This is a genomic window from Buttiauxella sp. BIGb0552 (assembly GCF_004366275.1).
Lineage (GTDB): Bacteria > Pseudomonadota > Gammaproteobacteria > Enterobacterales > Enterobacteriaceae > Buttiauxella > Buttiauxella gaviniae.
Window position 1 is genome coordinate 115,344 of the sequence record NZ_SODY01000005.1, and the last position, 57,671, is coordinate 173,014.

Below are 57,671 nucleotides of genomic sequence, written 5' to 3' on the forward strand. Positions count from 1 at the left end.
TCAGCGCGCGGATAAATTCAGCAGGCAGATCGATGTCGGGGATATTTTTTAATTTGTTATCACTTACGCCCTGCGCTAATTTCTCAATAAAGTCGGCAGTAATTTCTTCGCCATGCAGCGTAATACGGTCGGCAAAAATTAAATGGTTCAGCCCCATAATGCGGGCATCAATGGCCTCGCGCCCTACGCCGTAAGCTTTCGCGATATCCATCATCATGCTGTTTGCGCCGCTGCAAATCCCCAGCGACTTAATCTTGCTATGCTTTTCAATGGCCTCGGTGACAATTCCGGCGGGATTGGTGAAATTAATCAGCCACGCATCCGGGCACAGGGTTTCCATCTCTTTGCAGATTTCCAGCAATACCGGAATGGTGCGCTGCGCCTTCATAAACCCGCCTGGCCCGGTGGTTTCCTGCCCGAGAACACCATAAATCAGTGGGATTTTTTCATCCTGAATGCGTGCCGCAAGCTGGCCGACGCGAATTTGCGTGGTAACAAAATCGGCATCTTTCAGCGCCTGCTGGCGGTTGGTGGTGAGATGCACCGTCATGGCGATACCCGCTTTTTTCACCATTCTTTGCGCTAGTTTGCCGACGATCTCCAACTTTTCACAGCCGGTTTCAATATCCACCAGCCAGTATTCGCTCACCGGAAGTTCGGCGTGTCGTTTAATAAATCCGTCTATCAGTTCTGGCGTGTAACCCGAACCACCGCCAAGGGTGACAACTTTTAATGGCTTCATGAATTTTCCTTTTCACTTTATCTGGCATACGCCAGTTTGCAGAAAGAAAATATCACAGCGTGACTGCAGAACTTTGGAGGTTTGTCACATAAAGAGAAGGGTTATAACTATCAAGGATAATTTGACAGTTCAGAGTGAGGGCAAGCGCCGCCGCCGTCTGAAAGAGGCTGAAGGTGAGCGAATGAATATTGAAGTGTTGCAAGCGATCGCCAGCAAAGAGAAAAAGGGCCACTAACGTGACCCAGGGATTGATGACAAACTTCTTCGTAGGTCGGATAAGCGGAGCGTCATCCGACTCTTTCACCTGCAATGACCGGCTTAAATGGTGGATGACGCTATCGCTTATTCACCCTACAAAATCCATTTATCAACTTTTGTGACCCTCGTTTTCTCAAAGTATCCCTACTCTAAATAAAACACTTCTTTTAACTCAGCACTCACCGGGCTGTTATCCGCATTACTCGGCATAATCTCGCTCATATGCTTCCACCAGCGCTGGCAAACTTCCGTTTGTGCGACAGCATTCCAGCGGGTTTCAGACTCAATCTCTACCGTGGCAAAAAGTAGATGGCGTTGTGCATCAAGATAAATAGCGTAGTGATGAGCACCGTGCTGTTTAAGTACCGCTTCCAGCTCTGGCCAAATCGGCGTATGGCGGCGTTGATACTCTTCATGCGCATCCGGGTTTACCTGCATCACAAAGGCTTTGCGGATCATAACGCCTCCAGGTAAAGCTCGCGCACTTCCTCACGTGTTGCCGGGCGAGGATTACACCCTGCGCATGGGTCGGCCAAAGCGTTATCCAGCCAGCCTTCAATATCTGTGGTTTGAATTCCAAGCTGGCTAAAGCCAGATGGAATACCGACGCGAGTAGAAAGCGCACGAATCGCCAGAATCGCCTCAAAGCTGGCTTCTTCTTCGTTCATATCCTGAGTATTCACGCCCATCGCTGCGGCAACTTTCGCAAAACGTGCAACGGCTTTCGGGCGGTTAAAAGCTTCAATAACTGGCAGTAAAATCGCGTTGCAAACACCGTGCGGTAGGTTGTGCGTCGCGCCCGGCTGATGCGCCAATGCATGAACCAGACCCAGGCCTGCGCTGTTAAACGCCATACCCGCCAGATATTGACCGTAAGCCATCATTTCACGCGCTTCGAGGTTGTGTCCGTTTTCGACCGCTTTTGGTAACCACTGGCTAATCAGGCGGATAGACTCCAGCGCGTTGGCATCGGTCAGCGGGTGTGCGGCAACGGAAACATAGGCTTCGATGGCGTGAGTCAGCGCGTCCATGCCGGTTGCAGCAGTGACGCTTGCCGGGATGTCGAGCATCACGCTGGCATCATCCACAGCAATATCCGGGATCAGATTGGTGTCGATAATCACTTCTTTTACGTGGCGCACGGAATCGGTGATGACCGCATTGCTGGTCATCTCAGCCGCAGTCCCGGCAGTGGTGTTAATAGCCACCAGCGGCACGCCTGGGTTAGTCACTTTACCCACACCTGAATAGGCGGTTGATGGGCCTGGGTTGGCGGTGAGGATCTTCACCGCTTTGGCGGTATCAATCGGGCTGCCGCCGCCGAAAGCAATCAGATAATCACAGTCGCCTGCCTGATACGCCGCGAAGCCTTTTTGCACCAGTTCTTCTGTCGGGTTCGGGAACACTTCATCGAACAGTTCGTAAGAAAGCTGATGTTCGTCGAGCGCGCTAAACAGGCTGTCGAGCAGGCCCATTTTTACCAGTTGCCCGTCGGTGATAATTAACGCTTTTCCCCAGGGTTTGGCGGCGATTAATTTCACCATGTCGCCGATGGCACCCGCGCCGTGAAGGCTGATTTTTGGTAAGGCCAACATAAAGCTCATTGCTATTCTCCTTAATATTATGACGATGGCCACCCGGCCATCGTCTCGGTATTCATCCTCGCCGACGTGCTAAAACGCGCCGGGTAATAATCGGTAGCGAAATCACGGTGATCAGCATCGCGCCGACGATAATCGACATCACGATGCCCGGCACATTCAGCAGACTCAGGCCGAAGGTCACCAGCCCCATCAGGAATGCGGCGATAATCACGCCCGCCATGCTGCCGGAGCCGCCAAGAATATTGACACCGCCCAGCACCGCCATCGTCACCACGCTCAGCTCCCAACCCATCGCAATCGTCGGGCGCGTGCTGCCAAGACGTGAGGTCAGTAAAACCGACGCCAGTCCCGCCATCACGCCCACCAGCACAAACAACATCAGGTTGTGGCGCTTCACGTTAATGCCGGAATACCACGCGCCAGTCGGGTTATTACCGATGGCGTACGTCCGGCGGCCAAAGTTGGTTTTGTGCAGCAAGAAGGCGAACACCGCCGCCAACACCATGAACAGGGCAAACTCGAACGACAACGCTCCCCAGACGTAACCCTGCCCAAGCCAGGCGAAACTTTCCGGGTAGTGATTCAGTGCCTGGTCGCCGAGCAAAATGTAGGTAATGCCGCGATACAAACTCATGGTGCCGATGGTGATCACAATCGACGAAAGGTTAAAGCGTGTGACCAGCAGGCCATTGAACAAACCGCACAGCAGCCCGACGCCAAGCCCGATACAGACCAAGCCTGCGGTATCGACTCCTGCTTGCGCACAAAAGCCCATCGTCGTTGAACTGAGCGCAATAGTTGAGGCAACGGACAGGTCAATTTCACGGGCGATAATCAACATCGCCATCGGCAACACGATGATCGCTTTTTCGGTGAAGTTGAAGGTGGCGTCCGACAGGTTCCAGATATTGAGGAAATACGGCGAGGCCAGTGCGTTCACCACAAATACCGCCAGTGTCACCGCCAGTAAAAATGATTCCCAGCACAGCAAGCGGCGCAATAATGGAGCTGTCGCGGCCTGCGGTGGAACAGATTCAGAAATCAGCGTCTTATTCATGGCTCACTCCCGGAGTTTGTCGCGCCAGCGCTGCGTCGCGCAGAATCAGCCGCCCTTTGCGTTTGTTGCCGCGTTCATTGAGTAACACCGCCACCACAATCACTGCGCCGGATATCGCCATTTGCCAGAACGGCGACACGCCAATCACCGGCAGCGCATTGTTGATAACGCCAAGGAATAACGCCCCAAGCAGGCAGCCGAGCACACGCCCGATCCCGCCCATGGTGCTGATTCCGCCAATGACACAGGCTGCGACGATTTGCAGTTCAAAACCGTTAGCTACGTCGACATACGCAACGGCAAATCGAGAAATCCACAAATAACCGCAGAATCCCGCCAGCGCGCCCGACAAACTAAAGCTGATGAACTGCATTTTTCCGGCGTTGATGCCGGTGTAATACGCCGCTGTTGCATTGCCGCCCGCGGTGTACATCGCCCGCCCGGTGCGGCTGTAACGCAAGAAGTAACCCACCAGCAACAGAGCGGCGACCGCACACCAGCTCAATAACGGCATGCCCAAAACCACCGCGCGCGGCAGCGCAAGGAAATCGTTGCTCATCTGGTGGGCGTTAATCCAGCCACCGTTTGACAGCAAAAAGATAATGCCGCGATAAATGCTCATGGTGCCGAGGGTGACGACAATCGCCGGAATGCCAAGTTTCCAGACTAGCAAACCGTTAATCACGCCCATCACCAGGCCAAGAACGGTTGCCAGCGAGAGCAACGCCCAGACCGGGATTTGCGGATAGTGGAAGTTAAGTAGCGCGACAATCATGCCGGTCAGCGCGAGGTTCGCCGCCATCGACAAATCAATGCCTTTGGTCAGCAGCACCATCATCTGGCCGAGCGCGAGAATGATAAGAATCGAGGTGTCGTTAAACATCTCAACCAGGTTGCCAGGAGCCAGGAACGACGGCACGCGGCTGCCAATGCCCAGCACCATCAATAGGATGACGCCCGCCAGCAGAAATTCACGATGTTTAAGAAGAGATTGCCACATTATGCCGCCTCCTCGTGGGAACCGCTGGCCGCGCTAACGATCGTCTCCGCGCTCGCCTCGCCCGCCTGATATTGCGCCACCATCAACCCTTCGTGCATCACGATAATACGATCCGCCATGCCCATCACTTCCGGCAGTTCCGACGACACCATAATCACTGCCAGCCCATGGCCAACCAGCTCGGACATAAACTGGTGCACTGCGGCTTTCGAGCCGATGTCGATTCCTTTGGTCGGTTCATCAAGAATGATTACCGTCGGCTGCGTTGCCAGCCATTTGCCGATTACCACTTTTTGTTGATTGCCGCCGGAAAGCGTTTCAACCGCCTGCTTCCAGCTAAACGCTTTGACCTGTAAGCGTTTGGCATATTCGTCCGCCAGCGCCCATTCACGCGCTTCGTTTAACACGCCGCGTGGGTTCAGGCGGCTCAATTGCGGCAGGCTAATGTTTTGATAAATCGGCAGTTCGATAATCGCGCCCTGCTTCTGGCGCTCTTCCGGCACGCAGACAATCCCGGCTTTGATGGCATCTGCAGGCTGGCGGAATTTCAGCAGTTGGCCGTTTAACACAATCTCACCGTGAGATGGACGCGAAACCCCTGAAAGCGCCTGCATCAGTTCGGTACGCCCGGCACCGACCAGGCCGTAGAACCCCAGAATTTCACCTTTACGAAGCGTGAAGTTGATATGGGCAAACTCGGTTGGATGGCAGAGATCTTTCACCTCTAACACCACGTCACCAGGTTCGCAGTTCACTTTCGGGAAGGCGTGTGTGATTTCACGCCCGACCATCATGGTGACCATGCGTTCTGCGCTGATATCGTCGATTTGCCCGGAGCCGATGTACACGCCGTCGCGCAGAATGGTGTAGTGATCGGCGATGGCAAAGATTTCGTCGAACTTGTGCGAGATAAACAGAATCGCTTTGCCTTCGCGTTTCAGGCGTTCAACGATTTGATAGAACTCGACGATTTCATGCAGGGAAAGTGCGGCGGTCGGTTCATCGAGGATCACCACTTGCGCTTCAAACGATAACGCGCGGGCAATCGCTACCATATGGCGTTGAGCAATGCTGAGGGTTTTGAGCGTGGCGCGAGGGTTAATTTGCACTTCGAGGCGAGTGAGGATTTCCTGCGCCTGCTGGTGCATGGCGGGCCAGTCGAGCTTCTTGAAGAAGCCGCGGTAAATATAGTGGCCGACGAAAATATTTTCGGTGACGGTCAGTTCATCGAACAGCACCGTTTCCTGGTGAATCGCTGTGATACCGACTTTGTGCGCCGCTTCCGGGTTCGGCAGCGTAATCGGTATCGCTTTATAAAGCAGTTCGCCTTCTTCCGGCTGATAAATCCCGGTCATGACTTTGACCAGCGTGGATTTACCCGCGCCATTTTCACCGATCAGCGCCGTGACTTTGCCCGGCCACAAATCCAGATGAACGTTTTCGAGGGCGCGTACGCCGGGGAAAACTTTGGTTATTCCCTTCAGGGACAGCAATGGTGTGGTGAGTGTCATGGTCAATTCCCCATCCAAAATGGTGGATGGCGCGAACGCTTATCCACCCTACGTTTGGCTTTTGTAAGGCGAGTAAGCAAAGCGTCACCCGCCAATACCCAATCAGAAGATTTTGGAGAATTTATCGATGTTGCTGGCATCGTAAACAAACGGCTCAGCCATCGCACCGCTGCCGTCGGCATCCAGCTTCACTTTGCCCAGTTTGCCCATGCTGGCCTCGGTTTTCGTCGCCGTCCCTTTCACTAAATCGTCCGCCAGATAGGTTGCGGCATAGCCCAGATCGATAGGGTTCCAGATGGCAAAACTTTTCGAGGCACCAGATTTCACCGCACCCGCCATTTCAGACGGCAGGCCGAGACCCGTCACATAAACTTTGCCGATTTTCCCCTGGTCTTTCACCGCTTGTGCCGCAGCAACAATCCCGACGGATGACGGCGAAACAATGACTTTTAAATCAGGGTAGGATTTCAGCAAGCCCACGGTTTCGCGGTAGCTTTTATCAGACAGATCATCGCCATAAGCGACCGTTACCAGGTTCACGGAAGGATATTTCGGCAGCACCTTTTTCATCTCAGCAATCCAGATATTCTGGTTGGTTGAGGTGGGTGTTGCGCTCAGGATCGCGACGTCGCCCTTTTCCAGGTTCATGGCTTTTAAGGCGTCGGCGGCCAGTTTGACGTTGGTTTCGCCAATCAATGCGTTATTGGAAGGATTAAGGTGGATCTGGCGGCCCTCTTTTGCCACGCCGGAATCCCAGGAAACCACTTTAATCCCACGCTGCATGGCCTTTTTCAGCACCGGAACCAGTGCGTCAGGGTCATTGGCAGAAATAGCAATGGCATCAACACCTTGAGCGATCAAGCCGTTGAGGACTTCAATTTGTGCTTCGGCCGTCGTCGTGGTTGGGCCGGTATAAATCACTTTCACATCGCCCAACTCTTTGGCGGCTTCTTGTGCCCCGACGTTCGCGGCTTCAAAGAAACCATTGCCGAGGGATTTCGCCACCAGCGCGATTTTCACTTCAGCAAGGGCAGAGGTGGACAGAGCGAGTGCAACAACGGTAAGCGTACAACCTAGTATTGATTTAGTTTTCATTGCTTGTACTCCGATGTATGTAGGGTTTGCAGGTGTTTTTTATTTTTTTCATAGGGTGGATTAATCCACCCTATGTTTACGACTTACAGTTCTAAAGCACTGGCTAACGGGGTGACACCGAAACGTTTGCCGAGCGCGATAAGCTCATCACGAGAGATGGTTTGTTTCATGCCACCCATCGAAATAACTTTTACCAGCACTTCAGCCGACTTCTCAGCGGTATCGATAAGACCAAACGCTTCATCAAGCGTCGGGCCGCTACCGAATACCCCGTGGAACGGCCACAACACCAGCGAATGTTTTGTCATTTCGCCAGCGGTCGCGGTGCCAATTTCGTCGGTGCCCGGCACCATCCACGGCAGAATGCCCACGCCATCCGGGAACACCACCAGACATTCGGTGCTGCCTTCCCACAATTTACGGGTAATCACATCCGTGTTGTTTTCCAGCACATAGGTCAGGGCAATCAGGTTGGTGGCGTGGCAATGCATGATGACGCGATCTTTACCGCCCGTGGTTTTGATGCGCACGCTGTGTGACTGGAAATGCGACGCCAGTTCAGATGTCGGTACCGCTTCGTTTTCCAGCCCCCACAAAATGTGGTAGCCCGTACCGCGGTTGTCCACTTTCACCACGCCAATATTTGCCGCCGGGTCGAGTTGCACGTTGCGGAAGAATTTGCCGGAACCGGTGACGATGAACGGCGTATTCGCCAGTTCAGGCATCGGCTGGCTTAATGCGATGTAACGCGGTGCGGGGTGGAAATCAGCCTGGAATGGCGTGATATCAGCCTCATCAAGACGCATGGTGATGTTGCCGCCGTTACGTTCGTCCCAGCCTTTCAGCCAGGCATCGCTTGTTGCTTTGATCATGCCTTCTACGAACCAGGCGTTAAGGATGTTCTGCATAGTCTTGTGGTTCCTGTTGTGTATACCTCTCCCAAAGGGAGAGGTAATTAATCATATTTTGTCCTTCTCCCTCTTAGGAGAAGGTTGGGATGAGGGTGGTTAGCCGCGTTGGCTCAGCACGTCTTTTTCATAAGTCCGCACCGTTTTCAGCCACTGGGCATCAACTGGTGTGTCGTTACGCTGGCAATACATTTCCCAGACTGCCGCCCACGGCAGCGATTTCTGCTCTTCGAGCAACGCCAGGCGCGCGGTGTAGTCGCCTTCCAGCTCAAGCTGGCGCAGGGTTTCGGTTGGCTCCAGCAAGGCACGCAGCAACGCTTTCTTCATGTTGCGGGTACCGATAACCCACGCGGCGATGCGGTTAATGGAAGCATCGAAGAAATCCAGCCCGATGTGCACGCGGTCGAACAGATCGTGGCGAATAATCTCGCTGGCGATCGCTTGAGTTTCATCATCCAACAGCACGACGTGGTCGCTGTCCCAGCGTACCGGGCGGCTCACATGCAGCAGCAGGCGCGGCACATACAACATGGCGCTGGAGATTTTGTCGGAGATAACTTCGGTCGGGTGGAAGTGGCCCGCATCCAGACACAGTGCGGTCTGGCGGCTGGTCGCATAACCGAAATAGAATTCGTTGGAGCCCACGGTGTAGCTTTCCGCACCGATACCAAACAGTTTGCTTTCTACCGCGTCGATATGGTGTGCCGGGTTAAGTTTTTCACTCATCGCTTCATCAAGGGCGGCCACTAAACGCTGGCGCGGGGCCAGTCGGTCAACGGTGATATCTTTCATGCCATCTGGGATCCAGATGTTCATGACCGATGGCGTGCCTAGTTGTTCGCCGAAGTACGCGGACACTTTGCGACTGGCTTTTACGTGGTCAATCCAGAACTGGCGAACTTCATCGTCAGCGTGCGACAGCGTAAAACCGTCAGCACTTAGCGGGTGCGAGAAGCAAGACGGGTTAAAGTCCAGCCCCAGCTTGTTGGCCTTTGCCCACTCAACCCAGTTTTTAAAGTGCTCGGGTTTGATTTTATCGCGTGCAACGGGCTGCTCAGATTCCAGATAAATGGCGTGCAGATTCAGGCGTTTTGGGCCAGGGATCAGGCTTAATGCGCGTTCCAGGTCAGCGCGTAATTCAGCTGCATTGCGGGCTTTGCCCGGATAGTTGCCTGTTGCCTGAATCCCACCGCTCAATGCACCTTCTGGATTTTCAAATCCCGCAACATCATCGCCCTGCCAGCAATGCATGGAAACGGGCAGGCGATCAAGCTGTTGCAGTGCGGCTTCAGCATCAACACCGACAGCAGCAAAGCGCTGTTTTGCCAGTTCCCAGGCTGTTTCAAGAGATGTGGTCATGCGCAAAACTCCTTTCGTGTTTGAATATTCAGCGGAAACTGCGCGATATAACGGGCTATTTCGCTATCTGTTTGTGGGGAAAAAGATTTCAGCTCGTAGCTGGCGACAATAATTTTACGGAACTCATCGATGTCGTTAATTTCGTCCAGCGCCATTAACTGGCAGCCGATGTTGCCAAGCGTTGAGGCTTCAACCGGCCCGGCGAGTACCGGAATACCGCAGGCATCGGCACAAAGCTGGTTGAGAAGCTGGTTCTGGCTGCCACCGCCCACAATGTGCAGGCAGCTAAATCGGCGCCCACGAACGGCGGCCAGTTCTTCCAACGTTTTGGCATACAAGAGAGCCAGGCTATCGAAAATACAGCGGGCGAGTTCGTGGTCGGTGAATGGCACTGGCTGATTACTTTCACGGCACGCAGCCTGAATTTCACGACTCATGCTTTCGGGATTAATAAAACGATCGTCGTTCGGGTTAATCACAAAACGACAGGCTGTGGTTTTTTGGGTGCGATCGATAAGATCCGCCAGATCGGTGGTGCCCAGCTCTTTGGTGACGCGCTGCAAAAGCCACATCCCCATAATGTTTTTCAGCACCCGGTAGCGTCCTTCAGCACCGCCTTCATTGGTTATGTTAGCGGCCAGTGCTGCGCTATTGGCATAAGGCGTTTTGCTCTCAAAACCCATCAGCGACCAAGTGCCAGAGGACAGGTAAGCTGCATCTTTGTCTTTGAGTGGGGCACCAATAACGGCGCTGGCGGTATCGTGAGTGGCAACGCTGACAACCGGGATTTTGTTGCCTTCACGGCAAACCCATTGCCCAATAATATTGCCAGGATGAGTCGGTGTTCCGAACCATTTCTTCGGGATACCTGCCCAATCCAGCAAAGTTTCATCCCAATTATCGCTGCTGATATTGACCAGTTGTGTCGTGGTGGCGTTGGTGTACTCCCAATTAAGTACCCCTGTAAGGCGGTAGCAAAAATAGTCAGGGATTAGCAGTGCATGTGCGACTTTGTCGAGTAGTTCAGGATGCTGCTCTGCCAGAGCACGGAACTGGTAAAGCGTGTTGAATGGCAGAAACTGAATACCGGTGCGGCGGTAAATCTCTTCACGGCCTAACAGTTTAAAGGCATTATCCATCACGCCATCAGTGCGGTTATCACGGTAGGAAACGGGCAACCCAACACGATTACCGTCACGGTCAATTAATATGTAATCCACGCCCCAGGTGTCGATTCCGACGCTATCGATAGCGAAACCTTCGTCACAAGCCTTTTGCAGGCCGGTGCGAATTTCAGCTTCAAGGCTGTCGATGTCCCAAGTTTCTACGCCGCCCACATTTTTAAGGCTATTAACAAAACGGTGGATTTCGCGAAGTGTAAGTGTGCGTTGCTCACGGTCGTAGCACACTAGTATTACGCGCCCGCTCGATGCACCTAAATCAACAGCGGTACAGTAGCGAAAAGTCATGATGGTGTCCCTTATATCGACAATTACCAGAAAGTGTATGAATTACTGGCAGGGCCCACCTTCACGGGAATGACAGTGAAATCTTAAGGCTGGCAATAAAACAAAGATGGGTGCGTGTTACATCACGATTAGCAATATGTGAGGTTATTTGAAACCAAAAAGAAATACATATATTTGAATATGGTTTTATGTGGCAGTATATAAATTATCAATTCATTGTATATTTAATTATTAATATCAATAACTTAAACATATCCCAGCCTCTATTGGATATATTAAACTGAATCATTTTTCTTGTTCTTCATTTAATGATGAGAGGTTTTAAACGATTCGTTTGTTTTGTTTTTTTGATTGTTATCTCATTTTTAAATAAAACAAAATAATTTAATTGAAACATTGTTTCTCTACATTTACCTTCCATTTAAATTTTCAAAGAAAGCTTTAACTTTATTTTTAAATATACTTTTAATGTAAATGGACATGCTATGAAAAAATCTCTGCTTCTTTTATTACCTCTTGTTGCTACAAGTGCCCAAGCTGTTTACGTTGATGTTCGTCATGAGTATCTCGACGACAGTAAAGCGAATTACGATCGTGCTTATATTTCACATAGATTTAACAATGGTTTTGGTTTTGCTATTGAAGCCATTTCAAAATCTGGCGGCGATGATACCAATAAAGCTTTTAATGATATGGAGGTTCAAGGTAATGAATATACCGCGAGCTACCAGTTTACTACTGGTGCAGTCGCCTGGCAGCCAGGAATGGTACTAGAAACAGGCAACGGTTATTCGGTATATAAACCTTATTTTAGAGCAACATGGACGCTAAATGAAAGCTGGTGGGTAGGCGCGCGTTATCGCTTCGAGTATGTAAGACGTTCGTCTGATTCCCGAGATGACGATACTATTAACCGTATGGATGCGTGGGCAGGATATAAATGGAATAATTTTGACTGGACCTTAGAGGGTATTTATAAGAAAGCTGATAAGTATAATTTGTATGACGGCAAGAAAGATAACTACGAATATAACTTCAGAACTGCCTATATAGTGGGCCAATGGTCACCGTTTGTTGAAGTCGGTAATGTGTCAGTGAATAGTACCAGTGATGAACGTCAGACTCGTTTCCGAGTGGGTATTGGCTATACATTCTAATAAATTCCTAAAACCATTCCCTGAATATTCATTGAACAAATCCGGTTGAAACAATAATCACCCGGATTTATTTAAGACACATTATTAGGGGAGCAAGTAATAAAGTAGAGAGATCCGACTGTGATCTCGTAGTCATTTTTGAATGAATACCTTGGTTTCTTGAAAATCATGCAATATTTGCTTTTTTTACTGTCAAAAATTCAAGGTGATAATTCTTCTCGTTCACTATGCTCTGGACACATTACATTGGTTGAGGGTAGAGAGAATGGCACAATTACACGGCTTTGATTTCTTCAAGTCTGGTCATGCTTCTGTTGCGATTGAACCGCGTGCTCCTCAATTTGCCTTTCCAGAACATGATCATGATTTCTTTGAAATCGTCATTGTCGAAAACGGAACAGGGATACATGTCTTCAATGGCTTACCCCACACTCTAAGCCGGGGAATGGTGTGCTTCGTGCGCGATCACGACCGTCATTTATATGAACACACAGAAAATCTCTGTCTGACGAATGTTCTTTATCGCTCTCCGCAAGGGTTTCAGTTTATTTCAGGCCTGGATAAGTTGCTGCCGCAAGAAGAAGAGGGAAACTATCCGTCGCACTGGCGGGTCAATCAGTCAGTATTGCAGCAGGCTCGCCCGCTTATCGATCAAATGGTGCAATGCGACTGCGACAATATTCATTCAATTGCCACTCGTGAAGTACTGTTCATGCAATTGTTAGTACTGCTCCGTAAGACCAGCCTGAATGAAAGCGGTAAAGAGAACGATATGCAGCTTAATCATTTGATGATGTGGCTTGAGGATAATTTTGCCTGTGAGATCAATTGGGAACATTTGGCTGATACATTTTCTTTGTCATTGCGTACGTTACATCGCCAAATGAAACAGCAAACAGGCCTTACCCCCCAGCGCTACCTTAACCGTCTACGTCTGATTAAGGCCCGCCATTTGTTACGCCACAGCGAAAATAGCGTGACTGACATTGCTTTCGAATGCGGCTTTGGTGACAGCAACCACTTTTCCACGTTGTTTAAACGTGAGTTCAGCTGGTCACCGCGCGATATTCGCCACGGACGTGATACCCAACTCCAGTAACGAGAAGATAGTCACCGTTTTGCTTTCACTATCGGGAGATAATATCAGGTCGTTATCTTCAGAGGTGAGAGCCCGTGGCCGGCCAGTTAATCCTGCGAAAATCTGATTTCTTCTCCGGTACTGAGCAAGCAGTTAACGTGGCGGATCGCTATCCGCAGGATGTTTTTGCCGAACATACCCATGAGTTCTGCGAGCTGGTGATTGTCTGGCGCGGAAATGGATTACACATCCTCAACGATCGCCCATATCGCATCACCCGTGGTGATTTATTCTATATTCGTGCTGAAGACCGTCACTCTTATGCCTCGGTAAACGACCTCGTTTTACAAAATATTATCTATTGCCCTGAGCGACTGAAACTGAATCTTGACTGGAAGGCTTTGATCCCTGGTCTGGAAGACGGGTCATTTCAACCTTACTGGCGTCTTGGCACCAATGGCATGAACCTCGTACGGCAAATTATCACGCAGATTGAACAGGAAAGCCGCAAAGCAGAAGCCTTTTCGTTTTGTCTAACAGAAACACTTTTTGCTCAGCTGTTGATTACTTTGCATCGGCATCGCTATGCCGTTGACAGCGTACCAGTCACTTCCAGTGAAACATTGTTAGATAAGCTGATTACAGCGCTGGCGGGCAACCTGGAACGGACATTTATGCTGGAACAGTTTTGCCATGACAATCAATGTAATGAGCGGGCACTACGCCAGCAATTTCGACAGCAGACGGGAATGACGGTTAACCATTATTTGCGCCAGTTGCAGATTTGCCATGCTCAATATCTTCTTCGCCATACAGATTATTTAGTGAGTGAAGTGGCAACCCGTTGTGGATTTGAAGACAGTAACTATTTTTCTGCGGTGTTTACGCGGGAAATGGAGATGACCCCCAGCCAGTGGCGACAACGCCATCTCGCAGACTGAAGGCACTGCACTCGGGCTTGCCGAGTGCAGTCGTGTTGTTACATCACTCCCAATATACGAGGTAAGAACAACGTAATTTCAGGTATATAGGTAATGATAAACAGCACACCAATGATGGCAATATAGAATGGAATCAGCGGTTTTATCACTTCTTCTACTTTAACCTTACCCACACTGGCCCCAACATAAAGCCCGCTTCCTACTGGAGGTGTGATGGTGCCTATCGCAAGGTTGTAGATCATCAAGATCCCGAAATGCACCGGATCTACCCCCAACTTCACCATAATTGGCAGCAGTATAGGGGTGAAAATCAGGATGGCAGGACCGATATCCATAAACGCGCCGATAACCAGCAAAAATATTGTCACGACAAGCAAGATGACTAACTTGTTATCAGAGATACCCAAAATCAGGTCGCTTAGTGCCGCCGGGATATTAGTTATCGACATTGAGAATGACATTGCCGAAGATGTTGCCAGCAGGAACATGATGACTCCTGTCATCACCACGGTCTGGATCAGGATGTCCGGTAAATCTTTAATCTTGATGGTTCTGTAAAGCACCATCGTGAGTATCAAGGTATAGACCACGGCAATCGCTGAGGCTTCAATAGCGGTGAAAATACCTTTCACAATTCCGCCGACAATGATCACAATCAGCAACAGGCTCGGCACCGCTTCCATGGTGACTTTCATCGCCATGCCTTTTTGCAGAGCAAAAAACACACGGTAGTTATTACGTTTGGCCACAACCAATGTAACCAACATACAGCCCACGCCCCACATAACTCCCGCCACCAGGCCACCGGCAAATAGTGCAGCAATGGACGTTCCACCACTCGCCAGTGCATATAAAATGAATGCGGTAGTCGGCGGAATCAGCATCCCTGTTGGCGCTGAGGCGATATTTACCGCCGCGGCAAAGCTACGGCTATAACCCTCTTTTGCGCTCATTGGCACCATAACGCCACCAATTGAGGTCGATGCAGCAATGGCTGAACCGGAAATGGCACCAAACATCATGTTGCCGATAATATTGGTATAAGAAAGTGAACCAGGCAGTTTTCCGGTAAACAGTTTGGCGAAGTTAACAAGCCGGGTCGCGACTCCTCCGCTATTCATTATCACCCCAGATAATACGAAGAATGGCACTGCTAATAAGGCAAAGCTGTCCAGGCTGGAAAACATTTTCTGTGCAGTAGCAAACATTGAAATATCAAAAGGTAAAGCCAGCATCATTGTTCCGCATGACGCAATAACGATGCAGATACCAATAGGAGCGCCCATGGCGAGGAGCACTACAAAAACACTTACCAGCGTGAAAGATGCAAGGATTGGATCAATCATGTTGATTCTCCATGGTAGTGCTGGAATCCATCTCTGTATTCATTGCTTTGCACAAATCCAGAATGTTCATCAGGCTGTAAGCAATAATCAGAATGCCCGCGACTGGCAGAGCGTAATAGATTTTCCCCATGGGAATACCTAGCGCCGGTGAGATTTGTAGCATCGATATTGAGGATATTTTCAGGCCACCGATAATCAGTACCCAAATGGAGAAGGCCGCGAAGGTCAACTGCAGCACAATCATCCACCAGCGGCGAACGGCTGGGGACACTTTGTCGACTAATATTGTCAGGCTAATATGCTGATTCTTCCCGGCAACGTAGGCCATTCCCAGCATTGAAAGCCATACCAGTGAAAAGCGTAAAAGTTCTTCTGAGGTGGTGCTTGGCACGCCAACAATATAACGGCTAATCACCTGCCAACAGGCAATACACACCATCGTTGCCAGCAACAGACAACAAATACTGCCAAGGATTTGATCGAGTATCTTTCTTAACGTATCCATAATCCGAACCTGTAAAATTAGTGTTTTGCTGATTGAATATTTTGATACAGCGAATAGAGAGCAGGCTTATCTTTCAGCCCCTCATAAATTGGCTGTACAGCGTCCTGGAAGGGTTTTTTGTCGATTTCAAAGAACTCCACCTTGAAGTCTTTCATCGCTTGTTGTCGGGTTTTTTCGATTTCCTTATCCCAGGCTGCTTTCTCAAACTCAATCGATGCTTTTACTGCTGCTTTAACAATTTTTTGCTGTTCAGGTGTCAGCTTTTCCAGGGTTAAAGAGCTCATTAACAGAATGTCGGGGATGCGGGTGTGCATATCGTAGGTGTAGTAGCGGGCAACTTCGCCGTGACGGGCGATAGTCAGAGCAAATTCGTTGTTCTCGGCTCCATCCAGAATGCCCTGTTGAAGAGAGGTATAAACTTCAGCCTGACTCATCGCGATAGGTGATGCACCCAGCAGCTTAAGCGTGCGAATAGCAGTGTCACTTTGCATGACGCGGATTTTTTTGCCGCGAAGATCTTCTATCTTACGGATGGGCCCCTTGCTCATATAAAAGTTGCGGGCGCCTGAGTCATACCAGCCGATGCCGAAAAAACCCTGTGCGACAGTAGACTGATAAACTGGCTCCATCACATCAGCGTTATCCATTACTTTGTAATATTCTTCAATATCAGCAAACAGATACGGCAGGGAAAACACGCCATACATAGGGGAGAAGCTTTCCATCAAACCGGATGAAACTTTGGTGATATCGACAACCCCAACCTGTGTCAATTCTACCAGTTCTCGTTCACCTCCAAGCTGAGCGTCGGGAAAGTAAATAACCTTCACTTCACCAGCGGTTTTCTCTTCGATTTGTTTTCCCAAAAAATGAAGCGCGTCTTTAACTGGCTGGCTGTTTTCAGCATAGGCAAGGCGTAGGACGGTTTCAGCGTTAGACCTAAAAGCCAGAGTAGCTAAACAGCATAAAAGTAGAGTATTCACTGTCCGTGATATGTTCATAACTCCCTCGTGATGATTATGGTTTTTCCTGGAGCGAAAATACGAGGATAAGCCGAGCAACACCTTGTGGATTTTGCCAGAACGAGGAGAAAGGTGGCGCTGTGAGAAAGATTTTGAAAGCGTGTTTCACATTTCAGGATTTTCAGCATTTTACGCTGAGAGGCAGGCGCATCAACGTTCAAACCATTATTTTATTCAGATAGATAACGAAAAGTTATAACCATGCTAAAAGTACGGCATTGATAATCATTTTCAATATCATTTAATTAACTATAATGAACCAACTGATTACGCGGCGTTAACAGCTTGTTCGCCGTTCGATAATATCCCTTAGACCTTCGAGTTACAGGAAGGCGGCAAGTGAACGAATCCCGATGATCTTAGTAAACTAATGATTCGGATGAGTGAACGCAGCCAACGCATCTGCAGCTTGAAGGGGGACGGGTATAAATGGAGATGATGAATATGAGTTATACACTGCCATCCCTGCCTTACGCATACGACGCCCTGGAACCACATTTCGACAAACAAACGATGGAAATCCATCACAGCAAACACCACCAGGCGTACGTAAACAACGCGAATGCAGCGCTGGAGTCTCTGCCAGAGTTCGCAAGCCTGCCAGTTGAAGAGCTGATCACTAAACTGGATCAACTGCCAGCAGACAAGAAAACCGTTCTGCGTAACAACGCAGGCGGCCACGCTAACCACAGCTTCTTCTGGAAAGGCCTGAAAACTGGCACCACCCTGCAAGGTGACCTGAAGGCGGCCATCGAGCGTGATTTCGGTAGCGTTGATAACTTCAAAGCAGAATTTGAGAAAGCAGCAGCAACTCGCTTCGGCTCTGGCTGGGCGTGGCTGGTACTGAAAGGCGACAAACTGGCTGTGGTTTCTACCGCAAACCAGGACAGCCCACTGATGGGCGAAGCTGTTTCTGGCGTTTCCGGTTTCCCAATCGTGGGCCTGGACGTTTGGGAACACGCTTACTACCTGAAATTCCAAAACCGTCGCCCTGACTACATCAAAGCATTCTGGGATGTAGTGAACTGGGACGAAGCAGCAGCACGTTTTGCCGCTAAAAAATAAGTTGCATTGCAGCTGACGAGAGGCGAGCCTGATGGCTCGCTTTTTTTATGTCTGTTGCAGGGAGGTTCAGATGCACTATTCGCTAAACGTTTATATCGGCAAAATTCGTGAATATCAGGGCAGTAGGCCGAGTGCTATTGCCAAATATCAGGTCGATGGTGAACTTAAACTCACCGAACTGGGCCTTGAAGGCGATCAGCAGGCTGAAAAAGTCATTCATGGCGGGCCGGATCGCGCGTTATGCCACTACCCGCGTGAACATTATCTTCACTGGACGCGTGAATTTCCCGAACAAGCTGAGCTTTTTACCGCTCCGGCCTACGGTGAAAACCTATCGACCGAAGGCCTGACAGAAAAAGATGTCTATATCGGCGATATTTTCCGTTGGGGAGAAGCACTGATTCAGGTCACGCAGCCGCGCTCACCCTGCTTCAAGCTGAATTACCATTTTGGCATTAGCGATATGTCTTCTTTGATGCAGGAAACGGGTTATTGCGGCTGGCTTTATCGGGTCGTAATGGCGGGAAATGTATCGACGGAATCACCACTTGAGCTGGTTTCTCGCGTTAGTGATGTGACGGTCGCAGAAGCGATTGCGACAGCATGGCATATGCCATTTGATGATGAGCAGTATCACCGGTTACTTTCGGCTGCAGGGCTATCCGTGAGCTGGACGCGAACTATGCAGAAACGGCGTCTGCTAGGGAAGATCGAAGATAATTCCCGGAGATTGTTTGGGAAATAAACCCCAGATACGAAAAAACCCGCCGAGGCGGGTTTTTAAATTCTTAGCTTTGCTAACGTTAACCTTACAGGTTAGTTACGTTACCAGCAGCTGGGCCTTTAGCACCACTTTCGATGGTGAAAGACACTTTCTGGCCTTCGTCCAGAGACTTGTAGCCATCAATCTGGATAGCAGAGAAGTGTACGAACACGTCTTTTGAGCCATCGTCAGGAGTGATGAAGCCGAAGCCTTTGTCAGAGTTGAACCATTTTACGAGACCAGTCATTTTGTTAGACATAGATATTACCTTTTAAATTAAATTTGCCTTCCGGCGCAATTGGAATGTTTTACAGATTTTTTAAAGCGATAAAGGAAGGTAGATCACGTCGAAGGGTATCTATGATAACTCTTTGAGGACTGCGCTACTAAACTGCTTAAGGGTCTGTGCTTCAAACCGATGAATGCATTAACTCATATAACAGTAGTGAATAACAAGGTTTATTTTAGCCGTCCGCAGGGCTGGAGCTCAGGCCATCTGCGGTCTGGAAACTCAGAGTAGCGGTAAACTCAGTAAATAACATTGTGGCGATAGAGCGCCGATTCGAAATCTTCCTTCATGCTTGCATAGAGTAAAATGCCGATTTCAGAATGGTTGCTGTCGTCATAAAAACAACGATACTCATTTTCCACATCCAGCCACTCACGAATCCTGACACCTTTGTCCGCGAGAGTACCGTTTATACGATATCGGGTTGGGTCCTCTGAAATAGCCGCAACCGAACGTAATAACAGCGATTCAATGAATGTTCCAGCAGCCTCAACACCGATAAATTGTGACTTAAAGAATTCAATATCCTGCAGGCTTTTCACCGCAGTTTCGGTAAGTACAATGTGGTGTTCCTTCACTTTATACTCCCTGTTTATTTCCTTGCAGTACGGAGTCGTTGGAGGGCAGCTTCAGGCGAAACCGTTTTCCCTTCTGTCACTTCGTGCTTGGCCTTCATCACCAGTTTTAATAGCGCGTTGCTCTGGCGTTCGCGTAAACGCTCAGCCTCTTCCAACTGGCGCTCAGCGGCTGTCTGAACAAAGAGTTCCGCGACACCGTTTTTCGTGACGTAAACGCCGCCCTCAAAAAGCTCAGGGTTGCTTAACCCTTCTCGGGCAGTCTTTTGGGACATTGTATTTGGCATGAGAACTCCTCATAACGGACAGTTAATGACGAGTTTATGAACAGCATCAGGCGGTGTCAAATTTATGACAAATTTGTACCTTGGGCAGGAATTAAGTGCGAATGGGGAATGCTAAAGAGGGAGAATATTCCCCGCCTTGCGACGGGGAAAACAGCAATTACTGCATTGAAGTTTGAGCAGCAGAATATGCCTGCATAAATGCCTGATGCTGTGAAGCCAGCGGAGCAATCAGCGAGTTGTACTGGCTTGCCTGCTGTGAGGTTGGGAACTGAATGCCACCAGCAGTAAAGCCAACTTGAGTGCCCTGCTGCTGGATGAAGTTACCCACTTGCACCAGTTGTGCTGTGAAAGTTTGTGCCGCAGGGATCAGTGGAGCCATTGCGTCTGCCGGAGCAGTAACCACTTTCTGATAAACCTTGTCGTAAACAACTTTCAAATCGTCAGGCTGCTTTAAGGTGGAACGAGCGCTGTCTGCCTGCATTTTGGCATTCTGCACCTGTTGGCCCAACACGTTCAGTGAACCGTTAGCCTGGCTCAGAGGTTCACGCTGAGTCATATAATCTTGTGGTACACGAATGCTGTTTACGCTATCGGCGACTGGCTTCATGCCGTCATCCATTGCCTGGTTTACCTGTTGGGCAAAGCCATACAAAATCGCGTAATCAGAAACCAGCGGACCGAATTGTTTTTTCTGATCCGTTGTCAGCGTTGGCAGGCGTTCACCGCTGCGCATCGCTGTGTTTTGTAAGAAATCGATAAACGCTTTACGTTGATCGCCTTCTTTATCAAAACAGCCACTCAGACTCACCACCATTAAAATTGCCGCAAGCGGCGCAAACCAGCGTGACCAGGACTTACCTGTCGCCATCTTTTCTACTCCTTCACCATTCAATGCAAATACGCAAATGCGCACCCAATAATGCTGCTAAGGATAGTCCAACCTGACTTTGCAAGATACCCTTTCACAACAATCTCTTTCAGGCATATTTGCGCTGAAATGGTGCATTTTCATACGCCACCCTGCACCTTATTGGCACATCTCCCTTAAACTGAGCACACCCATAAACGTACGTTAATCCTCTGTAATAAATAGATAAATCAACTATTTTTCATACCTGGCATTCATCTTGCTGATATCTGGATGCAGGGGTGATACGGGCAACCGATGTCGCCATACAATTTGGTAATGGATCACTAGGGTTCCGGTCGAAAGATGCTGGTCCGAGAGTGATCGACCGCCCTCTGGCGGTTACACGGCGGGACAAAAGCCCGGGAGGATAAGCGACCATTGAGCGCCGCCCTCCTGCACCTTTTTCCGCAACCGTCAGAGGAACCACCATGCTTAAAGCTTGCCACCGTGGAATCTTGTTTGCCGCACTCGCGCTGTTTAGTGTCAGCAGCTTTGCCGCAAAACCCTCGTTTAAACTCTGCTGGTCTATCTACGCAGGCTGGATGCCATGGGATTACGCCCAACAAAGCGGCATCGTCAAAAAGTGGGCCGATAAATACGGCATTGATATCAAGTTCGTGCAGGTTAACGACTATATCGAATCAGTGAACCAATACACCGCCGGAGGATTTGACGGCTGCACCATGACCAATATGGATGCGCTGACCATTCCTGCCGCAGGCGGCGTCGACAGCACCGCGCTGATTATTGGCGACTACTCCAACGGTAATGACGGCATCCTCTCTAAATCCGCCCAATCTATCGCTGAGCTTAAAGGCCAGCCGATTAACCTGGTTGAGCTTTCGGTTTCCCATTATTTACTCGCCCGCGCCCTGGAAAAATCAGGCCTGAGTGAGCGTGATGTGAAAGTGGTCAACACCGCAGATGCGGATCTTGTCGCTGCGTTTACCACGCCAGAGGTGAAGTCTATCGTCACCTGGAACCCGTTGTTGGCCGAAGCGCAAAAGCAACCGAACGCCAAATTACTGTTCTCTTCCGCACAAATCCCCGGCGAAATTCTCGACCTGTTGGTGGTGAACACCGAAACCCTGAAAGCCCACCCGGAATTAGGCAAAGCCCTGACCGGCGCCTGGTTTGAAACGCTGAAAGTGATGCAGGGGGAGTCGGAAACCGCCAAAACCGCGCGTACGCAAATGGGCCAGGCGGCGGGCACCGATTTAGCCGGGTTCGACGCCCAGCTTGCTGCCACACACTTGTTCAGCGACCCAAAACTGGCGCTCGACTTCACCGACAGCCCGCAGCTAAAAGCCACCATGCAGATGGTTGCCGAGTTTTCCTTTAAACACGGTTTGTTAGGCGATGCCGCACCATCAGCCGATGTGGTAGGCGTTGCAACCCCTGCCGGCAACTGGGGTGACACCAACAACACCAAACTGCGCTTCACTGATGAGTTTCTTCGCCTCGTCGTAAGCAACACGCTGTAAACCGGAGGTGCCCCATGCGCAAAATCATTAACTACCAACCCCAGCCAATGACCCGAGTGCTGATGGGCGCCCTGCCGTTAATTGCGGTGATCTTCTTCTATCTGGTGGCATCTGACGCCCGTCTTGCGGCAAACAGCTACGACAAACTGTTGCCGGGGTTTGATGCCATGTGGGCGGCTATCGATCGTATGGCATTCACGCCAAGCCCGCGCACCGGGGAATATCTGTTCTGGACCGACAGCGCGGCAAGCCTGCTTCGTTTGCTGGTCGGTGTGGGGCTGAGTGCATTCCTGGCGCTGGTTTTTGGCCTGTTTTGCGGTGCCCTGCCGGTTGTGCGCTCGGTTCTTTCACCGCTGATTACCTTGATAGCGCTGATCCCACCGCTGGCTATCTTGCCTGTGCTCTTCATCACCTTTGGGCTGGGGGAAGTGTCAAAAGTGGTGCTGATTGTCATCGGCATTACGCCTTTTATCGTGCGTGATTTGCAGCTTCAGGTGCAGGCCATTCCCCATGAACAAATGGTGAAAGCCCAGACACTTGGCGGCCATAGCGCGCAAATCCTCTGGCGCGTGGTTCTGCCACAGCTTTTGCCTCGCCTGATTGATGCGGTGCGTTTGTCGCTGTGTTCTGCCTGGTTGTTCCTGATTGCCGCCGAAGCGATTGCCGCCACCGAAGGGCTCGGTTACCGCATCTTTCTGATGCGCCGTTATATGGCGATGGACGTGATTTTGCCGTACGTGGCGTGGATTACGCTGCTCGCTTTCACCCTCGACCTGCTGCTGCGCGTCATCAACCGCCGCTGCTTCCCGTGGTACTACGCAAAATAAGGAGGCGCTATGGCGTTGCTCGAACTGAAAAATATCGAAAAGCACTATGGCGACCAGGTGGTACTGGAACGGCTGAATGTCAGCGTTGAAGAAGGTGAGTTTGTCTCGATTGTCGGCGCTTCCGGTTGCGGTAAAACCACCTTCTTGAAGATGCTGCTGGGTACTGAAAGCGCCACTAAAGGCGAGTTTTTACTGGATGGCCAGCCGATTTCACAAGAGCCAGATGCGCAACGTGGCGTGGTGTTTCAACGCTATTCGGTGTTCCCGCACCTGACGGTGATTGGCAATGTGATGCTGGCCGAGGAGTTCAGCACCGCCCGCTGGCTGGGGCGAGTGTGGGGCAAGAAGCGCCATGATATTCGTGAACGCGCCCGTGCAATGCTCGACCAGGTTGGACTGCTGCCTGCGCAAAATAAATATCCCCACCAACTTTCCGGCGGTATGCAGCAGCGCCTGGCGCTGGCTCAGGCGTTAATGAAACAGCCGCGCATTTTGTTGCTTGATGAGCCTTTTGGCGCACTCGACCCAGGCATTCGCAATGAAATGCACTTGCTGATTAGCGACCTGTGGGAGCGTCACCGCCTGACCATTTTTATGATTACGCATGACCTGAAAGAGGGATTTTCGCTCGGTTCAAGGCTGTGGGTGTTCGACAAAGTACGTCACGACCCGCAGGCACCAGATCGTTGGGGTGCGAGCATTACTTACGATATTCCTCTTGATAAAAAACCTGCCGGGAAAGCCCCCCTCACCCCGGCTATCTCCCAAAGGGAGAGGGAGAATCCAGAACTCGATCAGTCCCCTCTCCTGGGGGAGAGAGTTAGGGTGAGGGCGTCCTGAACCTAAATCGATCACCCAATAAGGAGCCGACATGACATACCAAACCGAACTACCCGCAGGCAGCCACTGGTCGCTCATCATGCGCAGTGGCACCGCTTTAACGCTCACCGACATTAATGGTGGCGTCAACGCTGCTGCGCTGTTTTACAACCCGGAAAACCTGCTGGAACGCTATAACGCGCCGGACACCCTGAAATGCCAGCACACCTTCCGCTTAACCGCCGGACACTGCCTCTATTCCGATATGGGGCGCATCTTCTGCGGCATTGAACAAGACACTTTCGGCTGGCATGAAACCGTCTGTGGCAGCAGCAATGCCGCGCAAATCGCAGAGCAATTCGGCGTACTGGATTACCAACAGGCCCACAACGAACGCCACCAAAACGGCTACGACAGCTTTCTGATTGAACTGGCGAAATACGGCCTTGGGAAACGCGATATGGCAGCGAATATCAACTTTTTCGCCAAAGTCACCGCAAGCGATGAAGGTGATTTAACACTCGAGCAGCAGGGCCTTGCGGGTGCATCTGTCACCCTGCGTTTTGCGATGGACACGCTAGTGATTCTTCACACCTGCCCGCACCCGTTGAACACCGCCAATGCGTACCCGCGCCAGGTGCTGGGTATTCAGCTGGACGCAACCCGCCAACCGCTGCCAGAAATCTGCCTGCAACGTGAAGAAAACTGCCGCGGCCTGCATAACAACGAACTTTATATCCTGACTGAAGGAGCCTGCGGATGCTGACTGAAAGCCCACGCCATACAGAAACTGCCCAGCTCAAAGCCACGGTAAACGCCGGTGATTATTGGGTTTATCGTCTGCAAGAGGGCCAGACGCTGCGCATCACAGATCTGGAAGGCAACCAGGCGGCAGATACGCTGTTTTATAACGCTGACGACACCGCCGAGCGCTACAGCGTGACGGATACGCTGCGCGGCCAGCGCAACGTTTTTCTCACTACGGGCAGCGTACTGCGCTCCAGTGAAGACCGACCGATGCTGGAAATTGTGGCTGATACCTGTGGCCGTCACGACACCCTTGGCGGTGCCTGTGCTACAGAGAGCAACACCGTTCGCTATTCACTTGAAAAACGACATATGCACGCCTGCCGTGATAGTTGGTTGCTTGCCGTGGCGCAGCACCCGGAATATGGCCTGACGCGCCGCGACATCACCCACAACATCAATTTCTTTATGAATGTACCGGTCACCAAAGAAGGTGGGCTGCAATTTGCCGATGGCATCTCAGCGCCAGGGAAATACGTCGAACTGGTGGCGAAAATGAACGTTCTGGTGATGATCTCCAACTGCCCACAGCTCAACAACCCTTGTAATGGTTACAACCCAACGCCGATTGAAGTCGCCGTCTGGTAATACATTTAGCGCCGCGGGACGGCCCGCACTCCAGCGCCCGAATTGAAAGCAGGACGACCTGCGAGCCTGAGAAACGGTTATGTTTAAACGAGTCTTGATTGCCAACCGTGGCGCGATTGCGGTGCGTATTATCCGCACCCTGAAGCAAATGGGCATCACTGCAATTGCGGTCTATGCCGAAGCCGATAAACACTCCCAGCACGTGCGCCAGGCCGATATTGCCTTCTCGTTAGGTGACGGCAACGTACGCGAAACTTATCTCAACCAGGACAAACTGTTTGCGATCCTGCGCGAAAGCGGCGCTGAAGCCGTGCATCCGGGCTACGGTTTCCTGAGTGAAAACGCCAGTTTTGTTGAGCGCTGCGATGCAGAAAATGTGGTATTCCTCGGCCCGACGGTTGAACAGATGGCGGCCTTTGGCCTGAAACATCGCGCCCGAGAACTGGCAGAGTTAAATAACGTGCCACTGCTTTCTGGCAGTGGGTTGCTGACCTCACTTGAGGTTGCCTTAACCCAAGCGGATCGTATCGGCTACCCGGTGATGTTGAAAAGCACGGCGGGCGGCGGTGGGATTGGCATGCAATGCTGCGATAATGCATCAGCATTGAAAGAAGCATTTACCCGCGTAAAACGCCTCGCAGGTAACAACTTCTCCGACGATGGCGTCTTTTTAGAGAAATTTATCGCCCACGCACGCCATATCGAAGTGCAGGTTTTTGGTGACGGAGCCGGTAACGTTATCGCGCTGGGCGAACGCGATTGTTCAGCACAGCGCCGCAATCAAAAAGTGATTGAAGAAACCCCTGCCCCACGCCTGTCTGATGCGACCCGCAGCGCCCTGCACTGCACGGCAGTCGAACTTTGCGAAGCGGTTAATTATCGCAGCGCCGGGACGGTTGAATACGTCTACGACGATGTCAGCGAGCAGTTCTGGTTCCTTGAAGTGAACACCCGTTTGCAGGTTGAACATGGCGTAACCGAAATGGTTTACGGCGTGGATATTGTGAGCTGGATGGTGGCACTGGGTGCAAATGAACTCCCTGCGTTAGAAACCTTGCGCACTACGCCGCACGGCCATGCGATTCAGGTGCGGGTTTATGCCGAAGACCCGGCGAAAAACTTCCAGCCGGTGGCCGGACTGTTAAGCGAAGTCATATTCCCACAGGCGATAGAAGGCGCTGTGCTTCGTGTCGATCACTGGCTGGCAACCGGCTGCGAAGTCTCGCCTTTTTACGACCCGATGCTGGCAAAAGTAATTGTTCATGCTGATTCCCGCGAACAGGCGCTGTTATCGCTATCAAACGCATTGCAGCAAACATCGCTCTATGGCATTGAAACCAACCTGAACTGGCTGCGATATTTACTGACTTTGCCAGAAGTACAGGAAGGGAGAGTCATCACCGCCACGCTTGGCAAGGTGAACTGGCAACCCGCAACGCTGGATGTGATTACCGGCGGCACCATGACCACTATCCAGGATGCACCAGGCCGCAGCGGTTACTGGCATGTCGGCGTGCCGCCTTCCGGCCCGTTCGACAGCCGCGCCTTTACCGTTGGCAATCAGCTTTTGGGCAACAGCGCGCAGGCCGCTGGCCTGGAAATTACGTTACGCGGCCCGACACTGCGCTTTAATCAGCCGTGCGCTTTCGTGCTGACCGGTGCTGAAATTGCCGCAAAACTGGATGACGAAACGGTATCAACAGGTGTGGTGATTAACGCTAATGCCGGGCAAACCCTGACGCTGGGCGACATTACCGGCGCGGGTTGCCGTAGCTATTTGCTGCTGGCGGGCGGGCTGAACTGCCCAGAGTATCTCGGTAGCCGCAGCACCTTTACGCTGGGTAAATTTGGTGGTCATGCCGGGCGTGCGCTGCGTGCTGGCGATGTGTTGCACCTGGCCGCAGCGGAGCATCGCCCTGCTGCTTCTTTAACGGAACAAGATTACCCGCAGCTGAGCAATAGCTGGCAGATCCGGGTGGTTTACGGGCCGCACGGCGCACCGGAGTTTTTCACCGAGCAGGATATTGAGGAGTTTTTTGCAGCGCGTTGGCAGGTGCATTACAACTCGAGTCGTACCGGTATTCGTTTGATTGGCCCAAAACCGACCTGGGCACGCAGCGATGGCGGTGAGGCAGGAATGCACCCGTCAAATATTCACGACAATGCTTATGCCTTTGGCACCGTGGATTTTACTGGTGATATGCCGGTGATCTTAGGGCCGGACGGCCCGTCGCTCGGTGGCTTTGTCTGCCCGGCGACGGTCATCAGTAACGATTTGTGGAAGCTCGGGCAGCTTAAAGCCGGGGACACAATTGAGTTTGTCGCGGTGAGTCTGGATGGTTTGGAAAACCGAATCGCCTCCCCAATCCTCTACCACGATCCCGCCAACAACGGCATGCCATCCGTCACCATCCGTGCGGCAGGAGACCGCTTTTTACTGGTGGAATACGGTGAGCAGATGCTGGATATCGCCCTGCGCTTTCGTGTCCACGCGCTAATGCAGCGCCTGGAAGCCTATCCGCAAGAAGGACGTCTTGAACTGACCCCCGGTATTCGCTCATTACAAATTCATTTCGATAACCATCTTTGCCCTCGCCAGCAACTGCTGGAAAGGATCGTGGCAGCCGATAAAGATCTTGGCGATCTGCAAAACGCTAAAGTCCCGTCGCGTACCGTCTGGCTCCCACTGAGCTGGGACGATTCCGCCTGCCGTGAAGCAATTACCCGCTACACTCAGTCGGTGCGCCCCGGTGCGCCGTGGTGCCCAAGCAATATCGAATTTATCCGCCGTATCAATGGCCTTGATTCAGTTGATGAAGTCAAAAAGATTGTCTTTGATGCCCGTTACTTAGTAATGGGGCTGGGAGATGTTTACCTTGGCGCACCGGTGGCGACACCGCTCGACCCGCGCCATCGCCTGGTCACCACCAAATACAACCCGGCACGCACCTGGACTGCAGAAAACTCCGTGGGAATCGGTGGCGCATACATGTGCGTTTACGGCATGGAAGGGCCTGGAGGATACCAGTTTATCGGGCGCACATTGCAAATGTGGAACCGAGATCGCCAGACAGATGTATTCACCAAACCGTGGCTACTACGCTTCTTCGACCAGATTCGTTTCTACGAAGTCAGTGCTCAAGAACTACTGGAAATACGTGAACGTTTCCCGTGGGGCGACTACCCGCTGCGCATTGAAGAAGAGGAATTTAGCCTCGATGATTATCAGCAAATGCTTGATCAAGAAGCAGAAACCATCGATACCTTCCAGCAGCAGCGCCAACATGCTTTTGATGAGGAACTGTCTCGCTGGCGTGCTGAAGGGCAATTCACCTTTGATAGTGCGCTGGATGAAGCCCCGTCTAATGAAGAGTACATCCCTGACTCCTGCTGCGGAGTAGAAAGCCAGGTCGCCGGGAGTGTATGGCAATGGCTGGTTGAGCCCGGTGAGCAGGTAAAAGCGGGCCAAACCATTGGCATTCTGGAATCTATGAAAATGGAAATCCCAATTACTTCACCGGTGGATGGCGTTATCCGCACCTTCCAGCGCCAACAAGGCAATCAGGTCCACGCCGGGCAGTTGCTGATGGTGATTGAAACCGCGGCCTGATTTTCACTTTTTATATGGCGGGTTGCACTGGCGGCCCGCCCATTTCACATGTTGCTCATTTGTTAACTCACTCACAAATCCGCGCAGCAAGGATTTTTATTTAACCCACTAATATTTAATGTGTTATTTCACAAGTATGCATATCCCCATCCCAATCAGTACGATAATCGCACACAAACACCTGCCGAATGATTGCCCAATAGCCTGCTGAGTGGTTTGATTTAACGAACGATTAACGAATCATTGTTCGATAATCGAACACCTCAGCATCCTTCAGGACGTGCCTTATGACAAAGACAACAACGACAGATATTCAGGCATTTATTAACAATAATAAGTTTTCCCGATATCAGTGGATGATCCTCATCCTCTGTTTCATTACGGTGGCATTGGACGGCTTCGATACCGCGATTATTGGTTTTATCGCCTCAGACTTAGTACAGGAATGGGGCGTACAGAAATCTGACCTTGGCCCGGTGATGAGTGCCGCTCTGGTTGGGCTGGCAGTCGGTGCATTAACTGCCGGACCAATGGCTGACCGCATCGGGCGTAAAAAGGTGTTGGTGTTATCGATTCTGATATTCGGTGGTTTTAGCCTGCTGACCGCCTTTGCCACCAGCCTGACATCACTTGCTCTACTCCGCTTCCTCACCGGGCTTGGCCTGGGTGCTGCAATGCCGAACGCGGCAACGCTGATGTCAGAATATGCACCAGAACGTAAACGCGCCCTGCTGGTGAACCTGATGTTTGTCGGCTTCCCGATTGGTTCTTCAATGGGCGGTTTTGTCTCCGCATGGATGATCCCACATTACGGCTGGCAGAGCGTACTGGTGCTGGGCGGCGTCATGCCACTCATTCTTTCAGTGGTGTTGATGATTTGGTTGCCGGAATCGGCTCGTTATCTGGTGGTGAAGAACAAGCCGCAGAAAGATATCGCCACTATTTTGCGACGCATTGCCCCACTGCCGTCAGGCGAAAATCTGCGCTTCGTGCTGAATGAAGTCGGCGGTCATATTAAAGATAAAACCGCGCTGGGCGTGATTTTCTCACCAAGATATCTGGTAGGAACCTTAATGCTCTGCCTGACCTATTTCATGGGCCTGCTGATTTTCTATCTGCTGACCAGTTGGCTACCGCTGCTGATTCGTGAAACAGGCGCAACGCTTAGTCAGGCGTCGATTATCACCGCTTTGTTCCCACTCGGTGGTGGCATTGGGGTTCTGATTATTGGCGCACTGATGGACAAGCTGAACCCAAACAAAGTGGTCGCCGTGGGTTATTTGCTGACAGGTCTTTTTGTGTGCCTGGTAGGGTTCTCTACTTCAAGCCTGGTATTAATGGGCGTGATGGTGTTTATCGCAGGCACCATTATGAACGGCGCGCAATCTTCAATGCCTGCGCTAGCCGCCGGGTTCTACCCAACACAAGGTCGTGCAACCGGTGTGGCATGGATGTTGGGGCTTGGACGTTTTGGCGGAATTCTTGGGGCGTTTAGTGGTGCATTCTTGATGCAAGCTGAACTGTCGTTCAAAACTATTTTCATGCTACTGGCAATTCCGGCCCTACTTTCCGCGAGCGCGCTGATGGTGAAATCCTGGGCGGGCCAGCGCACATTGGCTGAGAACCGCGCCAATAACCACGAGCTGGATAAAGTTACGCAAAAAGCATGATGGAAAAATCTATAAGCACGGCGGGCAAGTCCCGCCGTTTTGCGTAAAATGCATAACCATTTACAAATTTATACTCAATCCCGCTCATCACAGACTTTTCAATTCGTTATGCCGCTTAGTTTTTTTGCTGAAACGCATAAGCCTGACACAGCAAGAAAATAGTTAGCGTGAAAACCATCTGCCCGCTTTTTTTCCAACTACTCTTAATAGGCTTCTTACCGTTCACGAGGTCGATGTGTGATTTATGAGGAGTTCTCGATGGAATATAAAGATCCAATGTTTGAGCTGCTAAGTAACCTTGAGCAGATTGTTTTTAAAGATAAGCATCAAATGATGGCACTTAATGATAAGCCCAATGCATTTTCTGAATTTGAACAACTAAGAAAAAGTACCGGGCTTAAGATTGATGATTTCGCCCGCGCAATGGGTGTGAGTGTTTCAATGGTACAGGAGTGGGAATCAAAACGACTCAGACCCTCCAATACCGAGCTGAAGTTGATGCGCTTAATGCAAGCGAATCCAACAATCAGTAAGCAGTTGATGGAATGATTTTGTACTTTGTACCCTGATTGCCTTGTCCCATAATTGTTATCCAAAACCCCGCCTGAGCGGGGTTTGTCGTTTCTGAAGGCTACGTAAATAGTATGAAACGAAGCGGCAATGCTCGAAAACCTGACCTGTGTCACTTCCGTAATCACAAATCTAATCCATAACTTAGAGAGGGTTATTAACACGTAAAGCAAAAGGAGGTTGTATGTCTAAGAAAATCCTGGTTCCTATCGATATTTCCGAAACAGAGCTGACACAGCAGGTTATCCCCCATGTTGAAGGGTATGCAAAGCAGGACGATGCCACGATCCATTTTCTGGCCGTCATCCCTGACTATACCTATTTTGCCGCTTACGGCCTGGGCTATGCTTCGATTGCACCAGATGCCAAAGAGAGGGAAGCTGCCGCCATGGAATCGCTGAGCGAAATAGTGGCTAAATTTAACCTGCCTGAAGATCGGATTGAAAAGCACGTTCTGAGCGGTTCGCCGAAAGATCATATTCTCCAACTGGCCGATGACATTGACGCCGATGTGATTATTCTGGCTTCCCACCGCCCAAGCATGTCTACCTATCTTCTTGGCTCAAACGCTGCTGCAGTGGTTCGCCATGCAAAATGCTCGGTATTGGTTGTTCGCTGAGTCATAAAAAACCCCGCGCTGCGGGGTTTGAGGTTAATAGTATATTTTTTCCCAGGCCGGATTAGCATCGCGACAACCTGTCTGGGAAATAGCTAGCCCATTGATAATCAAGCGTAAACATTCAGGCGAAAAAAAAACCCGCCGAAGCGGGTTCTTTAAAACGGCAGAGAACTTATTGCAGCAGGGAGATATCCGCAACCTGCAAGAACAGCTCGCGCAGTTTGGAAAGCAGCGTCAGGCGGTTAATACGCAGATCTTTGTCTTCTGCATTCACCATCACTTTGTCGAAGAACGCATCCACCGGCTCGCGCAGGTTTGCCAGTTCTTCCAGCGCTTCCTGGTAACGGCCTTCAGCGAAGAACGGTTCCAGTTTGTCGCGCAGCACAACCAGGTTAGTCGCGAGACGAATCTCTTCGGCTTCTTTCAAAACGGATGCGTGAACATGGTCGTTCAGCGTCTCGTCTGACTTCGCCAGAATGTTTGAAACACGCTTATTCGCAGCAGCCAGGGCAGATGAAGATTCCAGCGTACGGAAGTGAGATACCGCTTTCATACGCGCATCGAAATCTGCTGGTTTTGTCGGACGACGCGCCAGCACGGCCTGGATGGTATCCACGCTGTGGCCTTCTTCCTGATACCAGGCGCGGAAACGGCCCAGCATAAAGTCGATGACTTCGTCGGTAACCTTCTGGTTGGTCAGCTTATCACCGTAAAGACGCACGGCCTCTTCGGTCAGCGTTTGCAGATCAAGCGGCAGGTTTTTCTCAACGATGATGCGCAGAACGCCAAGAGCGGCACGACGCAGAGCAAACGGGTCTTTGTCACCTTTCGGGTGCTGTCCAATACCGAAGATGCCCGCAAGGGTATCCATTTTATCGGCGATTGCCACAGCACAGGCCACCAGGTTAGACGGCAGTGCATCACCCGCAAAGCGCGGCTGATACTGCTCGTTCAGCGCAACAGCAACATCTTCTGCTTCGCCATCGTGACGCGCATAGTGCATGCCCATCACGCCCTGGGTGTCGGTAAACTCGAACACCATGTTGGTCATCAGATCGCATTTAGACAGCAAACCGGCGCGAGTTGCGTGGTTTACGTCTGCGCCAATCTGGCCAGCAATCCAGCCTGAAAGGGCTTCGATGCGGTTAGTTTTGTCGCGCAGCGTACCGAGCTGTTGCTGGAACAGAACGGTTTCCAGACGCGGCAAGTTGTCTTCCAGGCGCTTTTTACGGTCGCTATTGAAGAAGAACTCGGCATCGGCCAGACGTGGACGCACAACTTTCTCGTTACCAGAGATAATCTGAATCGGGTCTTTCGACTCGATGTTGGCAACAAAGATAAAGTTCGGCAGCAATTTGCCGTCGTTTGCGTAAACCGGGAAGTACTTCTGGTCACCTTTCATGGTGTGAACCAGCGCTTCCGCAGGAACGGCGAGGAATTTCTCTTCGAATTTCGCGGTCAGCACAACCGGCCATTCCACCAGAGAAGTCACTTCTTCGAGCAGGCTTTCGCTCAGATCGGCGTTACCGCCAATTTTGCGAGCCGCTTCTTCAGCGCCTTCTTTGATAACCGCTTTACGCTGCTCGTAGTCGGCAATAACTTTGCCGCGTTCCAGCAGAATTTCAGGGTACTGATCGGCGTTGTCGATAGTGAATTCTGGCTCACCCATAAAGCGGTGGCCGCGAATAACACGATCGGACGCAATGCCAAGGATTGTTGCAGGAATAACTTCTTCGCCCAATAGCAGGGTCACAGTGTGAACCGGACGCACGAATTGGGTGTTGTTATCGCCCCAACGCATCAGTTTTGGAATCGGCAATTTGGTCAGCGCTGTGGCAATCATCGCAGGCAGCAGGGCTTGCGCGCTTTCGCCTTTAACGTGTGCACGGTACAGCAGCCATTCGCCTTTGTCGGTCGCCAGACGCTCAGCTTGATCGACGGTGATGCCGCAGCCACGAGCCCAGCCTTCAGCGGCTTTGCTTGGTTTGCCTTCTGCGTCAAATGCCGCAGAGATGGCCGGGCCACGTTTTTCAACTTCACGATCAGGCTGAGACTGTGCCAGATTAGAAATCTTCAGCGCCAGACGGCGTGGAGCGGCAAACCATTTTACTTCGCCGTGAGCGAGGTTCGCTGCATCCAGTTCCGCGGTTACGTTCGCAGCAAAGGATTCGGCCAGGCTGCGCAGGGCTTTTGGTGGCAGCTCTTCAGTGCCAATCTCCACCAGGAAAGTTTTTTCAGACATGGCAGCCTCTTATTTGTTCTTATTGCACATCGGGAAGCCAAGCGCTTCACGAGAAGCGTAATAGGCTTCGGCCACGGCTTTAGTCAGAGTACGAATACGCAGAATGTAGCGCTGACGCTCGGTAACCGAGATGGCCTTACGGGCATCAAGCAGGTTAAAGCTGTGCGCGGCTTTCAGAATGCGTTCGTAAGCAGGCAGTGGCAGTGGGTTTTCCAGCGCCAGCAGGTGCTGCGCTTCTTTCTCATACTGCTCAAAGCAGGAGAACAGGAAATCCACATCGGCGTGTTCGAAGTTGTAAGTTGATTGCTCAACTTCGTTCTGATGGAACACGTCGCCATAAGTGGTTTTACCCAGCGGGCCGTCGCTCCAGACCAGATCGTAAACGCTGTCTACGCCCTGGATGTACATTGCCAGACGCTCTAAACCGTAGGTGATTTCACCGGTAACCGGTTTGCATTCCAGGCCGCCAACTTGCTGGAAATAGGTGAACTGAGTCACTTCCATGCCGTTGAGCCACACTTCCCAGCCCAGACCCCAGGCACCCAGCGTTGGGTTTTCCCAGTTGTCTTCTACGAAGCGAATGTCATGAATAGTTGGGTCCATACCCAGCTCTTTAAGCGACCCAAGGTACAGCTCCTGAATGTTGTCAGGAGAAGGCTTGATCACCACCTGGAACTGATAGTAGTGCTGTAAGCGGTTCGGGTTTTCACCGTAACGGCCATCGGTAGGACGGCGGGATGGCTGCACATATGCAGTCGCCATCGGCTCTGGCCCTAAAGCCCGCAGGCAGGTCATTGGGTGAGAGGTGCCGGCGCCGACTTCCATGTCCAAAGGTTGAACAATGGTGCAGCCCTGGCGCGCCCAGTAGTCCTGTAAAGTCAGGATCAGGCCTTGAAAGGTCTTGGTATCAAACTTTTGCATGTTGATTTCGCACGCGTTCGAGAGGGTTAAAAAGAGAAGCGGTCAGTATACACTCAAAACCATTCGAGTTGCATCAAGACGGCAACTGAATGAATCCCCTGGAGCTTAGTAGACTAAGCGACTGGGGTGAGTGAAGGCAGCCAACGCAGAGGCAACTTGAAGGGTGACGAGTGTACCTGTTGAGGGCATGTATACAGCCCGAATCCACGTGCGTTTGCCTTGTGTTGCGGCTTTATGTAGATGAAAGGTGCAAAAACTGGCCGCTTTCGTCGAATGAGCAGGTAAACCCTTCCTTGCGAACGGTGCTGCCTTGAATCTCGTAACTACCCTGATACTGCTTAAAATCCACCACGCTGATTTGTTGCTCACGGGTGTTGTAGCGATATGCCGCTTCCTGCTTACAGGTTTCAATCATCGCACCACCTTCGACTGCAGGTTGCTGTGCACCCTGGGCATATTGCGGTTGTTGCTCCGGTGTACTGCAAGCGCTCAGTAACAGAGCACAAAAAACGAGAACCCAACTGCTATTTTTTATTTTTGGCATCATCATTCGTTACGTGTACGTTAAAATCGTTATTGTTATTCAATAATTAACAGGTATTTCATATTCTGCAAACCCGCTTCGCGCCTGACAAGATAGTGAATGCAAACTCAGATTAATACCCGTTTAAGCCATCGAGGAACGAATGCAGCAAAAAATTAACTGGATTGATAACTTGCGCGGGATTGCGTGCCTGATGGTCGTTATGATCCATACCACCACCTGGTACATCACCAATGCGAATATTGTCACGCCATTTAGTTGGGATTTATCAAACGTGCTCAACTCGGCTTCTCGCGTCAGCGTTCCGCTGTTCTTCATGATTTCAGGCTATCTGTTTTTTGGTGAACGCAGTGCACAGCAGCGTCACTTTTTGCGCATCGTCACCTGTCTGCTGTTTTACAGCGTGGTCGCGCTTATCTACATCAAATTACTGACCCCCATCAACGCGGGGCTTTCGCTGCGCTACATCCTACAAAAACCGGTGTTCTATCACCTGTGGTTCTTCTTTGCGATCATGGTGATATACCTGCTTTCCCCGTTGATTCAGGTGAAAAAAGTCAACGCGATGGTGATTCTCGGGCTGATGGTTTTGCTGGGTGTTATCGCCAACCCCAATACCGTGCCGCAAACGCTGGGCGGGGTGAAATGGCTGCCGATTAATTTATATATTCGCGGCGACACGTTTTATTACGTGCTGTATGGCTTGTTAGGTCGCGCGATTGGCATGCTGGAAACGGATAAGCGCTGGATTAGCGGGCTGGCAGCAGGCTTGTTTGCGTTGTGTATCTTTTCGATATCAACGGGTACGCGCCACCAATTAGAAGTGAACGGTAATTTTGCCGATACTTTCTATGTTTATTGCGGGCCGCTGGTGTTTATCGCCGCGATTAGTTTGTTGGTCGTGATAAAAAATTGCCTTAATAACAGGCCATTGCCGGGTTTGGCTTTAATTTCTCAGCATTCGCTAGGGATTTACGGCTTCCATGCGTTAATTATTCACTTCTTGCGCACTCACGGTTACCAACTAACCAGCTCGCCGGTTCTCGATATTTTGTGGATTTTCGGCGCAACACTCGCCGGAAGTTTGCTGCTTTCCATGGGATTACAGCGGTTGGATACGCGAAAATGGGTGAGCTAAGCATTCCTGGCGCGGGCGCGGTGCAGCTGGCGTGGTGATGAAAAGCCCGCCGCAACCGCCGCCTGCTCCATGCGTTGCCCCTGCAATAAGCGCTGTTCGGCAATAGCCAGGCGCAATTGTTCGAGATAATCCCGCACTGAAATCCCCAAATGCTTCTGAAAAAGCCGCGATAAATGGCGCGAACTGACGTGAACTTTATCGGCAATTTCCTGCACATCCCACGCCGATTCTGGTGCTGCCGAAAGCAAATCCTGCGCACGATGAACCGCCGGGTGAATGTGGTTACGGTAACGCAGCCACGGCGATAATTGCGGATCGTCGCCCGAACGGCGAAACCACACCACCATCTCACGCGCCACGTCGAGTGCCGCTTTCGGGCCGCAATAGCGGTTAATCAGATGCAGCGAGAGATCAATCCCGGAGGTAATTCCGGCGCTGGTCCAGATGCCCCGGTCTTCGACAAAAATACGATTTTCTTTTACCTGAGCGGTGGGAGCGGCTGCGCGTAATCTTGCCAGCACATCGTGGTGCGTGGTGCATTGCACGCCGCTCATCAGCCCGGCTTTCGCCGCCAGCAGCGAGCCAGAACAGACGCACATTAAATTGAGTTGCTGGCTATGAATTTGCGGTTGCAGGCGCGTCAACCAACGGCGCACAGCCTCAGCCTGTGGCGTATCAAAGTAACGATTTGAATCGCAAACGCCGGGAAGCACTAACAAACTGCCTGGCGCGAAACTTTCCGGCAGCGGTTCGATGCCCGAAAAATTGAGTCCAATGGAGGTAGAAACTTGTGGGTCCGGGCCGATGAAATGCAGGTGAAAAGCATCGCCTGCAAGCTTCAGCGTTTCCGCTGGGCCACTCAGGTCAAGAGACAGAACACCAGGCAACACAACGAACCAGACCCCAATACTCACGATAAAGACTCCAGGCACTCAGCAACAGTTTGAATTTCGGCAAAACGCCCCGCCAGCACCGTTTCAGTGCGATGGCGCAGGGTTTGCGTATCCAGCGTAACCCCTTTCCAGCTCATCGGGAAGGTGAGCATCGCTTCGCTAACAAATGAAACGCGATAACCCAAATCAGACGCCACCCGCGTGGTGGTTTCGCAACACTGTTCAGTACGAATACCGCAGATAATCAGGTGGTTAACGTCACGCTGGCGCAACCAAAGATCGAGACCGGTATCGGTAAATGCGTTGTGAACGTGTTTCTGGAACGCCACATCCGCCTGATGTTGCAAAAACGGCATCGCTTTAACATAGCCGGAAGCCAGTGAAAACGGGCCTTCATCGTCAACATGGAAGATATCTACCACCGGTATTTTCAAATCCTGGCAGCCAGAAATCAGCTGTGTAATAGCCTGCTGGAATGCCGGGAGATCCTCTTCTTGCCAGTAATCGCGATGGAAAAAAGATTGCTGCGTGTCGATATTAATCAATGCGGAACGGGACATTTTCGGACTCCTCATCAGTGGGTATGAGGCCATTGTGACAAGGGTTAGTGCGATTGCTAATACCAAAAACGGACAGTATGAGGGTGAAATGGGACCAGATGAAATATTTGAGATTGTGTCGGATGAAGCTAACGCTTATCCGACCTACGAAGCACCAAGATTTTGTAGGGTGGATAAGCGCCAGCGTCATCCACCAGCCCTTATAAACTGTGTTACTCTCGAGCCTGAAACCCTTCGGAGAAAATCATGATCAGCAAGGCAGCGCGCCCAACGATAAGCGATGTCGCAAGAGCGGCAAAGACCGGTAAAACCAGTGTTTCCCGCTATCTTAACGGCGAGCAAAATGTGCTGTCTGACGACTTACGTTTGCGTATTGAAACGGCGATTGCGCAACTCGATTACCGCCCAAGCCAAATGGCTCGCGGCCTGAAACGTGGGCGTACCCGCTTAATCGGCCTGATCATTGCCGATATCACCAACCCCTACTCTGTCGATGTGCTCAGTGGCATTGAAGCGGCGTGCCGTGAAAAGGGCTTTACGCCGCTGGTCTGTAACACCAACAACGAAGTGGACCAGGAGCTGCATTACCTGGATTTACTGCGCAGTTATCAGGTGGAAGGGATTGTGGTGAATGCGGTGGGGATGCGCGAGGAAGGGTTAAATCGCCTGCAACAATCCGCCCTGCCGATGGTGCTGATTGACCGAAAAATTCCTGATTTTGCCTGCGACGTGGTAGGTCTTGATAACATTCAGGCCGCAACAACCGCCACCGAACACCTTGTCGAACAAGGGTTTGAAGCCATTTTGTTCCTCAGTGAACCTCTCGGCACGGTGAACACCCGCCGCGAGCGCCTGAATGCCTTCCACGCCACCCTCAAACGTTACCCGGGCATTGTTGCCGAAAACGCGGAAGTGCCTTTGCACGAAGGCGAGTTGATGGACAACACGCTGCGCCAGTTCCATTCTGGCCATCGGGGAATGCGTAAAGCTGTGATTTCCGCAAACGGCGCACTCACACTTCAGGTGGCCCGCTCCCTGCGACGTATCGGCCTGCACTGGGGCTCCGATATTGGCCTGCTGGGGTTTGATGAACTCGAATGGGCGGAGCTTGCCGGCGTTGGTATCACCACGCTTAAACAGCCAACCTGGCAGATTGGTTATGCCGCTCTCCAGCAAGTAGTGAAGCGCATTGAAGGCGGTAGTGACACCGTTTATGAGCAGGTCTTTTCTGGCGAATTAATCGTTCGCGGCTCCACCACCCGTTAATCAATGTTCGTGATAGTGATCATAAATTAGACACGGCTGGCTTTTATTTGGAACCGGTTCCATCTAGCGTAATAGTTATATTATTTAGATGAGCCTGGCCGGAGAATTAAATGCCGAGAAAAATTATTGTTGTCACCGCGGCTTACGGGCATGACCGCATTGCGGCGCTGGGCGGCCAACAAGCACTATTGCCCATTATTGCCGGGGCGGGTGCCGATGGCGTCGAAATCCGCCGCGAGCTGTTAAGCAATACGCAGCTCGATGCCCTGCCAGAGCTGGCGCAGCAAATTGCCGGACACCGCCTCGAGGCCTGTTATTCCGCGCCGGAGCCGCTGTTCGCCGAAGACGGCAAACTGAACCCGCTGATCCCCTCTTTGTTACTTGAAGCCCACCAGCTGAATGCAAGCTGGCTGAAACTTTCGCTCGGCCATTTTCGCGGCAGCTCGCAGTTTTCTGTTTTGCAGCAGTGGCTGGCGCAAAGTAATGTGCCATTAGTCGTGGAAAACGACCAAACCCTGTGTGGCAAACTCGTCCCGATGCAGCGCTTCCAGGCCGCCTGCAAGGTGCTAAATCTTCCAGTGACGCTCACTTTTGATATGGCGAACTGGCTGTGGGTTGATGAATCTCCAGAGGCCGCCGCTCGCGTGCTGGCATCTTCTGTCAGCTATATCCACGTCAAAGCCGCCGTGCCACACCATTACCACTATCGGGCCATTGCACTTGATGATGCCGAACCGCGCTGGCTCGAATTACTCAATAACCTGCCAGCCGATGCGCCACGCGGAATCGAATTCCCGCTCGAAGGCCGCGACCTGACGGCTGTCACCCGCCATTACGTCAACTTATTACGCGAGGAGTAAGCGATGTCGACGCAACTTGATGTCATTACCATTGGTGAAGCAATGGCGATGTTTGTCGCCAGCCAAAGCGGCGATTTAGCAGCCGCAGAACAGTTTGTGAAACGTGTCGCAGGGGCAGAGCTGAACGTTGCCACGGGTCTTGCGCGTCTTGGCCTGAAAGTGGGCTGGGTTAGCCGGGTGGGCAATGACTCTTTTGGCCGCTATGTTCTGCAACAACTGGCGAAAGAGAATATCGACAGCCACGGAGTGACGACGGACGAGCGCTTTGCTACAGGCTTTCAGCTTAAATCTAAAGCAGAAAATGGAACCGATCCCATTGTGGAATATTTCCGTAAAAGCTCGGCAGCCAGCCACCTGTCGGTTGCGGATTTAAACGCAGAGTACTTTTGCTCCGCACGCCATCTGCACTTAAGCGGTGTGGCGGCAGCACTGTCGGAGAGCTCATTAGAACTGCTCAATCACGCCGCTCGCATGATGAAGCAGCAAGGGAAAACCATTTCGTTCGATCCGAATCTGCGTCCGGTGCTGTGGAAAAGTGAAGCCGAAATGGTGAAACAATTGAATCAACTCGCCTTCCAGGCAGACTGGGTGCTGCCAGGATTAAGCGAGGGCGCAATCCTGACAGGGCACAAAACCCCGGAAGCGATTGCCGATTTCTATCTCGACCAGGGTGTCAAAACCGTGGTGTTGAAAACGGGTGCGGACGGCGCCTGGTTTAAAACTGCCGCTGGCGATAAAGGTGCAGTGCCTGCGATTAAGGTCGATAACGTGGTCGATACTGTTGGCGCAGGCGATGGCTTTGCGGTGGGCGTAATCAGCGCTTTGCTGGAGGGAAAAACCTTACAACATGCCGTTAGCCGCGGTAATAAAATCGGCTCACTGGCGATACAAGTCATCGGCGATAGCGAAGGGTTACCGACCCGTAGCGCGCTTGGCGAATAAACGAAGACTGCATCAGCTGTGCCCTACACCCGGCATGATGCGACTCTCCTCAACATAGAGGCAAGCCCCATGAAAACCCAGTCCCTTTCATCAAAGGTAATCGCGCCAAAACGTTGGTGGTACATCATGCCAATCGTGTTTATCACCTACAGCCTGGCGTACCTCGACCGAGCTAACTTTAGCTTTGCATCTGCCGCTGGCATTAACGACGATCTCGGGATCACCAAAGGGATTTCGTCTTTGCTTGGCGCCCTGTTTTTCCTCGGTTATTTTTTCTTCCAGATACCTGGTGCGATGTACGCCGAACGCCGCAGCGTGCGCAAACTGATCTTCGTTTGCCTGATTTTGTGGGGCGGTTGTGCATCACTCACCGGGATGGTCAGCAATATTCCGGCACTGGCGGCGATTCGCTTTATCCTCGGCGTGGTGGAAGCCGCCGTGATGCCTGCGATGCTGATTTACATCAGTAACTGGTTTACTAAGTCTGAACGCTCGCGGGCGAATACTTTCTTGATTCTTGGCAACCCGGTGACGGTGCTGTGGATGTCCGTCGTTTCGGGCTACCTGATTCAGGCATTTGGCTGGCGTGAAATGTTTATTTTTGAAGGTATTCCAGCGGTTATCTGGGCATTTGCCTGGTGGATGCTGGTCAAAGATAAACCTGCGCAAGTTGGCTGGTTGTCTGATGCTGAAAAATCCGCGTTGCAGGCTCAGCTTGAGAAGGAACAAGAAGGCATTAAAGCCGTGCGTAACTACAGCGAAGCATTCCGCTCGCGCAATGTGGTGCTGCTGTGTATGCAATATTTTTGCTGGAGTATTGGTGTGTACGGCTTCGTGTTGTGGCTGCCATCAATCATCCGTGGCGCAGGAACGGCGGGTATGGGAATGGTGGAAGTCGGCTGGTTGTCATCGGTTCCTTATCTGGCGGCCACTATCGCGATGATTGTGGTTTCATGGGCTTCGGACAAAATGCAGAACCGTAAGCTGTTCGTCTGGCCACTGCTGCTGATTGGTGCGCTGGCCTTCCTCGGTTCCTGGCTGGTTGGTGCGGATCACTTCTGGGTTTCCTACACTCTGTTGGTGATTGCCGGTGCCGCCATGTACGCGCCATATGGCCCATTCTTTGCGATTATCCCGGAAATGCTGCCACGTAATGTTGCCGGTGGCGCGATGGCCTTAATCAATAGCATGGGTGCACTGGGGTCGTTTGTTGGCTCCTGGTTTGTTGGCTACCTTAACGGTGCAACAGGCAACCCATCCGCTTCCTACATTTTTATGGGGGTAGCATTGCTCGCGTCAGTATGGCTAACTCTGATAGTGAAACCGGCGAGAAACCAACAAGTTCCGGTGGAAGCACACCACGCCTAATCTCAAACCAGGCGGTCGTTATGCCGCCTGGACTGTACTTAACTCAACGGAGAACGCTATGAAGCCGTCCGTCATCCTCTACAAAAAGTTACCTGACGACCTCCTTGCCCGCCTTGAAAGCCACTTTGCCGTCACTCAACTGAACGATTTAAGCCCGCAAACTGTCCAGCAAAATGCGCAGGTTTTTGCGGATGCACAGGGGATCCTTGGCTCGAGTGAGAAAGTCGACAAAGCGTTTCTGGAACACACGCCAAAGCTGCGTGCCGCCTCCACAGTCTCTGTTGGCTATGACAATTTTGATGTCGATGCGCTGACTTCACGCGGTATCGCGCTGATGCATACACCGACCGTGCTGACTGAAACCGTCGCGGATACCATGATGACACTGGTGCTGGCGACTGCTCGCCGTGCGGTGGAAGTGTCAGAGCGTGTAAAAATTGGCGAATGGCAAGGCAGTATCGGGCCAGACTGGTTTGGCATCGACGTGCACCACAAGACGTTGGGGATTTTAGGCATGGGCCGCATTGGCCTGGCGCTGGCACAACGTGCTCACTTCGGCTTTAACATGCCGATTCTGTATAACGCTCGCCGCCACCATCAGGAAGCGGAAGACCGCTTTAACGCTCGTTATTGCGACCTCGACACCCTGCTGGCCGAGTCCGATTTCGTCTGTATTTCATTGCCATTGACCGATGAAACTTATCATCTGATTGGCGCTGAGCAACTGGCAAAAATGAAATCCTCAGCGATTCTGATTAACGCAGGGCGCGGCCCGGTGGTTGACGAAAAAGCGCTGATTAAGGCACTGATGGACGGCACGATTCACGCCGCAGGTCTGGACGTATTTGAACAAGAGCCGCTGCCGATAGATTCCCCGCTGCTCAGCCTGCCGAACGTTGTTGCCCTGCCGCATATCGGTTCTGCCACGCATGAAACCCGCTATAACATGGCGGCCTGTGCGGTGGATAACTTGATTGCTGCACTGAGTGGCAACGTGAAGGAAAACTGCGTGAACCCGCAGGTATTGAAGTAGAAATTAAAAAGCCAGTGGGGAACTGCTGGCTTATCGCCTTTTTAGCAGCAATTCCGGCATTCGACTCTGATGAATGATACCGATAACGACAATCCCTGCTTCGGCTTTTTGGTAATAGAGCATATGGCTCATATAGGGAAAGCTCCATACACCAGGAAATAAGTCGTCAGATTCATCCATTCCCATCCCCGGCATTTTTGCCAAATGCTGTAGCGTAACGCGCATACCAACCAGATATTCACGAGTCATAAGATTACCAAATTGCTTCAGTGAAAATCCCTTTAGCTCGCGCAAATCCTCTCGTGCCTCTTCCGTCAGCTTATATCCAGCCATTAAAGATCCTTCAGTAACTCATCAAACGCATCGTCACCGTCACAGACATTGCCTGTTTTAATCTGAGCAACGGAACGTGCAAGCTTATCGCGCAGATTCTGCAACTTGAGTTCTTCGATAGCGTTGTAATCGGCAATGGACATCACAACAACAGAAGGTTTGCCATTTTTGGTGATGCTCACTGGTTCACGCTGCGCTTTAGCAATCATTTCCCCAAACTGAGTTTTTGCCTGGTTGGCTGTAAAACTGATCATCCCTCACCCTCACTTCGATTGAATAGGTATAAATCGTTCGATTTGTATCTATTTTAAACTACGTAGAGAACAGGAGCGAGTCTTTGTCGCCTGGTATCGGCTAGTTCATACACAAGTGTCAGAGAATAGATGCTGTGAGAATTGAATCCAATGGGAAGGGAATAAGTTATGAATAAGCTTCGCAAAACAGGAATTTTAAGCAAAATAAAAGGGATGAACCTTAAAGGATCATCCCTTTTTAAAATCGAGTGTTAACTTAGAAATCGGTATTAGAAAAACCTGTCATTTCTTCGAGGCCCATCTCACGGCCTAACGCCGTCATTGGATGGACGATAACCAGGCCACGTACCGCTTTTTTCAGAGCGCCCATGTTGGCTTGTTCTTTTTTGGTGATGGGACGCTTGTACGGCAGTGCCATCAGTTTTTGTGCTTCTTTGCTCAGCTTCTGGTTGCGCACCGCTTGCAGGCGCACGATCTCGATTTCCAGCTTCGCTTTCTCTTTTTCCATCTCAGCGTACTTTTCAGCATCGTTGATCAGATGCAGTTCTGGCATCTCGTGACGGATAAGATCGAGGCGATCGCTCAGGCGTTTGATTTCTGCTTTTTCGATTTCTTTCATTTTTGATTAACCGTGAATAACTTTCATTGCTGGCAAGGATACACCATTCGGTGCTATAGGGCGAAAAGGGTGTTCGGTCTGAATTATTTCTGGAAGGCTTTTTTTAAGCTGACCCGTGAGATCAGCTCAGTTAAAGAGAGCACCATCGTGGAACGCACTATTTGCTGATAACGCTGTTTTTGCATGGCAAACAGCTCAGGATCGCTGCCATCAACAAACTTTGGTGTCGGCGGTAGAGCAGAAACACAGTGCAGTTCACCGAATGGGCCAAGCATTTCATCGTCGGTAAAATTATATTCATTACCGTCATGGTTTAACTCTTCACGCAAAGCCATCAACAGTTCGCAATCTTCGTACTCCGCGCGATTGAGCACGCCAAGCCCGTAGATAAGTTTGAGACGCACGGAAAGATCCCCTAGTGGCCCGTCACCATCCAACAAGGGTTCAACCGCATATTTCACCGCATAGTCGTCTTTACGGAAGACCTGAAGCACCAGGATATTAACCGCTTCGGTGAGAAGTTCGACCGCGGTAATCAGCAGGCTGCGTACGGTTTTGCCGGCATTGAGACGCTCAAGCACACGGTTTTCAAAGGCCTGGGTTTCTTCCATCTTTGCCTGCATCACTAAAATTTTCTATTGGGTGCAGCATCCACTGCACCCGCTCTCTTCTGCTACGCTTTAGCTTCGTACGCTTTCACCGCCTGTGCTACCACGTCGCTATTGGCATCAAGACCAGAAATTTCTGCGAGAGTGACCTGTGGGCCTTTTTCTGCCAGCAGTTTTTCCAGTTCCTGAGCTTGCGGATCTTCTGCGCTGCGGTAATGCATCGCTGCGGCAATACCTTCAACCAGGTTCAGGTGTGGCAAGCCGTATTCGATGGTGCCAAGCAGTGGCTTAATCAGACGGTCGCCCGCACTTAACTTACGCAGTGGCTGGCGGCCTACGCGCTCCACATCATCTTTCAGATATGGGTTCTCGAAACGACCAAGGATTTTTTGGATGTAGGCTGCGTGTTTGTCTGCATCAAAACCGTAGCGTTTGATAAGCACCGCACCACTTTCGTCCATTGCCCCTTTCACGACAGCACGGACTCTTTCATCCAGAATCGCATCGCGAATGGTCTGATGACCGGCCAGTTGGCCAAGGTATGCGGTTATAGCATGCCCGGTATTCAGCGTGAAGAGTTTGCGCTCAACAAACGCCATCAGGTTATCAGTAAGTTCCATGCCAGGAATGTTCGGGAGATCACCTTTGAACTGAGTTTTATCAACAATCCATTCGCTGAATGTTTCAACCGTGACTTCAAGCGGGTCATTAGTAGCAGATTCTGACGGTGGAACGATACGGTCCACTGCAGAATCAACAAAGCCAACATGTTGCTCAACCCAGGCCTGATCATCTTCCGACAGCGCCTTCATGACGTGGCCTTTAAGCTGGCTGGTGCCGCGCACCATATTCTCGCAAGCGATAATGTTCAGTGGTTTCTCATTACCGTTGGTACGACGCAGAACCAGACCTTTCGCCACGGCTGGTGCAATGCGTTCAAGCACTACCGGTCCGACTGCCGTGGTCACCAGGTCTACATCGGCAATCAGAGTAATAACTTCATCGCCAATGCTGCTAACAGCATTAACATTGGAAACGGTATCGATTTGCTTTTGCTCGCCAACAACGTGAACCTGGTAGCTATGGCGCGCATTCAGCGCGTCCAGCACAGTCTGGTTTACATCGGCAAAGGTCAGTTCAATACCGGCATCTGCCAGCAATTTTCCGATAAAGCCACGTCCGATATTACCTGCACCAAAATGTAATGCTTTCATGTCGTTCACCTTCTTAAATTTGAATTACCCGAGAGGGTTCGGGTGAGGAGGTTTGTGGTATTGACCAACCTCACCAGAACCCTCTCCCATTCGGGAGAGGGAAATGGAGACTTACTTCTTACCTGCCAGCAGGTCGAGAACTTCCTGAACGCTGGTGGTATTCGCCAGGCGATCAATCACTGAATCATCATCCAGCGCGTTGGTCAGGCTGGTGATAACCTGGATGTGTTCGTTATTGCGAGCGGCAATACCGATAACCAGGCGGGCAATATCATCAGTTTCTTCACCGAAGTGAACACCGTGTGGGTACTGGCAGAACACAACGCCGGTTTTCAGTACGCGGTCTTTCGCTTCAACTGTACCGTGCGGAACTGCGATACCTTCACCCAGATAAGTTGGGGTCAGTTTTTCACGTTCAAACATCGCATCAACATATTCAGGCTGGACGTAACCACCGTTCACCAGTTGCTCACCCGCAAAGCGAATGGCTTCTTCTTTGTTGGTGGCAGTCAGGCCGAGGAACACGTTGCCAGCACCCAGGCGGAACAGCCCTTCTTCGCTTGGTACGAAGCTGTCTTCCAGGCTGCTCATTACCTTCACTTCTTTCTCGCTCAGGTTATGGGAGGCCACCAGACGCTCGGTCAGGTTGGAGTACAGGCTGCTATCCAGGAAGTTGGTCAGGGAAATATGCTGTGCCTGTGGAACCTGGCGCATCGCACGCTCGGTCAGGTCACGGTGCGTAATCACCAGATCAACATCATCCGGCAAACTGTTGATTGCACAGTTAGTCACGGAGATATTTTTCAGGCCTGCATCGCTGACTTTCTTACGCAGCACGCCAGCACCCATAGCACTTGAACCCATGCCTGCATCACACGCTACGATGATTTTACGTACGTGGCTCAGGTCGTTAGACAGGCCAGCACCTACCGCCAGTGGCGCAGTTGCACCTTTGGATTCAGCTTTCATCTCTGCCATACGGCGAGCTGCTGCTTCGATATCGTCTTCTTCTTTAACTTTGCTGGTTTTCAGCAAGATTGCTGAGACCACGAAGGAGACTGCTGTTGCTGCAACGATTGCTGCGATGTTCGCGAAGTACGCACCTTTTGGTGTCATCGCCAGAACTGCCAGGATGGAACCCGGAGATGCTGGTGAAACCAGGCCGCCGTTCAGGATGGTCAGAGTGAACACGCCAGTCATACCGCCGAGGATAACGGCCAGAATCAGACGTGGGTTCATCAGCACATATGGGAAGTAAATTTCGTGGATACCGCCCAGGAAGTGGATGATTGCCGCGCCGCCCGCAGACTGCTTAGCATTACCACGACCGAAGAACATGTACGCCAACAGCACGCCCATACCTGGACCTGGGTTTGCTTCAATCAGGAAGAAGATTGATTTGCCCAGTTCGTGGGACTGCTGAATACCCAACGGTGAGAAGATACCGTGGTTGATTGCGTTGTTCAGGAACAGGATTTTCGCTGGTTCTACGAAGATAGAAGCCAGTGGCAGCATGTCATGAACAACCATGAAGTTAACGCCCGCCGCCAGTACTTTGGACAGGACTTCAACCGCAGGGCCGATACCCATGAATGCCAGAATCGCCAGAATCATACCGATGATGCCAGCGGAGAAGTTGTTCACCAGCATTTCAAAGCCGGATTTGATTTTGCCGTCTACCCACGCGTCGAAATGTTTAATCGCCCAGCCACCCAGAGGGCCTGCAATCATCGCGCCGAGGAACATCGGCATATCTGCACCGACGATAACACCCATGGTTGTGATTGCACCCACCACACCACCACGGTCGCCACCGATTAAGCGACCACCGGTATAACCGATGAGCAATGGCAGCAGATAGGTAATCATTGGGCCTACCAGTTTCGCCAGTGTTTCACTTGGCAACCAACCGGTCGGGATAAATAAGGCGGTGATAATACCCCAGGCGATAAACGCGCCGATGTTTGGCATTACCATGTTACTCAGGAAACGACCAAAGCTTTGCACTCTGATCTTGATATCGGATGACATACGCACACCCCTTATTGTGTTTACGTGCTGAAAAGCAGCCCGAGGTTTATTGTTAATGTGGTGGCAAGCAACGCTGCCAGATGCTCTAAGTGAGGCGAATTTGGCACTGAATCGTGAAACTGTCCAGCGAGTGGAAATTTATGTGACAAGGATCACCAATTGATGGGTGTGACCAACTACGATCAGGAGATCTGCGTCACATAATCAGTGTGTAAAAAAAACACAGCAGCTATTTTTTGCGCATAGTTGACGCCTAAACGTGATGGGAATCACATTTCATGGTTGTGACTTTGTTATTTATATGTGATTAGCATCACAAGAAATTTTAAGTGATTTTTATGGAGTGTGATCCGGGGCAACCCGGCGGTGTCGGTTGATTTGATTTTGTCAGAAAATTACAGCGCAGCGGCAACGCACAAGACTATTAGTTATAGGGTGGATAAGCGCAGGCGCCATCCACCGATTGCACTATTTATTATGCAGCGCCAACAAAGCTTCGGGCCTGCTCAAACAAGTTCTGATAGTGCTTTTCACGGTCGACGATATGGATTCAGGGCTGGAAGCCGTGCTCTGTGGCGCGGGTATCAGTTACCTCTACGAGCAGCAGGCCAGGCCGTGGCTGGAAAGTGGCCAGCTTGTCAGCATGCTGGAGGAGTGGCTGCCTGAACCCGAACAGTGGCAACTTTACTACCCCAATCGCCAGTACATGACCTGTGGGCTGCGGGCGTTTCTGGACTACATCAAATCGCCGTTGCCAACAATCTGAACCATACTTACGTTTTGTTGGCAAAAATGGACGATGTGATGAAACTGATCGGCAATTACACCAGCCCGTATGTGCGCAAAATTTCAGTGATAATGCTGGAGAAAGGTATAACTTTTGAATTTGTAAACGACAACCCATGGACTTCAGAAAGCAACACGCCGCAATACAACCCGCTGGGCAAAGTCCCGGCGCTGGTCACCGGAGATGGGCAATACTGGTTCGATTCACCGGTGATTGCCGAATATCTTGAGCTGTTGGATATCGCCCCAGCCCTCATCCCGCGAGATCCATTAGCTGCACTGCAAATGCGCCAGATAGAAGCGCTGGCCGATGGCATTATGGACGCGGCTCTGGTTTCAGTACGCGAACGCCAGCGCCCGCCGGAGCAGCAATCAGAAACGGAACTGCTGCGCCAACGTGAAAAAATCAGCCGCAGCCTGACACTGCTCGAACAGTACGTCGCAGATAAAAAACTGGATGCGGAAAACCTAAGCGTCGCGACCATTGCGGTGGCATGCGCTGTGGGCTATCTCAATTTCCGTCGCGTTTCGCCTGGCTGGTGTGTCGACCGCCCACATTTAGTGAAACTGGTTGAGAAACTTTTCGAACGTGAAAGTTTTGCACGGACCGAACCGCCAACAGCATGATCTCCCGCCATGACAGGGGGGCAACTCCCCCTGTAAACTATCGCAATATTTCACCATTCTGCGGCTTGCTATGACTACCCATCGCACCTTGTACAGCCAACTTCCAGCAATCGATAAACTGTTACGTGACGCCTCATTTAGCACTTTGCTGCACCATTTCGGCCACACTCAGGTGGTGAATACCTTACGAGAGATGCTTGAGGTGGCACGGGAACACATTCGCACTCAGGAAATCCTGCCGCCCTGGAACAACGATTGGGCAGCACATGCGCAGCTTCAGCTTGAATCAGGCCAGCGCAGCGCCCTATTACCAGTATTTAACCTGACCGGCACGGTACTGCATACCAATCTGGGCCGCGCATTGCAGGCAGAAGCAGCAATTGAGGCTGTGACTCAGGCAATGCGCTACCCCGTAACACTGGAATATGACTTACATGGTGCAGAGCGCGGGCACCGTGACCGAGCATTGGCGGGCCTACTTTGTGAACTTACCGGTGCGGAAGACGCCTGTATCGTTAATAACAACGCGGCAGCCGTATTGCTGATGTTGGCGGCATGTGCAAGCGGCAAAGAGGTTGTGGTTTCACGTGGCGAGTTAGTCGAAATTGGTGGCGCATTCCGTATTCCTGATGTGATGCGCCAGGCGGGTTGCCAACTTGTGGAAGTTGGCACAACAAACCGCACGCATTTGAAAGATTACCGCCAGGCGGCGAATGAAAATACGGCGCTATTGATGAAAGTCCACACCAGCAATTACCAGGTTGCGGGCTTTACTAAAGCGGTCGATGAAGCAGAACTGGTGGCACTCGGAACTGAGCTGAATATCCCTGTTGTTACTGATTTAGGCAGCGGTTCGCTGGTCGACTTAACTCAGTGGGGATTGCCAGAAGAGCCTATGCCGCAACAGTTGATTGCGGCTGGCGTAAGCCTGGTGAGTTTCTCTGGTGATAAACTGCTCGGCGGCCCGCAGGCGGGTATTATCGTCGGCAAAAAAGATCTTATCGCCCGCATTCAAAGCCACCCGCTAAAACGGGCATTACGCGCCGATAAAATGACGCTGGCTGCACTCGAAGCGACGTTACGCCTATATCAACACCCGGAAACACTGGTCGAACGATTGCCGACGCTGCGCCTGCTAACCCGTAGCGCTAGTGAAATCACAGAGCTTGCACAACGCCTGTTACCTGCCCTTGAAAGCAAATATGGCGAGCAATTTACCGTTTGCGTCGAACCGTGTTTATCGCAAATTGGCAGCGGCTCACTACCGGTGGATCGTTTGCCAAGTGCCGCGCTAACGTTCACACCAAAAGATGGGCGTGGCGCAACGCTTGCCGCGCTCACACAAGCCCTGCGCGAACGACCAAAACCGATTATTGGCCGCATCAGCGATGGGCGCTTATGGCTGGATTTACGTGGCCTTGAAGATGAAGCTGGTTTCATAGAGAACCTGAACCCATGATTATTGCTACCGCCGGGCATGTTGACCACGGCAAAACTACCCTGCTGCAAGCCTTAACTGGCGTGAATGCTGACCGTCTGCCCGAAGAGAAAAAGCGCGGCATGACTATCGACCTGGGCTATGCATACTGGCCACAACCCGATGGCCGCATCCCTGGTTTTATTGATGTGCCAGGGCATGAAAAATTCCTCGCCAATATGCTGGCAGGCGTGGGGGGTATCGACCACGCGCTGTTGGTTGTCGCCTGCGATGATGGCGTGATGGCGCAAACTCGCGAACATCTCGCTATCTTGCAATTAACCGGCAAACCGTCGCTTACCGTGGCCTTGACCAAAGCCGATCGGGTGAGTGATGCGCGAATAGATGAAGTACGCGAAGCGGTGTTGGAAACACTCAGTGAATTTGGCTGGCCAGAGGCGGCTTTGTTTGTCACAGCAGCCACCAGCGGCACAGGAATTGACGAGCTACGTGAACACTTACTTGCGCTGCCGGAACGTGCACACCCGCGCCAGCACCGTTTCCGTCTCGCAATTGACCGTGCTTTTACCGTCAAAGGGGCGGGTTTGGTAGTGACCGGAACCGCATTGAGTGGCGAAGTAAAAATTGGTGACACGCTGTGGTTAACCGGTGCTGATAAACCGATGCGTGTACGTGGTTTACATGCCCAAAATAGTAAAACCGACACCGCTTTTGCCGGGCAACGCATAGCGATCAACATTAGCGGCGATGCGGAAAAACTGGATATCAAACGTGGTGACTGGCTGCTAGCGGAACAACCCCTTCAGTCCGTTGAGCGCGTGATCGTTCAACTGCAAAGCCATGCACAGCTGCAACAATGGCAGCCGCTGCATATCCACCATGCAGCTAGTCATGTCACCGGGCGCATTTCTCTGCTAGAAGATGACCTCGCCGAACTGGTTCTGGATACGCCGTTATGGCTTGCAGACAATGACCGCCTGGTTCTGCGTGATATATCCGCTCGCGTCACACTTGCAGGAGCGCGAGCCATTCTTCTGCACGCTTCACGCCGCGGTAAACGCCAGCCTGCATTCCTCGCATGGTTACAACAGCTTAAAGATGCAGAAAATGACCAGCAGATGCTCGATATCCATCTACAACGAAGCGCCGTAACCCTGACTGATTTCGGCTGGGCGCGGCAACTGACCTCTCAGGGCTTACAAGAGTTGCTAAACAGAACCGATTTTCTTCGCGCGGGCAATAGCCTGCTTAGCGAGGAAATGGCCGCACGCTGGAAGCAAAAACTGCTCGATACCCTGGAGCGTTATCACCAACAGCATGACGACCAGCCCGGCCCTGGTCGTGAGCGTCTGCGTCGCATGGCTTTACCAAGTGAAGATGAGCCACTGGTTTTGGCATTGATTGAAAAAATGCGCCAGGAAGGGGTACTCGCAAGCCGACAAGGCTGGCTGCATCTGCCCGATCACAAACCGGGCTTTTCCACAGAGCAGTTGGCAGTTTGGGAGAAAATTGACGCACTATTTGGTGATGAGCCATGGTGGGTACGCGATCTGGCTCGGGAAACACAACAAGATGAACAAGTAGTACGTCAGCTACTGCGTTTTGCCGCGCAACTTGGGCTAGTGACTGCGATCTTAAAAGATCGTTATTACCGTAACGATCGGATTCAAACCTTTGCTAATTTGATCCGCGAACTGGATCAAACGCAAGGAGCTACCAGCGCTGCGGATTTCCGAGACAGTCTCGGCGTGGGTCGCAAACTGGCGGTGCAAATTCTCGAATACTTTGATCGAATTGGTTTTACCCGCCGCCGTGGCAATGACCACCTACTGCGTGATAAAGCGCTATTCCTGGCCGAGAAATAGCGTGACCAACACATCTCACCTGGCTCAATGCCAGAGTGAGACGTGTCTGTTTCAGATCATATCAGAACAACCCTAACGGCTTATCCGAGTAACTCACCAACAGGCACTTGGTCTGCTGATAATGATCCAGCATCATTTTATGGGTTTCACGCCCAATACCGGATTGTTTGTAGCCCCCAAACGCCGCATGGGCTGGATAAGCGTGATAACAGTTAGTCCACACGCGCCCCGCCTGAATGCCACGACCCATTTTGTACGCCAGATTACCGTTACGACTCCAGACACCAGCGCCGAGGCCATATTCGGTATCGTTCGCAAGCTCCAGTGCTTCTTCCACGGTTTTGAAGGTCGTCACGGCGAGCACCGGTCCGAAGATCTCTTCCTGGAAAACGCGCATATTATTTTTGCCGAACAGAATGGTTGGCTCGAGGTAATAACCCGCTTTCAGGTCACCCTCTAGTGCTTTGCGGCGCCCACCAGTCAGGACATCAGCCCCTTCTTTTTTGCCGATATCGATGTAGTTCAGGATGGTTTCCATCTGCCCTTGTGACACCTGCGCCCCCATTTGGGTACGTGAGTCCAGAGGGTTACCACTGCGGATGGATTCCACACGGCGAATCGCACGCTCCATAAAGCGTTCATAGATAAATTCTTGCACCAGTGCACGGCTTGGACAGGTACAAACTTCACCCTGGTTAAAGGCAAACAGAGCAAAACCTTCCAGTGCCTTGTCGAAAAATGCGTCCTCTTCGTCCATCACATCAGCAAAGAAGATATTTGGGGATTTACCGCCCAACTCCAGCGTCACCGGGATAATGTTTTGAGTTGCATACTGCATTATCTGCTGACCCACTTCAGTGGAGCCGGTAAACGCTACTTTGGCTATACGTTTGGAGGTTGCCAGATATTCACCGATTTCACCGCCAGCACCGTTCACTACGTTGATGACACCCGGCGGTAGCAAATCTCCCACCATTTCCATCAGCAGCAGAACCGACAGCGGCGTTAAACGTGCTGGTTTCAGGACAATGCAGTTGCCCGCAGCCAGTGCCGGAGCCATTTTCCAGCTCGCCATCAGCAGTGGGAAGTTCCACGGAATAATTTGCGCTACCACACCGAGAGGTTCATGGAAGTGATACGCCACAGTATCGCCATCAACTTCGCTGATGCCGCCTTCTTGAGCACGAATACAGGAAGCAAAATAGCGGAAATGGTCGATAGCCAGAGGCACGTCGGCACCGCTGGTTTCACGGATTGGTTTGCCGTTATCCCAGGTCTCAGCCGCCGCCAGCAGCTCAATATTCTGCTCCATGCGATCGGCTATTTTTAGCAGAATATTGGCACGTTCCTGAACTGACATACCGCCCCAGCCTGCTTTTGCCTCATGCGCGGCATCTAACGCTAAATCAATATCGCCTTTACTGGAGCTGGCTATCTCACACAGTGGTTGCCCAGTAACTGGGGTGAGGTTTTCGTAGTATTTTCCCTCGACAGGAGCTACCCACTGGCCGCCAATGAAGTTGTCGTAACGAGGTTTAAGCTTGAGCGGGAAACCATACTCGCCCGGGATAATTCGGGTATCGGGAGGATTATTTGTCATGTGAATCTCCTTGTCGTTTGCACTCTCAAGCGTAGTCGTCAGCGGTGAATTCTTCGCCAATGTTTGAGCGCTTTACGACACAGGTCACGGATTGGTTTTTCGCTGATTAAGAGTAATCAGCCTGCAGGTTATTGGTTTTGAGACATACTTAAAGTTTACCTTTTCCCGTTTCGCTACAAGGATTGCTCATGCGCCTGTTTATTAGTTTCGATGTGGGCGGCACCCACGTTAAGCATGGTTTGTTCACTGAAGAGGGGGAGGTGCTGATCGCTGAAGAGTATGACACTCACTATGACCGCCAGCAGTTTCTGGATGCCTGGCAAAGTGTGGTGGCAGGCTATCGACAGCATAATGAAATTGCCGGGATAGCCATCAGTTTCCCCGGCTATATCAACCCTCATACCGGTAATGTCCCCAAAGCGGGGGCGCTTGAGTTTCTTGATGGCTGCAATTTGCTGGAGATTTTTGGCGAACTGACAGATCTGCCAATTACCGTTGAAAATGATGCTAACTGTGCAGCCCTCGGCGAGATGTGGTTGGGTGCGGGCAATGAATATGATTCTCTGGTCTGCGTGACGATTGGTACCGGCATTGGCGGTGGCATTATCGTAAACCGAGAACTGATGCGCGGTTCGCACTTCCGGGCCGGTGAATTTGGCGTATTGCCGGTAGGAAAATATGGTGAGGACATGCATCAGTTGGCATCAGCCAAAGGGCTGATGGATGCATGTCGACGCGAGATGAATATCCCGGCAGATGAGAAAATTCGCGGCCAGGATATTTTTGCCCGCGCTGAAACAGATCTGCATATTCAGGGGGTTATCGACAACTGGGTGAAATACCTGGCGCGTGGGATTTATAGCGTTGTCTCGCTATTTGATCCTCAAGCGATTTTGCTGGGCGGCGGCGTCAGTACTCAGCCGATGCTGTACCCAATGCTGGAACGTCACCTTGAAGGGTTTAAGTTCTGGGATGTGCTACAAGTGCCGATTCGCCCCTGCAAACTGGGGAATAAAGCTGGCATGCTCGGCGCAGTTTGGCTGGCAAAACAGAAATAAAAAAGCCCGACGAATTTGTCGGGCAACGGACGATTAATGAAATATTTCTTATATACCTTTCATATTTCGTGCCACACAGGAAAAATGCGCTTACATGCTTCCAGGGCGTGGCACGAAATAATCAAGGTAACTTCTTTCTGCACTTTCGGGATGAATTCACGTTCTCAGGGGTGAATACTTACTGTTCGCCTGCAATCTCAACCACAACACGGCGGTCTGGAGCCAGGCAATCAATCAGTTGTGACTTAGGCATACCGTCTGCACAAGTATTGCCGGTCACGGAATCACTTTCACCACGGCCTTCGGCACGCACATTCTGAGCAGGCAAACCTTGCGCTATCAGTGCATCAACGACTGCTTGTGCACGCTGAGCAGAAAGCTGCTGATTGTATTGCTCTGAACCCAGGCGATCGCTGTAGCCAACAACTGTTGTTGAGCTGTTTTTCGCCGCTTGCATATCCGGGCTGTTGTACAGCTGCTGAATTGCTGCGTGACCTTCTGAAGTCAGCTCTGCAGAGTTAAAGCCGAACAGCACGTCTGATTTCAGGTTAAATTTCTTCACTTCTGGAGCCGCTGGCGCAGGTTCCACAACCGGTGCGATTACTGCGTCATCATGCTGGCCGAAGCGATAAACAACACCTGCGGATAACGAACTTACATCACTGCTAATACCAATCTGGTTAGAGTTACCTACATTGCTTACCCACTGGTATTCCAGACGGCCAGCCCAGTTTTTGGTAAACGCATATTCAGTACCGACTGCGGCCAACGGGCGCACGCCAGTTTCAAAATTGCTATGACCTGCATTGTTAACTTCTGCGCGGTAACCCATCGCACCAGCACGGCCATAAATATCCCAGCTGTCAGTCAAGCCGTAGCTCGCTTTCAGAGAAAGTTGCAGGCCCTGGCTTTCCATTTTTCCGCCAGCAACACCGTTATTACCGTTGATACCCATGTTGCCCAGGTAGTCGTATCCACCTTCAACCGCTAACCATGGAAGAACTTGATAACCTGCAAATACGCCGCCGCTGACGTTGTCTTTATCGAAATCAAAGTCAGTTGCGTTGCTCACGTTATCGTTGAAATCTTTGTTGCCGCTGGCATCAAAATAATGCGACCAGCCCATTTTAGCGCCGCCGTACCAGGTGTTCGCGTCTGCCGCAGCAAATACGTTAGAAACAGCGCAAGCGTTCAGCACGATTAAAGCCACAAGAGTCTTTTTCATATATTCCCTAACATATCCCATATCTGAGCAAACGACTCAGAATTAAATCGCCATAAGTTTGTCGAACGGGATAATAAGGAAATAGTTCCTTAATTAGAAATATTAAACAGTTTATTTTTAAATAAAAAAATATTCAGGCGCATCATACAACCGATGCGTAAAGTTAACATAAAATGCTAAAATTTTATATCTTTGCCATTCGTGCTATTACCCAGGATATTATCAAATCTTTTCTGGCAAATTATTTATGGCGACTAAAAAACCGCCTCTCTTTATCTCTATATGTTTTTCAGTTTTCAGCACGAAAATAA

At 51.2% G+C, this 57,671-nt stretch carries 56 protein-coding genes and 1 riboswitch (2 of these 57 cut by a window edge); of the genes, 25 read left to right on the forward strand and 31 right to left on the reverse strand.

The genetic code is table 11. The features are described 5' to 3' along the window. The 10 genes from EDF88_RS15720 to rhaB all read right to left on the reverse strand — a co-directional run. A protein-coding gene (locus EDF88_RS15720; protein WP_134185736.1) for a 6-phospho-beta-glucosidase crosses the window boundary here: on the reverse strand, positions 1 to 742 show its 5' portion. 572 nt of this gene lie to the left of the window's left edge; the window shows 742 of its 1,314 coding nt (coding positions 1-742); it begins with the start codon at positions 740 to 742; its stop codon lies off the left edge, out of view. A 402-nt stretch (positions 743 to 1,144) separates the two neighbouring features. Further along, a complete protein-coding gene (gene rhaM, locus EDF88_RS15725) occupies positions 1,145 to 1,459 on the reverse strand; it encodes an L-rhamnose mutarotase (RefSeq protein WP_134185738.1) in 315 nt (104 codons plus the stop codon). Continuing rightward, positions 1,456 to 2,604: a lactaldehyde reductase gene (fucO, locus tag EDF88_RS15730; protein ID WP_134185740.1), complete on the reverse strand. Its 1,149-nt coding sequence runs from the start codon at positions 2,602 to 2,604 to the stop codon at positions 1,456 to 1,458. Before fucO ends, rhaM begins: the two co-directional genes overlap by 4 nt. Positions 2,605 to 2,656: 52 nt before the next feature. Beyond that, a complete protein-coding gene (locus EDF88_RS15735; protein ID WP_134185742.1) occupies positions 2,657 to 3,661 on the reverse strand; it encodes an ABC transporter permease in 1,005 nt (334 codons plus the stop codon). After that, positions 3,654 to 4,661, reverse strand: coding sequence for an ABC transporter permease (locus EDF88_RS15740; RefSeq protein WP_134185744.1), 1,008 nt, complete (start codon positions 4,659 to 4,661; stop codon positions 3,654 to 3,656). The genes EDF88_RS15735 and EDF88_RS15740 overlap by 8 nt, the downstream gene beginning before the upstream one ends. Beyond that, entirely contained in the window at positions 4,661 to 6,172 is a 1,512-nt protein-coding gene (locus EDF88_RS15745) for a sugar ABC transporter ATP-binding protein (protein ID WP_134185745.1), read from the reverse strand. Before EDF88_RS15745 ends, EDF88_RS15740 begins: the two co-directional genes overlap by 1 nt. A gap of 102 nt (positions 6,173 to 6,274) precedes the next feature. Beyond that, a complete protein-coding gene (gene rhaS, locus EDF88_RS15750; protein ID WP_134185746.1) occupies positions 6,275 to 7,267 on the reverse strand; it encodes a rhamnose ABC transporter substrate-binding protein in 993 nt (330 codons plus the stop codon). 83 nt (positions 7,268 to 7,350) lie between these two features. Continuing rightward, a complete protein-coding gene (gene rhaD, locus EDF88_RS15755; RefSeq protein ID WP_134185747.1) occupies positions 7,351 to 8,175 on the reverse strand; it encodes a rhamnulose-1-phosphate aldolase in 825 nt (274 codons plus the stop codon). 99 nt (positions 8,176 to 8,274) lie between these two features. After that, positions 8,275 to 9,534, reverse strand: coding sequence for an L-rhamnose isomerase (gene rhaA / locus EDF88_RS15760; protein ID WP_134185748.1), 1,260 nt, complete (start codon positions 9,532 to 9,534; stop codon positions 8,275 to 8,277). Then, on the reverse strand, positions 9,531 to 11,003 hold the full coding sequence (rhaB, locus tag EDF88_RS15765) for a rhamnulokinase (protein WP_134185749.1): 1,473 nt from the start codon (positions 11,001 to 11,003) through the stop codon (positions 9,531 to 9,533). The genes rhaA and rhaB overlap by 4 nt, the downstream gene beginning before the upstream one ends. A gap of 485 nt (positions 11,004 to 11,488) precedes the next feature. On the opposite strand from rhaB, the gene EDF88_RS15770 reads away from it, so the two are divergent. The 3 genes from EDF88_RS15770 to rhaR all read left to right on the forward strand — a co-directional run bounded on the left by EDF88_RS15770 (position 11,489) and on the right by rhaR (position 14,179). Beyond that, complete coding sequence (locus EDF88_RS15770) at positions 11,489 to 12,160, forward strand: oligogalacturonate-specific porin KdgM family protein (RefSeq protein WP_134185750.1); 672 nt, start codon at positions 11,489 to 11,491, stop codon at positions 12,158 to 12,160. A gap of 265 nt (positions 12,161 to 12,425) precedes the next feature. Next, entirely contained in the window at positions 12,426 to 13,259 is an 834-nt protein-coding gene (gene rhaS / locus EDF88_RS15775) for an HTH-type transcriptional activator RhaS (RefSeq protein ID WP_134185751.1), read from the forward strand. A 74-nt stretch (positions 13,260 to 13,333) separates the two neighbouring features. Further along, complete coding sequence (rhaR, locus tag EDF88_RS15780; protein WP_134185753.1) at positions 13,334 to 14,179, forward strand: HTH-type transcriptional activator RhaR; 846 nt, start codon at positions 13,334 to 13,336, stop codon at positions 14,177 to 14,179. 38 nt (positions 14,180 to 14,217) lie between these two features. Here the strand turns inward: rhaR and EDF88_RS15785 are convergent, their stop codons facing one another. Genes EDF88_RS15785 through EDF88_RS15795 form a run of 3 tightly spaced genes read right to left on the reverse strand, consistent with a single transcriptional unit; the run spans position 14,218 to position 17,031 of the window. After that, positions 14,218 to 15,525, reverse strand: coding sequence for a TRAP transporter large permease (locus EDF88_RS15785; RefSeq protein ID WP_134185755.1), 1,308 nt, complete (start codon positions 15,523 to 15,525; stop codon positions 14,218 to 14,220). Continuing rightward, entirely contained in the window at positions 15,518 to 16,030 is a 513-nt protein-coding gene (locus EDF88_RS15790) for a TRAP transporter small permease (protein WP_134185757.1), read from the reverse strand. The genes EDF88_RS15785 and EDF88_RS15790 overlap by 8 nt, the downstream gene beginning before the upstream one ends. Before the next feature lie 17 nt (positions 16,031 to 16,047). Then, positions 16,048 to 17,031: a TRAP transporter substrate-binding protein gene (locus tag EDF88_RS15795; RefSeq protein WP_134186027.1), complete on the reverse strand. Its 984-nt coding sequence runs from the start codon at positions 17,029 to 17,031 to the stop codon at positions 16,048 to 16,050. Between the two features lie 465 nt (positions 17,032 to 17,496). Here EDF88_RS15795 and sodA point away from each other — a divergent pair, with 465 nt between their 5' ends. After that, entirely contained in the window at positions 17,497 to 18,117 is a 621-nt protein-coding gene (gene sodA / locus EDF88_RS15800; protein ID WP_064561221.1) for a superoxide dismutase [Mn], read from the forward strand. Between the two features lie 70 nt (positions 18,118 to 18,187). Continuing rightward, positions 18,188 to 18,862: a 6-hydroxyaminopurine reductase gene (gene yiiM, locus EDF88_RS15805; RefSeq protein WP_134185759.1), complete on the forward strand. Its 675-nt coding sequence runs from the start codon at positions 18,188 to 18,190 to the stop codon at positions 18,860 to 18,862. Positions 18,863 to 18,926: 64 nt separating this feature from the next. Here yiiM and cspA read toward each other — a convergent pair whose 3' ends face one another. The 4 genes from cspA to EDF88_RS15825 form a co-directional block, all read right to left on the reverse strand. Then, positions 18,927 to 19,139, reverse strand: a complete 213-nt coding sequence (gene cspA, locus EDF88_RS15810) for an RNA chaperone/antiterminator CspA (protein ID WP_034460397.1) — start codon at positions 19,137 to 19,139, stop codon at positions 18,927 to 18,929. Positions 19,140 to 19,408: 269 nt separating this feature from the next. Then, complete coding sequence (locus EDF88_RS15815) at positions 19,409 to 19,747, reverse strand: hypothetical protein (RefSeq protein WP_083962923.1); 339 nt, start codon at positions 19,745 to 19,747, stop codon at positions 19,409 to 19,411. 14 nt (positions 19,748 to 19,761) lie between these two features. Further along, positions 19,762 to 20,031: a hypothetical protein gene (locus EDF88_RS15820; RefSeq protein ID WP_064514465.1), complete on the reverse strand. Its 270-nt coding sequence runs from the start codon at positions 20,029 to 20,031 to the stop codon at positions 19,762 to 19,764. 157 nt (positions 20,032 to 20,188) lie between these two features. Then, positions 20,189 to 20,899, reverse strand: a complete 711-nt coding sequence (locus EDF88_RS15825) for a DUF3053 domain-containing protein (RefSeq protein WP_064514467.1) — start codon at positions 20,897 to 20,899, stop codon at positions 20,189 to 20,191. 315 nt (positions 20,900 to 21,214) lie between these two features. Next, positions 21,215 to 21,309, forward strand: a riboswitch (guanidine-I (ykkC/yxkD leader). Positions 21,310 to 21,369: 60 nt separating this feature from the next. On the opposite strand from EDF88_RS15825, the gene EDF88_RS15830 reads away from it, so the two are divergent. From EDF88_RS15830 to uspF, 9 genes are all read left to right on the forward strand, one after another. After that, the gene (locus EDF88_RS15830) at positions 21,370 to 22,425 is read left to right on the forward strand and encodes a putative urea ABC transporter substrate-binding protein (RefSeq protein WP_134185760.1); all 1,056 of its coding nucleotides are present in this window, start codon (positions 21,370 to 21,372) and stop codon (positions 22,423 to 22,425) included. A gap of 14 nt (positions 22,426 to 22,439) precedes the next feature. Beyond that, positions 22,440 to 23,252: an ABC transporter permease subunit gene (locus tag EDF88_RS15835; RefSeq protein ID WP_064561225.1), complete on the forward strand. Its 813-nt coding sequence runs from the start codon at positions 22,440 to 22,442 to the stop codon at positions 23,250 to 23,252. A gap of 9 nt (positions 23,253 to 23,261) precedes the next feature. After that, entirely contained in the window at positions 23,262 to 24,092 is an 831-nt protein-coding gene (locus tag EDF88_RS15840) for an ABC transporter ATP-binding protein (RefSeq protein ID WP_134185762.1), read from the forward strand. A 31-nt stretch (positions 24,093 to 24,123) separates the two neighbouring features. Beyond that, on the forward strand, positions 24,124 to 24,837 hold the full coding sequence (locus EDF88_RS15845; protein WP_134185764.1) for an urea amidolyase associated protein UAAP1: 714 nt from the start codon (positions 24,124 to 24,126) through the stop codon (positions 24,835 to 24,837). Next, positions 24,831 to 25,466 carry an urea amidolyase associated protein UAAP2 gene (locus tag EDF88_RS15850; protein ID WP_134185766.1) on the forward strand — a complete coding sequence of 212 codons (636 nt, stop codon included), beginning with the start codon at positions 24,831 to 24,833 and terminating at the stop codon, positions 25,464 to 25,466. The genes EDF88_RS15845 and EDF88_RS15850 overlap by 7 nt, the downstream gene beginning before the upstream one ends. A 79-nt stretch (positions 25,467 to 25,545) precedes the next feature. Next, positions 25,546 to 29,076, forward strand: coding sequence for a 5-oxoprolinase/urea amidolyase family protein (locus tag EDF88_RS15855; protein WP_134185768.1), 3,531 nt, complete (start codon positions 25,546 to 25,548; stop codon positions 29,074 to 29,076). A 287-nt stretch (positions 29,077 to 29,363) separates the two neighbouring features. Next, positions 29,364 to 30,746, forward strand: a complete 1,383-nt coding sequence (locus EDF88_RS15860) for an MFS transporter (RefSeq protein ID WP_134185770.1) — start codon at positions 29,364 to 29,366, stop codon at positions 30,744 to 30,746. A 258-nt stretch (positions 30,747 to 31,004) separates the two neighbouring features. Continuing rightward, positions 31,005 to 31,295: an HTH-type transcriptional regulator gene (locus tag EDF88_RS15865; RefSeq protein ID WP_064514484.1), complete on the forward strand. Its 291-nt coding sequence runs from the start codon at positions 31,005 to 31,007 to the stop codon at positions 31,293 to 31,295. Positions 31,296 to 31,500: 205 nt separating this feature from the next. Further along, positions 31,501 to 31,935, forward strand: a complete 435-nt coding sequence (gene uspF, locus EDF88_RS15870; RefSeq protein ID WP_064514486.1) for a universal stress protein UspF — start codon at positions 31,501 to 31,503, stop codon at positions 31,933 to 31,935. Between the two features lie 172 nt (positions 31,936 to 32,107). Here the strand turns inward: uspF and glyS are convergent, their stop codons facing one another. The 3 genes from glyS to EDF88_RS15885 form a co-directional block, all read right to left on the reverse strand. Continuing rightward, positions 32,108 to 34,177: a glycine--tRNA ligase subunit beta gene (gene glyS, locus EDF88_RS15875; protein ID WP_064514488.1), complete on the reverse strand. Its 2,070-nt coding sequence runs from the start codon at positions 34,175 to 34,177 to the stop codon at positions 32,108 to 32,110. A gap of 9 nt (positions 34,178 to 34,186) precedes the next feature. Next, positions 34,187 to 35,098: a glycine--tRNA ligase subunit alpha gene (gene glyQ, locus EDF88_RS15880; protein ID WP_034460421.1), complete on the reverse strand. Its 912-nt coding sequence runs from the start codon at positions 35,096 to 35,098 to the stop codon at positions 34,187 to 34,189. Between the two features lie 232 nt (positions 35,099 to 35,330). Further along, positions 35,331 to 35,642 carry a YsaB family lipoprotein gene (locus EDF88_RS15885; RefSeq protein ID WP_064514490.1) on the reverse strand — a complete coding sequence of 104 codons (312 nt, stop codon included), beginning with the start codon at positions 35,640 to 35,642 and terminating at the stop codon, positions 35,331 to 35,333. 142 nt (positions 35,643 to 35,784) lie between these two features. Here EDF88_RS15885 and EDF88_RS15890 point away from each other — a divergent pair, with 142 nt between their 5' ends. Next, the gene (locus EDF88_RS15890) at positions 35,785 to 36,780 is read left to right on the forward strand and encodes an acyltransferase (RefSeq protein ID WP_134185772.1); all 996 of its coding nucleotides are present in this window, start codon (positions 35,785 to 35,787) and stop codon (positions 36,778 to 36,780) included. Here the strand turns inward: EDF88_RS15890 and EDF88_RS15895 are convergent. Further along, entirely contained in the window at positions 36,777 to 37,694 is a 918-nt protein-coding gene (locus EDF88_RS15895) for a helix-turn-helix domain-containing protein (RefSeq protein WP_134185774.1), read from the reverse strand. The two genes, EDF88_RS15890 and EDF88_RS15895, sit on opposite strands and share 4 nt — an antisense overlap. Beyond that, on the reverse strand, positions 37,691 to 38,233 hold the full coding sequence (locus EDF88_RS15900; RefSeq protein WP_134185776.1) for an isochorismatase family protein: 543 nt from the start codon (positions 38,231 to 38,233) through the stop codon (positions 37,691 to 37,693). The genes EDF88_RS15895 and EDF88_RS15900 overlap by 4 nt, the downstream gene beginning before the upstream one ends. A 246-nt stretch (positions 38,234 to 38,479) precedes the next feature. On the opposite strand from EDF88_RS15900, the gene EDF88_RS15905 reads away from it, so the two are divergent. The 5 genes from EDF88_RS15905 (at position 38,480) to ghrB (ending at position 43,702) form a co-directional block, all read left to right on the forward strand. Further along, a complete protein-coding gene (locus tag EDF88_RS15905; RefSeq protein WP_064514497.1) occupies positions 38,480 to 39,499 on the forward strand; it encodes a LacI family DNA-binding transcriptional regulator in 1,020 nt (339 codons plus the stop codon). 110 nt (positions 39,500 to 39,609) lie between these two features. Further along, on the forward strand, positions 39,610 to 40,359 hold the full coding sequence (locus tag EDF88_RS15910; protein WP_064514499.1) for a hypothetical protein: 750 nt from the start codon (positions 39,610 to 39,612) through the stop codon (positions 40,357 to 40,359). A gap of 3 nt (positions 40,360 to 40,362) precedes the next feature. Then, a complete protein-coding gene (locus EDF88_RS15915) occupies positions 40,363 to 41,301 on the forward strand; it encodes a sugar kinase (RefSeq protein ID WP_064514502.1) in 939 nt (312 codons plus the stop codon). Between the two features lie 69 nt (positions 41,302 to 41,370). Further along, a complete protein-coding gene (locus EDF88_RS15920) occupies positions 41,371 to 42,669 on the forward strand; it encodes an MFS transporter (RefSeq protein ID WP_134185778.1) in 1,299 nt (432 codons plus the stop codon). A 58-nt stretch (positions 42,670 to 42,727) separates the two neighbouring features. Beyond that, positions 42,728 to 43,702, forward strand: coding sequence for a glyoxylate/hydroxypyruvate reductase GhrB (ghrB, locus tag EDF88_RS15925; protein ID WP_134185780.1), 975 nt, complete (start codon positions 42,728 to 42,730; stop codon positions 43,700 to 43,702). Positions 43,703 to 43,732: 30 nt separating this feature from the next. Here the strand turns inward: ghrB and EDF88_RS15930 are convergent, their stop codons facing one another. The 6 genes from EDF88_RS15930 to EDF88_RS15955 form a co-directional block, all read right to left on the reverse strand. Beyond that, positions 43,733 to 44,035, reverse strand: a complete 303-nt coding sequence (locus tag EDF88_RS15930) for a type II toxin-antitoxin system RelE/ParE family toxin (protein ID WP_064514508.1) — start codon at positions 44,033 to 44,035, stop codon at positions 43,733 to 43,735. Continuing rightward, positions 44,035 to 44,289, reverse strand: a complete 255-nt coding sequence (locus EDF88_RS15935) for a type II toxin-antitoxin system Phd/YefM family antitoxin (RefSeq protein WP_064514510.1) — start codon at positions 44,287 to 44,289, stop codon at positions 44,035 to 44,037. The genes EDF88_RS15930 and EDF88_RS15935 overlap by 1 nt, the downstream gene beginning before the upstream one ends. A 256-nt stretch (positions 44,290 to 44,545) precedes the next feature. Continuing rightward, on the reverse strand, positions 44,546 to 44,908 hold the full coding sequence (locus EDF88_RS15940) for a YibL family ribosome-associated protein (RefSeq protein WP_064514511.1): 363 nt from the start codon (positions 44,906 to 44,908) through the stop codon (positions 44,546 to 44,548). Positions 44,909 to 44,991: 83 nt separating this feature from the next. Continuing rightward, positions 44,992 to 45,531 (reverse strand): mannitol operon repressor MtlR, encoded by a 540-nt coding sequence (gene mtlR, locus EDF88_RS15945; protein WP_064514512.1) that lies wholly within the window; start codon positions 45,529 to 45,531, stop codon positions 44,992 to 44,994. Between the two features lie 50 nt (positions 45,532 to 45,581). After that, positions 45,582 to 46,730, reverse strand: coding sequence for a mannitol-1-phosphate 5-dehydrogenase (gene mtlD / locus EDF88_RS15950; RefSeq protein WP_134185782.1), 1,149 nt, complete (start codon positions 46,728 to 46,730; stop codon positions 45,582 to 45,584). Between the two features lie 111 nt (positions 46,731 to 46,841). Further along, the gene (locus EDF88_RS15955; protein ID WP_064514516.1) at positions 46,842 to 48,761 is read right to left on the reverse strand and encodes a PTS mannitol transporter subunit IICBA; all 1,920 of its coding nucleotides are present in this window, start codon (positions 48,759 to 48,761) and stop codon (positions 46,842 to 46,844) included. A 463-nt stretch (positions 48,762 to 49,224) separates the two neighbouring features. Here EDF88_RS15955 and EDF88_RS15960 point away from each other — a divergent pair, with 463 nt between their 5' ends. The 4 genes from EDF88_RS15960 to selB all read left to right on the forward strand — a co-directional run bounded on the left by EDF88_RS15960 (position 49,225) and on the right by selB (position 53,477). Further along, positions 49,225 to 49,527 (forward strand): LysR substrate-binding domain-containing protein, encoded by a 303-nt coding sequence (locus EDF88_RS15960; RefSeq protein WP_243839626.1) that lies wholly within the window; start codon positions 49,225 to 49,227, stop codon positions 49,525 to 49,527. A 38-nt stretch (positions 49,528 to 49,565) separates the two neighbouring features. Continuing rightward, positions 49,566 to 50,174 (forward strand): glutathione S-transferase, encoded by a 609-nt coding sequence (locus EDF88_RS15965; protein WP_134185784.1) that lies wholly within the window; start codon positions 49,566 to 49,568, stop codon positions 50,172 to 50,174. A 70-nt stretch (positions 50,175 to 50,244) separates the two neighbouring features. After that, positions 50,245 to 51,633: an L-seryl-tRNA(Sec) selenium transferase gene (gene selA / locus EDF88_RS15970; protein ID WP_134185786.1), complete on the forward strand. Its 1,389-nt coding sequence runs from the start codon at positions 50,245 to 50,247 to the stop codon at positions 51,631 to 51,633. Continuing rightward, positions 51,630 to 53,477: a selenocysteine-specific translation elongation factor gene (selB, locus tag EDF88_RS15975; protein WP_134185788.1), complete on the forward strand. Its 1,848-nt coding sequence runs from the start codon at positions 51,630 to 51,632 to the stop codon at positions 53,475 to 53,477. The genes selA and selB overlap by 4 nt, the downstream gene beginning before the upstream one ends. A gap of 61 nt (positions 53,478 to 53,538) precedes the next feature. Here the strand turns inward: selB and EDF88_RS15980 are convergent, their stop codons facing one another. Continuing rightward, positions 53,539 to 55,077 carry an aldehyde dehydrogenase family protein gene (locus EDF88_RS15980; RefSeq protein WP_134185790.1) on the reverse strand — a complete coding sequence of 513 codons (1,539 nt, stop codon included), beginning with the start codon at positions 55,075 to 55,077 and terminating at the stop codon, positions 53,539 to 53,541. 188 nt (positions 55,078 to 55,265) lie between these two features. Between EDF88_RS15980 and EDF88_RS15985 the strand changes: the two genes are divergently transcribed. Next, the gene (locus EDF88_RS15985) at positions 55,266 to 56,135 is read left to right on the forward strand and encodes an ROK family protein (RefSeq protein ID WP_064514544.1); all 870 of its coding nucleotides are present in this window, start codon (positions 55,266 to 55,268) and stop codon (positions 56,133 to 56,135) included. Between the two features lie 178 nt (positions 56,136 to 56,313). Here EDF88_RS15985 and ompA read toward each other — a convergent pair whose 3' ends face one another. Both ompA and EDF88_RS15995 read right to left on the reverse strand, forming a co-directional pair. Further along, positions 56,314 to 57,360, reverse strand: a complete 1,047-nt coding sequence (gene ompA / locus EDF88_RS15990; RefSeq protein WP_134185792.1) for a porin OmpA — start codon at positions 57,358 to 57,360, stop codon at positions 56,314 to 56,316. Between the two features lie 222 nt (positions 57,361 to 57,582). After that, a protein-coding gene (locus EDF88_RS15995; protein WP_134185794.1) for a helix-turn-helix domain-containing protein crosses the window boundary here: on the reverse strand, positions 57,583 to 57,671 show its 3' portion. 535 nt of this gene lie beyond the right edge of the window; the window shows 89 of its 624 coding nt (coding positions 536-624); its start codon lies beyond the right edge, outside the window; the stop codon is at positions 57,583 to 57,585.

Coding starts and splice junctions, on each gene's coding strand:
- rhaS (WP_134185746.1), bottom strand. CDS start 7,267: ATGAAAACTAAATCAATACTAGGTTGTACGCTTACCGTTGTTGCACTC.
- EDF88_RS15910 (WP_064514499.1), top strand. CDS start 39,610: ATGCCGAGAAAAATTATTGTTGTCACCGCGGCTTACGGGCATGACCGC.
- fucO (WP_134185740.1), bottom strand. CDS start 2,604: ATGAGCTTTATGTTGGCCTTACCAAAAATCAGCCTTCACGGCGCGGGT.
- ghrB (WP_134185780.1), top strand. CDS start 42,728: ATGAAGCCGTCCGTCATCCTCTACAAAAAGTTACCTGACGACCTCCTT.
- EDF88_RS15830 (WP_134185760.1), top strand. CDS start 21,370: ATGCTTAAAGCTTGCCACCGTGGAATCTTGTTTGCCGCACTCGCGCTG.
- glyS (WP_064514488.1), bottom strand. CDS start 34,177: ATGTCTGAAAAAACTTTCCTGGTGGAGATTGGCACTGAAGAGCTGCCA.
- EDF88_RS15905 (WP_064514497.1), top strand. CDS start 38,480: ATGATCAGCAAGGCAGCGCGCCCAACGATAAGCGATGTCGCAAGAGCG.
- EDF88_RS15740 (WP_134185744.1), bottom strand. CDS start 4,661: ATGTGGCAATCTCTTCTTAAACATCGTGAATTTCTGCTGGCGGGCGTC.
- EDF88_RS15770 (WP_134185750.1), top strand. CDS start 11,489: ATGAAAAAATCTCTGCTTCTTTTATTACCTCTTGTTGCTACAAGTGCC.
- EDF88_RS15785 (WP_134185755.1), bottom strand. CDS start 15,525: ATGATTGATCCAATCCTTGCATCTTTCACGCTGGTAAGTGTTTTTGTA.
- EDF88_RS15985 (WP_064514544.1), top strand. CDS start 55,266: ATGCGCCTGTTTATTAGTTTCGATGTGGGCGGCACCCACGTTAAGCAT.
- EDF88_RS15865 (WP_064514484.1), top strand. CDS start 31,005: ATGGAATATAAAGATCCAATGTTTGAGCTGCTAAGTAACCTTGAGCAG.
- yiiM (WP_134185759.1), top strand. CDS start 18,188: ATGCACTATTCGCTAAACGTTTATATCGGCAAAATTCGTGAATATCAG.
- EDF88_RS15920 (WP_134185778.1), top strand. CDS start 41,371: ATGAAAACCCAGTCCCTTTCATCAAAGGTAATCGCGCCAAAACGTTGG.
- EDF88_RS15735 (WP_134185742.1), bottom strand. CDS start 3,661: ATGAATAAGACGCTGATTTCTGAATCTGTTCCACCGCAGGCCGCGACA.
- EDF88_RS15900 (WP_134185776.1), bottom strand. CDS start 38,233: ATGTCCCGTTCCGCATTGATTAATATCGACACGCAGCAATCTTTTTTC.
- EDF88_RS15835 (WP_064561225.1), top strand. CDS start 22,440: ATGCGCAAAATCATTAACTACCAACCCCAGCCAATGACCCGAGTGCTG.
- EDF88_RS15860 (WP_134185770.1), top strand. CDS start 29,364: ATGACAAAGACAACAACGACAGATATTCAGGCATTTATTAACAATAAT.
- EDF88_RS15820 (WP_064514465.1), bottom strand. CDS start 20,031: ATGCCAAATACAATGTCCCAAAAGACTGCCCGAGAAGGGTTAAGCAAC.
- EDF88_RS15885 (WP_064514490.1), bottom strand. CDS start 35,642: ATGCCAAAAATAAAAAATAGCAGTTGGGTTCTCGTTTTTTGTGCTCTG.
- EDF88_RS15935 (WP_064514510.1), bottom strand. CDS start 44,289: ATGATCAGTTTTACAGCCAACCAGGCAAAAACTCAGTTTGGGGAAATG.
- rhaB (WP_134185749.1), bottom strand. CDS start 11,003: ATGACTTTTCGCTACTGTACCGCTGTTGATTTAGGTGCATCGAGCGGG.
- EDF88_RS15980 (WP_134185790.1), bottom strand. CDS start 55,077: ATGACAAATAATCCTCCCGATACCCGAATTATCCCGGGCGAGTATGGT.
- EDF88_RS15790 (WP_134185757.1), bottom strand. CDS start 16,030: ATGGATACGTTAAGAAAGATACTCGATCAAATCCTTGGCAGTATTTGT.
- EDF88_RS15745 (WP_134185745.1), bottom strand. CDS start 6,172: ATGACACTCACCACACCATTGCTGTCCCTGAAGGGAATAACCAAAGTT.
- selA (WP_134185786.1), top strand. CDS start 50,245: ATGACTACCCATCGCACCTTGTACAGCCAACTTCCAGCAATCGATAAA.
- EDF88_RS15930 (WP_064514508.1), bottom strand. CDS start 44,035: ATGGCTGGATATAAGCTGACGGAAGAGGCACGAGAGGATTTGCGCGAG.
- EDF88_RS15915 (WP_064514502.1), top strand. CDS start 40,363: ATGTCGACGCAACTTGATGTCATTACCATTGGTGAAGCAATGGCGATG.
- EDF88_RS15840 (WP_134185762.1), top strand. CDS start 23,262: ATGGCGTTGCTCGAACTGAAAAATATCGAAAAGCACTATGGCGACCAG.
- rhaM (WP_134185738.1), bottom strand. CDS start 1,459: ATGATCCGCAAAGCCTTTGTGATGCAGGTAAACCCGGATGCGCATGAA.
- EDF88_RS15890 (WP_134185772.1), top strand. CDS start 35,785: ATGCAGCAAAAAATTAACTGGATTGATAACTTGCGCGGGATTGCGTGC.
- EDF88_RS15855 (WP_134185768.1), top strand. CDS start 25,546: ATGTTTAAACGAGTCTTGATTGCCAACCGTGGCGCGATTGCGGTGCGT.
- uspF (WP_064514486.1), top strand. CDS start 31,501: ATGTCTAAGAAAATCCTGGTTCCTATCGATATTTCCGAAACAGAGCTG.
- glyQ (WP_034460421.1), bottom strand. CDS start 35,098: ATGCAAAAGTTTGATACCAAGACCTTTCAAGGCCTGATCCTGACTTTA.
- ompA (WP_134185792.1), bottom strand. CDS start 57,360: ATGAAAAAGACTCTTGTGGCTTTAATCGTGCTGAACGCTTGCGCTGTT.
- mtlR (WP_064514512.1), bottom strand. CDS start 45,531: ATGCAGGCAAAGATGGAAGAAACCCAGGCCTTTGAAAACCGTGTGCTT.
- rhaA (WP_134185748.1), bottom strand. CDS start 9,534: ATGACCACATCTCTTGAAACAGCCTGGGAACTGGCAAAACAGCGCTTT.
- sodA (WP_064561221.1), top strand. CDS start 17,497: ATGAGTTATACACTGCCATCCCTGCCTTACGCATACGACGCCCTGGAA.
- EDF88_RS15845 (WP_134185764.1), top strand. CDS start 24,124: ATGACATACCAAACCGAACTACCCGCAGGCAGCCACTGGTCGCTCATC.
- rhaS (WP_134185751.1), top strand. CDS start 12,426: ATGGCACAATTACACGGCTTTGATTTCTTCAAGTCTGGTCATGCTTCT.
- EDF88_RS15825 (WP_064514467.1), bottom strand. CDS start 20,899: ATGGCGACAGGTAAGTCCTGGTCACGCTGGTTTGCGCCGCTTGCGGCA.
- EDF88_RS15965 (WP_134185784.1), top strand. CDS start 49,566: ATGAAACTGATCGGCAATTACACCAGCCCGTATGTGCGCAAAATTTCA.
- mtlD (WP_134185782.1), bottom strand. CDS start 46,730: ATGAAAGCATTACATTTTGGTGCAGGTAATATCGGACGTGGCTTTATC.
- cspA (WP_034460397.1), bottom strand. CDS start 19,139: ATGTCTAACAAAATGACTGGTCTCGTAAAATGGTTCAACTCTGACAAA.
- EDF88_RS15940 (WP_064514511.1), bottom strand. CDS start 44,908: ATGAAAGAAATCGAAAAAGCAGAAATCAAACGCCTGAGCGATCGCCTC.
- EDF88_RS15850 (WP_134185766.1), top strand. CDS start 24,831: ATGCTGACTGAAAGCCCACGCCATACAGAAACTGCCCAGCTCAAAGCC.
- rhaD (WP_134185747.1), bottom strand. CDS start 8,175: ATGCAGAACATCCTTAACGCCTGGTTCGTAGAAGGCATGATCAAAGCA.
- selB (WP_134185788.1), top strand. CDS start 51,630: ATGATTATTGCTACCGCCGGGCATGTTGACCACGGCAAAACTACCCTG.
- EDF88_RS15955 (WP_064514516.1), bottom strand. CDS start 48,761: ATGTCATCCGATATCAAGATCAGAGTGCAAAGCTTTGGTCGTTTCCTG.
- EDF88_RS15795 (WP_134186027.1), bottom strand. CDS start 17,031: ATGAACATATCACGGACAGTGAATACTCTACTTTTATGCTGTTTAGCT.